Annotated in this window: 50 protein-coding genes and 1 tRNA gene; 16 read left to right on the top strand and 35 right to left on the bottom strand. The window is 30.3% G+C overall.

Going from position 1 to position 57,671, the window contains the following annotated elements; translation table 11 throughout:
- Window positions 1–232: 232 nt before the first annotated feature.
- The 4 genes from OCU55_RS22465 to OCU55_RS22450 form a co-directional block, all read right to left on the bottom strand.
- Complete coding sequence (locus tag OCU55_RS22465) at window positions 233–385, bottom strand: hypothetical protein (protein ID WP_261854526.1); 153 nt, start codon at window positions 383–385, stop codon at window positions 233–235.
- A gap of 63 nt (window positions 386–448) precedes the next feature.
- Window positions 449–1,525, bottom strand: coding sequence for a diguanylate cyclase (locus OCU55_RS22460; RefSeq protein ID WP_261854525.1), 1,077 nt, complete (start codon window positions 1,523–1,525; stop codon window positions 449–451).
- A gap of 221 nt (window positions 1,526–1,746) precedes the next feature.
- Window positions 1,747–4,020, bottom strand: a complete 2,274-nt coding sequence (locus OCU55_RS22455; RefSeq protein WP_261854524.1) for a glycoside hydrolase family 65 protein — start codon at window positions 4,018–4,020, stop codon at window positions 1,747–1,749.
- Window positions 4,021–4,058: 38 nt separating this feature from the next.
- Window positions 4,059–6,368, bottom strand: a complete 2,310-nt coding sequence (locus tag OCU55_RS22450) for a glycoside hydrolase family 65 protein (RefSeq protein WP_261854523.1) — start codon at window positions 6,366–6,368, stop codon at window positions 4,059–4,061.
- A 385-nt stretch (window positions 6,369–6,753) separates the two neighbouring features.
- Here OCU55_RS22450 and OCU55_RS22445 point away from each other — a divergent pair, with 385 nt between their 5' ends.
- Entirely contained in the window at window positions 6,754–8,019 is a 1,266-nt protein-coding gene (locus OCU55_RS22445) for a response regulator transcription factor (protein ID WP_261854522.1), read from the top strand.
- Between the two features lie 95 nt (window positions 8,020–8,114).
- Here OCU55_RS22445 and OCU55_RS22440 read toward each other — a convergent pair whose 3' ends face one another.
- The 3 genes from OCU55_RS22440 to OCU55_RS22430 all read right to left on the bottom strand — a co-directional run bounded on the left by OCU55_RS22440 (window position 8,115) and on the right by OCU55_RS22430 (window position 11,537).
- The gene (locus tag OCU55_RS22440) at window positions 8,115–8,999 is read right to left on the bottom strand and encodes a carbohydrate ABC transporter permease (RefSeq protein ID WP_261854521.1); all 885 of its coding nucleotides are present in this window, start codon (window positions 8,997–8,999) and stop codon (window positions 8,115–8,117) included.
- A 14-nt stretch (window positions 9,000–9,013) separates the two neighbouring features.
- Complete coding sequence (locus OCU55_RS22435) at window positions 9,014–9,928, bottom strand: carbohydrate ABC transporter permease (RefSeq protein ID WP_261854520.1); 915 nt, start codon at window positions 9,926–9,928, stop codon at window positions 9,014–9,016.
- 211 nt (window positions 9,929–10,139) lie between these two features.
- Entirely contained in the window at window positions 10,140–11,537 is a 1,398-nt protein-coding gene (locus OCU55_RS22430) for an ABC transporter substrate-binding protein (RefSeq protein ID WP_261854519.1), read from the bottom strand.
- A gap of 185 nt (window positions 11,538–11,722) precedes the next feature.
- On the opposite strand from OCU55_RS22430, the gene OCU55_RS22425 reads away from it, so the two are divergent.
- Complete coding sequence (locus OCU55_RS22425) at window positions 11,723–12,691, top strand: hypothetical protein (RefSeq protein ID WP_261854518.1); 969 nt, start codon at window positions 11,723–11,725, stop codon at window positions 12,689–12,691.
- A gap of 63 nt (window positions 12,692–12,754) precedes the next feature.
- On the opposite strand, the gene OCU55_RS22420 is transcribed toward OCU55_RS22425, so the two are convergent.
- The 8 genes from OCU55_RS22420 to OCU55_RS22385 form a co-directional block, all read right to left on the bottom strand.
- Window positions 12,755–14,506: a cache domain-containing sensor histidine kinase gene (locus OCU55_RS22420; RefSeq protein ID WP_261854517.1), complete on the bottom strand. Its 1,752-nt coding sequence runs from the start codon at window positions 14,504–14,506 to the stop codon at window positions 12,755–12,757.
- 227 nt (window positions 14,507–14,733) lie between these two features.
- Window positions 14,734–15,333 carry a nitroreductase family protein gene (locus OCU55_RS22415; RefSeq protein WP_261854516.1) on the bottom strand — a complete coding sequence of 200 codons (600 nt, stop codon included), beginning with the start codon at window positions 15,331–15,333 and terminating at the stop codon, window positions 14,734–14,736.
- Between the two features lie 203 nt (window positions 15,334–15,536).
- Window positions 15,537–15,950 (bottom strand): acyl-CoA thioesterase, encoded by a 414-nt coding sequence (locus OCU55_RS22410; protein WP_261854515.1) that lies wholly within the window; start codon window positions 15,948–15,950, stop codon window positions 15,537–15,539.
- Between the two features lie 182 nt (window positions 15,951–16,132).
- Window positions 16,133–16,987 (bottom strand): patatin-like phospholipase family protein, encoded by an 855-nt coding sequence (locus OCU55_RS22405; protein WP_261854514.1) that lies wholly within the window; start codon window positions 16,985–16,987, stop codon window positions 16,133–16,135.
- A gap of 263 nt (window positions 16,988–17,250) precedes the next feature.
- Complete coding sequence (locus tag OCU55_RS22400; protein WP_261854513.1) at window positions 17,251–17,742, bottom strand: hypothetical protein; 492 nt, start codon at window positions 17,740–17,742, stop codon at window positions 17,251–17,253.
- Window positions 17,743–17,845: 103 nt separating this feature from the next.
- Window positions 17,846–19,174: a PTS cellobiose transporter subunit IIC gene (gene celB, locus OCU55_RS22395; RefSeq protein WP_261854512.1), complete on the bottom strand. Its 1,329-nt coding sequence runs from the start codon at window positions 19,172–19,174 to the stop codon at window positions 17,846–17,848.
- A gap of 61 nt (window positions 19,175–19,235) precedes the next feature.
- Window positions 19,236–19,544: a PTS sugar transporter subunit IIB gene (locus tag OCU55_RS22390; protein WP_261854511.1), complete on the bottom strand. Its 309-nt coding sequence runs from the start codon at window positions 19,542–19,544 to the stop codon at window positions 19,236–19,238.
- Between the two features lie 95 nt (window positions 19,545–19,639).
- Entirely contained in the window at window positions 19,640–19,972 is a 333-nt protein-coding gene (locus OCU55_RS22385; protein ID WP_427847086.1) for a PTS lactose/cellobiose transporter subunit IIA, read from the bottom strand.
- 330 nt (window positions 19,973–20,302) lie between these two features.
- Here OCU55_RS22385 and OCU55_RS22380 point away from each other — a divergent pair, with 330 nt between their 5' ends.
- The 5 genes from OCU55_RS22380 to OCU55_RS22360 all read left to right on the top strand — a co-directional run bounded on the left by OCU55_RS22380 (window position 20,303) and on the right by OCU55_RS22360 (window position 27,063).
- Window positions 20,303–22,954 (top strand): sigma-54-dependent transcriptional regulator, encoded by a 2,652-nt coding sequence (locus tag OCU55_RS22380; protein ID WP_261854510.1) that lies wholly within the window; start codon window positions 20,303–20,305, stop codon window positions 22,952–22,954.
- Between the two features lie 78 nt (window positions 22,955–23,032).
- Window positions 23,033–23,563, top strand: a complete 531-nt coding sequence (locus OCU55_RS22375; protein ID WP_261854509.1) for an ECF transporter S component — start codon at window positions 23,033–23,035, stop codon at window positions 23,561–23,563.
- A gap of 180 nt (window positions 23,564–23,743) precedes the next feature.
- A complete protein-coding gene (locus OCU55_RS22370) occupies window positions 23,744–24,250 on the top strand; it encodes a GNAT family N-acetyltransferase (protein ID WP_261854508.1) in 507 nt (168 codons plus the stop codon).
- A gap of 480 nt (window positions 24,251–24,730) precedes the next feature.
- Window positions 24,731–25,885, top strand: coding sequence for an alanine racemase (gene alr / locus OCU55_RS22365; RefSeq protein WP_261854534.1), 1,155 nt, complete (start codon window positions 24,731–24,733; stop codon window positions 25,883–25,885).
- 224 nt (window positions 25,886–26,109) lie between these two features.
- Window positions 26,110–27,063, top strand: coding sequence for a 2-hydroxyacid dehydrogenase (locus OCU55_RS22360; RefSeq protein ID WP_261854507.1), 954 nt, complete (start codon window positions 26,110–26,112; stop codon window positions 27,061–27,063).
- A gap of 48 nt (window positions 27,064–27,111) precedes the next feature.
- Here OCU55_RS22360 and OCU55_RS22355 read toward each other — a convergent pair whose 3' ends face one another.
- Window positions 27,112–27,942: an RMD1 family protein gene (locus tag OCU55_RS22355; protein ID WP_261854506.1), complete on the bottom strand. Its 831-nt coding sequence runs from the start codon at window positions 27,940–27,942 to the stop codon at window positions 27,112–27,114.
- A gap of 1,095 nt (window positions 27,943–29,037) precedes the next feature.
- Between OCU55_RS22355 and OCU55_RS22350 the strand changes: the two genes are divergently transcribed.
- On the top strand, window positions 29,038–29,331 hold the full coding sequence (locus OCU55_RS22350; RefSeq protein ID WP_261854505.1) for a hypothetical protein: 294 nt from the start codon (window positions 29,038–29,040) through the stop codon (window positions 29,329–29,331).
- Between the two features lie 179 nt (window positions 29,332–29,510).
- Here the strand turns inward: OCU55_RS22350 and OCU55_RS22345 are convergent, their stop codons facing one another.
- Window positions 29,511–30,206 carry a GGDEF domain-containing protein gene (locus tag OCU55_RS22345; RefSeq protein WP_261854504.1) on the bottom strand — a complete coding sequence of 232 codons (696 nt, stop codon included), beginning with the start codon at window positions 30,204–30,206 and terminating at the stop codon, window positions 29,511–29,513.
- A 304-nt stretch (window positions 30,207–30,510) separates the two neighbouring features.
- Here OCU55_RS22345 and OCU55_RS22340 point away from each other — a divergent pair, with 304 nt between their 5' ends.
- Together OCU55_RS22340 and OCU55_RS22335 are read left to right on the top strand one after the other, a co-directional pair.
- Window positions 30,511–30,720 carry a hypothetical protein gene (locus OCU55_RS22340; RefSeq protein WP_261854503.1) on the top strand — a complete coding sequence of 70 codons (210 nt, stop codon included), beginning with the start codon at window positions 30,511–30,513 and terminating at the stop codon, window positions 30,718–30,720.
- Window positions 30,711–31,118, top strand: a complete 408-nt coding sequence (locus OCU55_RS22335; RefSeq protein ID WP_261854502.1) for a DUF3793 family protein — start codon at window positions 30,711–30,713, stop codon at window positions 31,116–31,118. The genes OCU55_RS22340 and OCU55_RS22335 overlap by 10 nt, the downstream gene beginning before the upstream one ends.
- Window positions 31,119–31,267: 149 nt before the next feature.
- On the opposite strand, the gene OCU55_RS22330 is transcribed toward OCU55_RS22335, so the two are convergent.
- From OCU55_RS22330 to OCU55_RS22320, 3 genes are all read right to left on the bottom strand, one after another.
- Window positions 31,268–31,651, bottom strand: coding sequence for a hypothetical protein (locus OCU55_RS22330; RefSeq protein WP_261854501.1), 384 nt, complete (start codon window positions 31,649–31,651; stop codon window positions 31,268–31,270).
- Between the two features lie 355 nt (window positions 31,652–32,006).
- A complete protein-coding gene (locus tag OCU55_RS22325) occupies window positions 32,007–33,104 on the bottom strand; it encodes an MGDG synthase family glycosyltransferase (RefSeq protein WP_261854500.1) in 1,098 nt (365 codons plus the stop codon).
- Between the two features lie 602 nt (window positions 33,105–33,706).
- A complete protein-coding gene (locus OCU55_RS22320; RefSeq protein ID WP_261854499.1) occupies window positions 33,707–33,967 on the bottom strand; it encodes a late competence development ComFB family protein in 261 nt (86 codons plus the stop codon).
- 398 nt (window positions 33,968–34,365) lie between these two features.
- Between OCU55_RS22320 and fabV the strand changes: the two genes are divergently transcribed.
- Window positions 34,366–35,556 (top strand): enoyl-ACP reductase FabV, encoded by a 1,191-nt coding sequence (fabV, locus tag OCU55_RS22315; protein WP_261854498.1) that lies wholly within the window; start codon window positions 34,366–34,368, stop codon window positions 35,554–35,556.
- Between the two features lie 106 nt (window positions 35,557–35,662).
- On the opposite strand, the gene OCU55_RS22310 is transcribed toward fabV, so the two are convergent.
- From OCU55_RS22310 to OCU55_RS22295, 4 genes are all read right to left on the bottom strand, one after another.
- Window positions 35,663–36,724, bottom strand: coding sequence for a WG repeat-containing protein (locus tag OCU55_RS22310; RefSeq protein ID WP_261854497.1), 1,062 nt, complete (start codon window positions 36,722–36,724; stop codon window positions 35,663–35,665).
- A gap of 130 nt (window positions 36,725–36,854) precedes the next feature.
- Complete coding sequence (locus OCU55_RS22305; protein WP_261854496.1) at window positions 36,855–37,007, bottom strand: hypothetical protein; 153 nt, start codon at window positions 37,005–37,007, stop codon at window positions 36,855–36,857.
- A gap of 410 nt (window positions 37,008–37,417) precedes the next feature.
- Complete coding sequence (locus OCU55_RS22300) at window positions 37,418–37,726, bottom strand: hypothetical protein (protein ID WP_261854495.1); 309 nt, start codon at window positions 37,724–37,726, stop codon at window positions 37,418–37,420.
- A gap of 224 nt (window positions 37,727–37,950) precedes the next feature.
- Window positions 37,951–39,099, bottom strand: a complete 1,149-nt coding sequence (locus OCU55_RS22295; protein ID WP_261854494.1) for a M50 family metallopeptidase — start codon at window positions 39,097–39,099, stop codon at window positions 37,951–37,953.
- A gap of 202 nt (window positions 39,100–39,301) precedes the next feature.
- Here OCU55_RS22295 and OCU55_RS22290 point away from each other — a divergent pair, with 202 nt between their 5' ends.
- Window positions 39,302–40,675 (top strand): aminotransferase-like domain-containing protein, encoded by a 1,374-nt coding sequence (locus OCU55_RS22290; RefSeq protein ID WP_261854493.1) that lies wholly within the window; start codon window positions 39,302–39,304, stop codon window positions 40,673–40,675.
- A gap of 333 nt (window positions 40,676–41,008) precedes the next feature.
- Entirely contained in the window at window positions 41,009–41,710 is a 702-nt protein-coding gene (locus tag OCU55_RS22285; RefSeq protein ID WP_261854492.1) for a hypothetical protein, read from the top strand.
- Window positions 41,711–41,878: 168 nt separating this feature from the next.
- Here the strand turns inward: OCU55_RS22285 and desB are convergent, their stop codons facing one another.
- Window positions 41,879–42,940 carry a Delta(10) desaturase DesB gene (desB, locus tag OCU55_RS22280; protein ID WP_261854491.1) on the bottom strand — a complete coding sequence of 354 codons (1,062 nt, stop codon included), beginning with the start codon at window positions 42,938–42,940 and terminating at the stop codon, window positions 41,879–41,881.
- A gap of 474 nt (window positions 42,941–43,414) precedes the next feature.
- Between desB and OCU55_RS22275 the strand changes: the two genes are divergently transcribed.
- Both OCU55_RS22275 and OCU55_RS22270 read left to right on the top strand, forming a co-directional pair.
- Entirely contained in the window at window positions 43,415–44,212 is a 798-nt protein-coding gene (locus OCU55_RS22275) for a TPM domain-containing protein (RefSeq protein WP_261854490.1), read from the top strand.
- Between the two features lie 30 nt (window positions 44,213–44,242).
- Window positions 44,243–44,809: a LemA family protein gene (locus OCU55_RS22270; RefSeq protein ID WP_261854489.1), complete on the top strand. Its 567-nt coding sequence runs from the start codon at window positions 44,243–44,245 to the stop codon at window positions 44,807–44,809.
- A 342-nt stretch (window positions 44,810–45,151) separates the two neighbouring features.
- On the opposite strand, the gene OCU55_RS22265 is transcribed toward OCU55_RS22270, so the two are convergent.
- The 8 genes from OCU55_RS22265 to OCU55_RS22230 form a co-directional block, all read right to left on the bottom strand.
- Window positions 45,152–46,654 carry a DUF4179 domain-containing protein gene (locus OCU55_RS22265; RefSeq protein ID WP_261854488.1) on the bottom strand — a complete coding sequence of 501 codons (1,503 nt, stop codon included), beginning with the start codon at window positions 46,652–46,654 and terminating at the stop codon, window positions 45,152–45,154.
- Window positions 46,655–47,218: a sigma-70 family RNA polymerase sigma factor gene (locus tag OCU55_RS22260; protein ID WP_261854487.1), complete on the bottom strand. Its 564-nt coding sequence runs from the start codon at window positions 47,216–47,218 to the stop codon at window positions 46,655–46,657. It abuts the gene before it with no gap.
- Between the two features lie 345 nt (window positions 47,219–47,563).
- Window positions 47,564–48,055, bottom strand: coding sequence for a GNAT family N-acetyltransferase (locus OCU55_RS22255; protein WP_261854486.1), 492 nt, complete (start codon window positions 48,053–48,055; stop codon window positions 47,564–47,566).
- A 366-nt stretch (window positions 48,056–48,421) separates the two neighbouring features.
- A complete protein-coding gene (locus OCU55_RS22250) occupies window positions 48,422–50,290 on the bottom strand; it encodes an ABC transporter ATP-binding protein (RefSeq protein WP_261854485.1) in 1,869 nt (622 codons plus the stop codon).
- Window positions 50,287–52,512, bottom strand: a complete 2,226-nt coding sequence (locus OCU55_RS22245; protein WP_261854484.1) for an ABC transporter ATP-binding protein — start codon at window positions 52,510–52,512, stop codon at window positions 50,287–50,289. The genes OCU55_RS22250 and OCU55_RS22245 overlap by 4 nt, the downstream gene beginning before the upstream one ends.
- A 134-nt stretch (window positions 52,513–52,646) precedes the next feature.
- Window positions 52,647–53,084 (bottom strand): MarR family winged helix-turn-helix transcriptional regulator, encoded by a 438-nt coding sequence (locus OCU55_RS22240; RefSeq protein ID WP_261854483.1) that lies wholly within the window; start codon window positions 53,082–53,084, stop codon window positions 52,647–52,649.
- Between the two features lie 680 nt (window positions 53,085–53,764).
- The gene (locus tag OCU55_RS22235; RefSeq protein ID WP_261854482.1) at window positions 53,765–54,799 is read right to left on the bottom strand and encodes a hypothetical protein; all 1,035 of its coding nucleotides are present in this window, start codon (window positions 54,797–54,799) and stop codon (window positions 53,765–53,767) included.
- 19 nt (window positions 54,800–54,818) lie between these two features.
- On the bottom strand, window positions 54,819–55,829 hold the full coding sequence (locus OCU55_RS22230) for a phosphodiester glycosidase family protein (RefSeq protein WP_261854481.1): 1,011 nt from the start codon (window positions 55,827–55,829) through the stop codon (window positions 54,819–54,821).
- 215 nt (window positions 55,830–56,044) lie between these two features.
- On the opposite strand from OCU55_RS22230, the gene rbr reads away from it, so the two are divergent.
- Window positions 56,045–56,629 (top strand): rubrerythrin, encoded by a 585-nt coding sequence (gene rbr / locus OCU55_RS22225; protein ID WP_261854480.1) that lies wholly within the window; start codon window positions 56,045–56,047, stop codon window positions 56,627–56,629.
- Between the two features lie 117 nt (window positions 56,630–56,746).
- On the opposite strand, the gene OCU55_RS22220 is transcribed toward rbr, so the two are convergent.
- Both OCU55_RS22220 and OCU55_RS22215 read right to left on the bottom strand, forming a co-directional pair.
- Window positions 56,747–57,292, bottom strand: a complete 546-nt coding sequence (locus tag OCU55_RS22220) for a manganese efflux pump MntP (RefSeq protein WP_261854479.1) — start codon at window positions 57,290–57,292, stop codon at window positions 56,747–56,749.
- 281 nt (window positions 57,293–57,573) lie between these two features.
- Window positions 57,574–57,649, bottom strand: a tRNA-Ala gene (locus OCU55_RS22215).
- Window positions 57,650–57,671: the final 22 nt, after the last annotated feature.

Genomic DNA, 57,671 nt, shown 5'->3' with positions numbered 1-57,671 from the left:
TATTTAAATGACATTTTAATTTGTTATTTTTCAATAATATATCGGCTTGATTTATACTAATCAATTAACAATTTTATGCTTTATATAATATAGGATATTTTATTATTGTGAAATGTACATTAAATATATTCATAATAATTGCTAAAAAAAATCATGCATTTATAGAATTTAATAAAATGTATATTATATGAAGATCATTTTAAAATCCTATCGTATGCATGATTTTTATTAATTAGAATTTCTTAGCCATTATTATAGCTTCTGCAAAAGGTTCATCTATATTTTTTATTTCTTTTAGATGTCCTTGGAATATCTCTACTGGGTTTTTAGTTGGTTTTGACTCATTAATATTATTGCTATTACGCTTCATATTGTTATCCTTCATCATAAAATTCTCCTTTTCTAAAGAATATCTATATATTAACTTTTTTTGTTTAAACTATACTATCTATATATAAGATACCTTGTTTTTCCCGGTTTTTTTAGATTGATATAGAGCTTGATCTGCTAATTCATAAAGTCTTCTTATGTCTTCTGTACTCTCAGGAAAACTAGCTACTCCTATAGATACAGTAACGTAAAGCTGATGCTCATTTGATAAAACAAAACTATGATTCTCAATATTAGTTCTTATCTTTTCAGCTATTTTTATGGCATTATCCTTACCACAATCAAGAAGTATAGCTGTAAATTCTTCTCCTCCATTCCTGGATATAACATCAAAAGATCTACTACTATCCTTTAGTATAATAGCAACCTCCTTTAAAACTATATCTCCATTATTATGTCCATAAGTATCATTAACACTTTTAAAATTGTCTATATCTATTACTGTTAAAGAAAGCCTCTCATCTTTATCCACAGCGTTGGCTGCAATGTGTTTTAATGTTTTATGAAACTGTCTTACATTGTTAACCCCTGTAAGAAAATCTTGAGATGACTCCTTCACTAACCTTATATATAAATTATTCAATGTAACGCAATATTCTAAATAGCTGAAGGTTATTGCCGACACAACAACAGATGATATTATATACACACTTAAAATAAACTTAAAATCTTGTCTATAAAAGTACTTTATTATTAGCACTATACTTGAGGCTATAGTATTGAATAAGGTACAATAAACCCATTTTTGCCAGGTTCTAAGTCTATTACTCGCTATAAACCAACAGCCTGTGCCAGTAATTATAGTTAATATTACACCGTACATTGCTACAGGATTAATACCAAAATATATGATTCTAAAAACAGCAGTCATAATACTACATAAATATATTGATACTCCTCCACCATATATAGCAGAAATCATTATAGCTATGTTTCTGAAGTCAATAACTGAGCCATCATATATTGTGAAACCAAAATACATTAATGCAATAGATAGAAACCCTGTAACAAACCCAAAAATTAATTGATGAGTATACTGATTTGGTTTTAAATGATCATGCCCATTTCGCAATTGTGTGCCTAAGCTTATGGCACTTATCAGTATTGAAAGGTTTATAATTAATTCTTTGATCACATCAAAACCTCCTCTCACTCTTAAGTAACTGATTATAGCATTTATAAAAGTTTCATTTTATTATTTGAATACATGCACTTATTTATGTATTTTTGATCCTAGACCATAAGTTTGGTAAATTAATGAGTAATTTTATTATTAAATCTCAAAAATAAGAATACACAATTAGATAAGACAAAAAAACCGTCTAAAGGCAATATACCTACCTTTAGACAGTTTTTTTAATAAGTAATTTCTATCATTTGACCTGGTTTACATATAAGCTTATTACCACTTATAATAAATTCATTGCATTTTTTGTTTATATCGTCTGCTTTAATTGTTATTTGACTTTTTGTAATATTTACAGAGTACTTTTGTCCATAATGTACTACTCTAAACCTTAGCGAAGTCCAACTTTCTGGTAATTTAGGATTTATAGTTATCTTTCCTTCTCTGGTTTTAACTCCTCCAAAACCTAAAACTGCAGTCATCCAAGCTCCACCATTGGATGCAGGATGAGTTCCTCCAATATAAAGAGTTCCAACATATTGTTTAGAATCTCCTGTTAAATCAATTGTTGCTGTCTTTAGGAAATACTTATATGCCCAATCAACTTTACCGAGCTCAGCAGCTAGAAGTGCATAAACACAGGCGCTTAAGCTAGATCCGTGCTCAGTCTGAGGCTCATAATACTCCCAGTTACTCCTCTTAACCTCCTCTGGGTATCTGTCCTTAAACAAATTTAAAGCCAATACAACATCTGCTTGCTTAAGTATTTTAGTAGTTGTAGCTAATCCGTTACCACCACCTAAATACTCATTTGGGTTTATAATTCTCTCTTTTAATTTTTCAAGGCTTACATCTTCTAATCGCTCATATCCATCAAATTGTTCTATTATATTTGTTTCATTATCAGGACTAGGAATATATAACTTTTCAAACATGTCTTTAAACTTATCTATTTCTTTTTCAAAATTAATTACTAAATTTAAATTTATATATTCTTTTTCATATTTAGTCTTTAGCAGCTTAATAGATGATAAAGCCGCCTCTAAGGTATACTTAACCATTATGCTTGTATAAGCATTGTTATTTACTCTCTCGTGATATTCATCTGGACCAGTTACATCTAATATCTCATATCTGTTTTTATCCATATTAAAATAAGCGTAAGAATAGAAGAACTTAGCACATTCAATTATTGTTTCTGCCCCACCTTCAACAAGGAGACTTTCATCTCCTGTAGCAAGATAATATTGCCACATAGCATACGCAACATCTGCGCTTATATGAACTTGCTTATCTCTAAAATAAGTTCTCATCGGCCTTCCAGTAAATACATCTGTAACATTAAAATAAGTACAGGCATCATCTCCAGTATCCTGGCTTTCCCAAGCATAAAATGCCCCTCTATATCCGTAATCAGCTGCTTTTCTTCTGGCACCATCTAATGTATTGCATCTATACTTTAATAAATTTCTAGCTATTTCAGGTTTCGTATTTAAGAAAAATGGCAACATGAATATTTCTGTGTCCCAAAATATCGCACCTTTATAAACTTGACCTGAGAGGCCTCTTGCTGGTATTGAGCTTTTATCTGTATGAGTTGGTGCAATAATCATCAAATGATATATACTGTATCTAAGTGCTAATTGAGAATAGTCGTCTCCTCCAATCTCCACATCAACGTCATTCCATCTCTGTTCCCATAATTCCTTATTTACTTCTAATAATTTATCATACCCAAGATTAACTGCAGCCATATTTGACTTAATAGCTGCACTAACACAATCTTCAACTTCATCTCTGTCTTTAAATACAGATACATACTTTGCAAAGGTATATTCTTTATCAGCTTCAATATTTGATGTTATTTCTCTAAATGAATTGTAGCTATTGCTATTATACACTTCATTACCAAAACCAATTTCAATTCTTTCTGCTACTGCCAAAGAATTTTTATTTTCATTAGTAATTGCATGTAGTATGCAATTATCCTCATGCTGATATGTTTCTACTTTTATAAGATGAGGTCCATTTATATCCCATACCTGCCCATCAATTCCTGTTTCAATTAGTATATCGCATGGTTCTGATGCCTTAAATGAATACTTCATACATATAAGATGCAGGTTATATAAGCTTAGGAACCTTTCAGCCTTTACCTCAACCTTTATTCCACTACTAGTGATAAACTTGGTATATCTTCTATGGGTTGAACTTTTTATATTAAGCTCTTGTTCATGATATTCTATATCACTGCTAAGAACACTAAGTGATTCTCCATTGCAATATATTCTTGTAAACAATCCGTTTGGTGCGTTGACTGGTTCTCTCCATTTGTCGCCCACCTTATCATATAAATCAGATAAATTACAGGCAACTAATTGCTCCTTTGAGAATTCCTCCATTGTGCCACGGTAGCCCATATACCCGTTTCCAATAAGAAATTTATTACCATTGAGTTCAATCTTATCCCTATCAAATCCACTTTCTTTTATCAACCACTCCACAATATCACCTTCCTATAAATATCCTAGTAAAATTTACTTTAACCTCTTGCACCCACAGGAATCTCCAGCGCTATTCCTTCCTTACCTATTTCATAAGCTCTTCCATATACATTAATATTAATTTTAGTCCCTTCAAGCACTTTTACTTTCACATCTGTTTTATTTATAAAAACCTCTACAACATTTCCTTTGTACAATATCCTAAAAGAGTAACTATTCCAGGATCTTGGTATAGATGGATTAAGATCTATCATGTCACCATCAGATTTCAAACCGCCAAAGCCGTATACAATATTTACCCATGCTGCTGCAATCGAAGTAGTATGCAAGCCTTCGTTAGTGTTTCTATTATAGTTATCTAAATCCATTCTTGTTGCAAAGTTAAAAAAGTTGAAAGCTTCCTCATGCTTATTAAGTTCTGATGCAAATATTGAGTGTATTGATGGTGAAAGTGATGATTCGTGTATACATCTTGGTTCGTAGTACTCATAATTCACTTTTTTACTTTTCTTTGAAAACTCACTTCTAAAAAGAAACATAAACATAAGTACATCTGGCTGTTTGATCATGTCATTCCTATAAATCCTGTCATAAGACCAATTGTTATATAGGGGAAATTCCTCCACAGGAATACTGTCAATGTCCACATGTGGAAGATTAAAATATCCTTCATGCTGCTCATATATCCCTGTTTCTTTATCTAAACTTATCTTCATCCTGTTTGCCATGTTTGACCAGGTTTTAAGCTCGTCATCTAATAAATTGACTTTTTCTACTAAGCTTGATATCATATCAGGACAATTACTCTTCATATCTTTTATCACGTCAATGGTATATTCAAAGGTTTTCTTAGCCATATAATTGGTGTAACAGTTATTGTTGACCATCATCTGGAACTCATCTGGACCCATAACACCGAAATATCCGAACTCTCCTCTCTGTCCACTCCAATCGCCTCTAGTTGCCAAGTACCTACATATCTGTACTAACATCTCACAGCCCTTATCATATAAAAACTCTTTATCGTCTGTAAGCTTAACATAGTGAAATACTCCATAAGCTACAGCAGTGCTTGGCTGCATTTGAAGACTTGCATGTTGCCATAAAGAGCAAGCTTCTTTTCCATTTAGCGTTGCTATAGGATAACAAGCTCCATCGCAGTCTAGCTGCTTAGCTCTTTCTATTGCCATAGGCAAAGTATTGTATCTATACTCTAGTAAATTTTTAGCTGCTCTAGGATTATTGAAAATATAAAATGGTAGACAGTATGTCTCTGTATCCCAGAAAGTATGTCCATTATAAGCCTCTCCAGTTAACCCCTTTGCTCCAATGTTAAGCGAAGGATCTTCTCCGTGATAAGTTTGATGCATTTGGAAAATACAATACCTTATACCTTGTTGATTATCCATATCCCCATCTACTGTTATGTCAAATTTATCCCAAACCTTTGTCCAATAATCTATGTGCTTTTCCTTTTCTTTGTCGTAGCATATACTATGAAAATTATTTACTAATTTAGATGCTGCTTTGATGACTTCATCTGCTCCCATCTCTTTTCTTTTTTCTACGTAATTAAATACAACTTTATCTATTTTCGTTTCAATCCCTTGTGTTCCATTTATGATAAGCTCATATCCTATAAAATCTTCATTTTCTACAACTTTACTTTCATGAGTGTTATCCAATGATATATTAGAAGCTGATAATACCTTTTGCTCAGTGAAAGAAGTTTTACCAAGTATATATATATAATCCTCTAGGGCTTCTCTCTCAATAGTTGTCCAGTATTTCTTTGATGTAGATTTTTGAAGTACATCAAAATCAAGCCCCATGACAACCTTTACTTCACCATCAAAGTTTAGTGGTTTAATAGCAATTCTTTGACATCCATATCTCGGACTACCCATGCTAACAAATCTCTCAAAATCAAGTTTTATATGCTTTCCACCATTTGTCTTCCATATAAAACTACGATTTAAGATTCCAGTTCTTAAATCAAGGGTTCTTTTATATTCATCAAATTCACTTGATGATAAATCTAATATTTCATCATCAACATAAATTCTTGTATATAACCAGTTGACAGAATTAATCATAAAATGAGTATCTCTTACTATTCCTTTATAATGTAAAGCTGCTGCTTCCTTAGTTTCTTCATATACTCCATTAAAATAAGATCCTATGAATTCACCTTTTTTATAGCCTTCCTCAAAATATCCCCTTACCCCCATGTACTCATTACCTAAGGAAAAAATTGATTCTGATACATTGCATCTCTCTGAATCAAACCCTTCTTCGATTATCCTCCACGGATCTAACTTCAAGTACTTATCTGCATATTTTTGCATTTTCACTACTCCTCCTATATTGAATCCTATACTTATAAAAACCTTACTTCACTTATTAGTTATATTGATGTACCGATTCTTAATAAAATTGAGTTATGTTCAAGAATATTGTTTAAATTAAGTGGTTATGTAAAAGCTCATTAAAGCATCGGATGCGTGACCACTTAATTTAATCACAGTGTTTTACCAGTATCCAATTATGATTAAATTATAGTTTTTATAGATATCTGAGTATAGGCTGTAATTCTGCTAAATAGTTTCTAATAATGCTGAGTTTAATCATAACTAGTGAATTCTTATTAATGATTTGTTAGAATATATTTGAGATAGTGTTTTTTTGAGTGTATACGTTTTAATAATCCAGTAAGTAAGGGGTGGGGTTACTATGTATTCAATGTTGATTTTAGATGATGAGTATATTGTCAGATATGGAATTAGAGAAACAATTGATTGGAACGAATACTCCATTGAGATAGTTGCAGATGCCGATAATGGAAAAACAGGTTTAGAATTGGCTCTTAAGTTTAATCCTGATATCATAATAACTGATATCAGAATGCCTGAGTGGGATGGTCTAGAGTTTTTAAAGGCCATAAAAGCTTCTAATATAGACTGTATAGTTATTATTTTAAGTGGCTATGAAGAGTTTGAATATGTTCGTACAGCACTTCACAGCGGAGCCTTTGCGTATTTATTAAAACCTATTGATAATAATGAACTTATTAAAACCGTTTTGGATGGAATTAAAGAGTTGGACAAGAGACGCAATAAGCAAAAACAATATTCATTATTAGAAAGTGAACTTCCAAATGTGAAACAACTATTTTTAAACAACCTCATTACTGGCAAGCTCGCTGATTTAGATGCAATAAAAGAAAAAATCAAACTATATGGTATTGATATATCCCCAACAAATAACTATGTACTGTTCTTAACAGTTAATTCAAGTGATGATATTCTTAAATCTTCAGATAAAGATACCATTAGCTTAATTCGCAACACCTTGACTAGCCTAATCTCCAAGTATTTAAATGATGGTAATATTAGTTACGTTTATACTGAAACTTCTGATTTAAAATGGACCATAATTTTAAGTCACCCACATATTGAGAACGCAGTTAAGTCAATAAAAAATGCTGCTAAAAAAATCATTTATGAATTTGAACAGATTACAACACTTACCTGCTGTGTAGGAATAAGTAATGTATGCAAAGATTTATCCATTATACACAACGCCTGTGATGAAGCTGAAAAGGCTGTAAATAATAATATGTTCACTGATATAAATCGTATATTAAGTATTGATGGAATAGAAAACAATATGTCTTCACGGAAGATTAATGAAGCTATAAAATATATAACAGCAAACTATAATAAGGACATTTCAGTAGATGATGTGGCAAACGCATTGTATATAAGTCCTTCTTATCTAATGCATCTGTTAAAGGACAATATAGGTAAAACCTTCAACGAATGTCTAAAGGAAGCTCGAATAAATGCTGCTAAAGAGTTGTTGGTCAATCCAAAATATAAGGTTTATGAGGTATGCTATAAAGTTGGATATAATGATATAAAATACTTTAGCCAAGTATTCAAACGTTCTACCGGAATGACTCCTAGCGAATATTCAAAAAAGGCTCATGTTTTCTAACATACTGTAAATATGTAAAAACACAGACCTTCTTCAGTTATAGGTTGTTTGACTAAAGAAGGTCTGTGTTCCCTGACTCTATTTAAAATATTAAACTATTCCTTTATGCTACCTTCCATCGCTCCTGCCGTAATCTGCTTTTGGAAAAGTATAAATAAAATTATAGGTGGTATTATTGCCAAGGTAATACACATCATAAGCTGATCTGGTGTCATCTTTCCACCTTGACGAGCGACAAATAACTTAACCATAACAGTGAAACTACTATCCTTCTTTAAAACTAAGTACGGAAGAAGGAAATCAGACCAAGCAGCATTAACTGCATACATACCTATAACCATATTTATAGCTTTACTTAATGGAGCTACTATTTTGAAAAATATCTGAAAATCCGAACATCCATCTAGCCTTGCAGCTTCAATAAGGGATGTTGGAATTGACTTAAAAAATGTAATATACAGTATAACGTAAAAAGCATTTGCTCCTGCCACGAACCATAGTGGTGTGATTTGATTGTTTAAATGCAATGCTACTATATTCTTAAATACTGGAACTAAACTAGTAGTTGCCGGTATCATTAAACTTATCATCACTAATGCATGAACAACTTTACTACCTCTTGGTTTGATTATGGCAATTACATAAGCAAGCAACCCATTAAACACTATTGCACAAACTACACTACCTACTACAGCTATTAAAGAGTTCTTGTAATACTTTATAAAATCAAGCTTATTCCAAGTTTCAGCCAATCTTTCTGGATGGAATTGATCTGGCCAAAAAGTTGGTGGTTGTCTAAAAAACTCTTCTTGTGATTTAAAGCTTGATAGCATTACCCATAGTGGTGGCACAATGGAAGCTATCACTATAACAAAGCATACTATGATCATAATAAGATATGCCATTTTTACTGGTTTTCGCTTTAGATCAAAGGTAGTTATAGCACCATAGCTTTTATTACTTATTTTCGATTTAAACATTTGGCCTCTCCTTTCTATTCCTCACTATTTCTGTTAAGAAGATTGTATACACAAGTTAGTGCTATAAGTATTATAGCGATAATAACACTTAATGCTGTTGCTTGAGCTATCTTCATATCTTGGAATGCATACTTGTAATTTAACTGCATTAGAGAAATAGAAGCATTATTAGGTCCTCCACCTGTCATTACCATAGGTTCATACAATACTTGGAAAACAGCTATAATTTGAAGTATAAATAAAGTTTTACAAGTACTGAATAGTCCTGGAATAGTTATATAGAAAATCCTTTGCCATATTCCTGCACCATCCATAGCTGCAGCTTCATAGTGTTCTTGATTTAAGCCTTGTAATCTTGCAAGGTAAACTAGAGCAGTTGATCCTGCACCCTTCCAAGTCATCGTAATTACTATTAAAAGAATAGTCCACTTTGGGTCCTCTAGCCACTTATGTGGTTCTACTCCGAATTTACTTAGAAAAACATTTAATATACCATTCCCTCCTGGGGTCATAATTAAAGACCACATCATAACAGTAGCTACCCCTGGAACAACGTTAGGAAAATACATCCCAACTCTAAATAATGATTTAAAATACACAACTTCATTTAATAAAATTGCCATTATTATAGGAACTAAAAATCCAACTACTAAAGACCAAAAAATATAAACAAAAGTATTGCTTAGTGCCTTCATAAACACTGGATCTTGAAATACATTTATGTAGTTTTTAAATCCTACAAAAGCTACAGGATTAAATCCCTGTGTGCTATAAAATGATAGTTTAAGACTTTGAAGAATAGGTACCCATACGAAAAAAGCAAATAACACCAATGATGGAATCATTATCATCCATCCTGATATATCTTTTCGCCATACATTTTTGCCGATTTTTCTACTTTTTATTGGTGTTTGTGTAGCAAGTTTCATGGCATCATCGACTCCTTTCTTTATTCTTTATAATTAAAAGGCTGCATATCACTTTCTTGATAGCTAAAGATGAACAATCTTTCTGACTAAATATTTCAAAACTCTGGGGGGTTAAACCAAGATGATTTGAATAAAGATTTTAAATAATATAATTGTTCATCTTTATATCTTACTAGTGCTTTATACAGCCTTATTTAGTACATGGAATAAATTATTTCTTATTTATATTTGTATCTAGCTTTTGTTGGAAATTGCTATTAGCTTTATCCATAAGAGCTTGAACATTTGCATCTTTATTAGTTAATACCGCCTGAATAACTGGATATAATTCAGCATACATATCTTGAGTAAGATTTGGTTCTTCAGTATGAAGAGTTTTTGGTACATTACTGAAGTAATCCTTAAATAAGTTGTAGTTTATATTTTCATTAGCTTTTCTTATTTCTTCAACCTTATCTAGGTAATCTTTATTTGTCCAAACTTGGAATGATGGAATAACTGGAATGTTATTTTTCTTACGATAATCTGCATCATCCTTAAGTCCCTTTTCTGTATCAGCGTTAAGAACTGGTGCCTTACCCATTATTTCTATGAACTTAAGAGCTCCATCTATTTCATCCTTTGAAGCTGTTGAAGAGAACATATAAGGAGTACCACCCATTAATGAGTATTGTCCGCCAGGACCTGCTGGGAATGGTACTAAAGCTAAATCGTCTTTACTTAAACCATAATCTTTAGTTGGAACATTTACACCATCTTGTGCTGCAAAGTACATTGCTGCATTGCTAGTACCTATCGCTTGCATACCTGATGTCCAATCTTGAAGAATTTCATCAGTTACTGCGTTATATTTCCACTTTAAATCCTTTACATATTGCATAGCTGCTACTGCTTCTTTAGAGTTTAGGTTAGATTTCCACTTTCCATTCTCTTCTACTTGAAGCTTTGCTCCAAATGCCCATGCTATATTTGAGAAATGCCATCCACCAGAATTATCTTTTGATAATAATACAATTCCTGCTTTTCCTGTCTTCTGCTTAATTGTTGCAGCTGTTTGAGCTAATTCATCCATAGTCTTTGGATACTTAGGTATATCTCCGTCCATTAATCCTGCTTGTTTGAATAATTTTATGTTAACATACAAACCTAAAGCATATCCATCACGTGGAATTCCGTATGTCTTTCCATCTTTAGATAATAGATCTTTTATCTTTGGATCCATTGAATCTAACCATTTATTTGTTTTTAACTCATCAGTGATATCTGCTACATATTTGTTTGCTATTAACTTTTGTGGCTCTGTATACCAAGTTTCAAATACTGTTGGTAGTTGTCCACTTTCTGCTAAAGGAACAAAGCTTTCTACACTATATTTATAGTGTGCAGGTTCAATAGTTATCCAATTATACTTTTTCTCACACTCTGCTTTGTATTTATTGAATAATGCAACCTGCTCGGCATCAGTATCCTCTGGCCACATACCAATCTTTACTGTAACCTTCTTGTGTCCATCAGCTGCAGCTGGCTTATCTTCTTGCTTATTACATGCTGTCAAAGATGTAACTGCTAAAATAGCAGATATAAGTATTAGTGCTAAACGTTTTCTCATAACATTACCTCCTTAAATATTTCACATCCCTCTTACAATTAAAAGTATACAAGATTCCCAAAAATGAAAACAGGCTATAATCATGCTAAATAGTTTGTTAATCTGCACATATTTTACATACAACATTGAAAAGGTTACCACGTACATATATAATTTAAATTAAGCTAGTTTTGTGGGGTGATTTGATGTCTGCAAAAACACGTATAATATTTCAATCAGTAGCAATTGTTATATTATCTATTATTTTAATAATGTTTATTGGATATAAAAAAATGCAAAATGTACTTCTTCAGAATCGTATTCAGTCTTATGTGGAAACCATGAAAATACAATCGCAAAATATAGATTACTTTAGAAAACTTATTGAAAACATTACCGATTATTCAATTAATTCTCCTCAAGTTACTGATTCACTTAAGGATACTTCATATAATGCTATTGTAACTAATAGTTTATCTGACTTGAGATCTATAAACTTAGATATAATTGGTTCTACAATCTATTCTTCTAATGGACTTAGATACGAAAGTAATAGTAATTATAACTTTCCATCCTTTGATTCATTTTCTAAAACAAAAGAATACAATAATTTTATTAAGACCTCTAAAAATTCAATGTGGATGCTGTGTTCAGATGATATTCCTAAATACAGATACACTAACTCAAAAAGTACTAACGTAGTATCATATATCTCTAAGATATATGATGTTTCTTCTTCCTTAGGAATAGTTATCGTAAATATAACCACAGGTTCATTTATGGATTACTTTTCTTATGATGTATTTGATTCTAAGTTTTCCCTTTCAGTATACACCCCTGGAACTGAACCAATATACGAATATGGTGAACAAGCCCTAATACCACCAAAAGAAGCAGAACTTATGAACATTCTTTCTTCCGGAAAGAATTATGCTCTCAGCAAAGATAAAACCAAATTAATAATCGTAGAAAATTTACTGGATAAAGACACATATGTTATAAAAACTATCTCCTTAGATAACTTCTACAAAGAAACCGGTAAGCTGAAAGCTTCTTTTGTATTGATAGGTATTGTATTACTTATGACACTTATATTGCTTTATAGCAGATTTGTAAATAATATATTAAACCCGATAATATCTCTTCATGATAAAATGATTCAATATCATGATTAACACTCTATAATAAAAACCTCACTGAAGCGACTTTTCAGTGAGGTTTTTTTGTGAATCTACATTTTACTGTTTTTCTCTTCTTGCTACTCTTATGATAACAGTAGTCCCTTTATTAGGTTGGCTTAATATACTAATGCCGTACTTACTCCCATATTCTAATTTTATCCTCTCATCTACATTCTTCAACCCGTAACCCCCAGATTTACTTTTATCCAAGTTATCGAATTCATCAAGCATTTTAGGATCAAATCCTTTACCATTATCTATAACTTCAAAAATTAACATGTTATCATACTTCATTCCATTGATTTCTATCCTACCATTTTCCTTCTTACCTCTAACTCCATGCTTTAATGCATTTTCAACTATAGGTTGAATGGTGAGTTTAAGAATATATTCATCAAGAATGTCATCAGGGATATTATATGAAATCTGAAGCTCATTAGGAAATCTCATCTGCTCTATAACAACAAAGCTTTGTATTAAACTTATTTCTTCGCTTATTGTTATATACTTTTCTCCCTTATGCAAACTCATTCTGAAAAACCTTGAAAGAGCCATAGTGATTTTTTCAATATCAGGTTCTTTTTTTATTTTAGCCATCCAAACAATAGTGTCTAAAGTATTATATAAAAAATGCGGATTTATCTGAGCTTGCATTGCAGCTAATTCTAATTCTCTCTGCTTTTCCTTTTCTTCATTGTTTTTAACAATAAGCTCATCTATTCTTTCTACCATATCCACATAAGCCTTTTCAAGCTCAAAGAATTCATCATGTACCTTAGCTTCTTTAGCTATTCCAATACTTTGTTTTCCTCCTTTAAAGCCTTTCATAGCAGCTTGCAATCTTCTTAAAGGTTTTAATATATATGCAACGGTTAAAAACGAAAGCGCTATAGCAATTACTGCACTTACTGTTGATATAATCCATACGTTATAACTTATTTGCCTAGTTATCATATCAATGTTTTCTTCTTTTATATAAGTGAGAATATACCAGTTAAATCCTATATCTTTGAGTTGTTTGTCGAAGGCCGTATTGGCAACTACCATCTTCTCTCCCTTAAAATCTATATGATTCAATTTTTTATCCACGATAGAACTAAACTTATAGTCGTATATAGTTTCGCCTATACTTTCACTATCCATTGAAGACATTATTTTCCCTTCACTGTTTACAATCATAGAGAAACTATTATTAACAAGTAAATGATTATATATTTTAATAAGGTTATTAGACTTTACATAAGTTACTAAATATCCATTTATTCTTCCAGTATCTAAATTTCTAAACTTGCGGCCAATCATTATATACGCTTGTCCGTTTTTATCTTTAACTACTCCATCACTATATGTTATTTTCCCCGAATCATCAATCTTATCAAGAAAATTCTTATCAGGTAATGACAACTTTTCATCGTCAGCCATCCTGTAGCTCTTTCCTTCTTTTGTTATTATAACTACATCTGCAATATTATCATATTCTTTCATCTGGGATAGTAGCTGTTCCTTTATTCGCCTTTGTTTTTCTTCATACGTTATTGAATCATCATTTATTATTTGATTATAGACTTGTCTAGATAAAAGCCTCACCGAAGCCATATTTACATCATTTATTACCAGGTCCATACTTTGACAAAGTTCGCTTTGAGCAGAATATAAATAAGCGGTTAAATCACTGTATATTATCCTATTAGAGTAAAAATTCATTACTGCAGAAATTATTATAGTTACAACCATTAAGGTTATAGCTGTAATCCTAAAAAAACTATTATATAAGCTTCCTTTTTTTAAAATGAATTTCCTTTTTAACATTTTAACTCCTCACTAGAGCGTTTCTCTACACATTTTAATCTATTTCAAAAACGTTTACACATAATTAATAAATCTTCAAATAATATAACTAACTATATCGGATTGAAGGGTTTCATCTTTATCTATATTATATGGTTAATGTAATATGCTGTAAATACATAAAAAGTTGCTGAAGCGACGCTCCTAAAGAATAAAAAAACACCTACTTAGGTGTTTTTTTCTCTCCATCATTTAAAAACCTTAATTCTTTCATCTATTGGCATAAAACTCTTTTCTGTTGGAATATGTAGTGGTTTTCCAAAAGGCATCTGTGCTATTAGTTTCCATTCATCAGGTATATTCCAAGTTTTTTTTACTTCATCATCAATCAAGGGATTATAATGTTGAAGTGAAGCCCCTAACCCTTCTATTTCTAGCGAAGTCCAAATTATATACTGAAGAATACCTGAAGATTGCTCTGACCAGATAGGAAAATTATCTTTGTATAATGCAAACTGTTCTTGTAATCCCTTAACAACTGCTTGATCTTCAAAATACAATATAGTCCCGTGGCCATTACTGAAAGAATCTATCTTTTCTTCAGTTTGTGCAAAACTTTCTTCAGGTACTACTTTTCTTAAAGCTTCCTTGGTAATCTCCCATAACTTTGTATGATGCTTATCCAGTAGCAATACCGCTCTACAACTTTGTGAGTTAAAAGAAGTTGGAGCACATTTAACTGCTTCCTCCACCATATGGGCAATTCTTTCATCTGGTATTGTAGATTCATTACTAATTGCATAGATTGATCTTCTGCTCTTAATAGCAGTATAAAAATCAATAATCATTTTCTTCCTCCTATTTTGAATTGCTTATTAAAAATTACTTTAATAACTGATTATTACGTTAGTATTTTTAACCTTCATCAAAGGCTTTATGTATCCTAGTAGTTTTTGAAAAAATAAAACTCTTACTTTTATCAGTAAGAGTTATAAACTTATTATTCTATTTTACAGAGCTTTTATTAGCATATATGAGCCTAATGACTAGCCTATAATAAACCGTGTATCCTATCCCATATATCTAAATTGTTCTTTTTTAAATTAATTATTTTGAAGTCCTTATTAACAAATGCATGAATTGTTTTTCCTCTAGCTAATGTAATATTATCATCATCTCTTATCACTTCATATGAAAATACAACCTTAGCTCCATTCAGTTCTTCTACCCAAGTTTTAATTGTGACTTCATCCTCATACTTGGCTCCAACCATATATCTACAGCTACTTTCTACTAAAGGCATCATTATGCCGTTATTCTCCATATCACTATAGCTAATTCCCGATTCTTTTATAAACTCTGTTCTTCCAACTTCAAACCACGCATAATAATTTGAGTGATGAACTATACCCATCTGATCAGTTTCTACATATCTTACTTTAATTTTTGTTTCACTTATATTCATACATATCTCCCTGTACAGTTAAAAAATTGCTGAAGAGACTTTCTTCAGTATAAAATTTATATTTTCAAAGACTCATCTCATAACCCAGCAGAGTTTTAAAAATAGATTTTGGATTGAAGTAGTACACTTCAATTCATAGATTTCATTGAGGTGTATAGTTTCCTAAAGAATATAAAATATCTCTATAACCATTCCTTCAGTCTCTCATAATTCTTTTTTGCATCTTCATATCCTAAATCATAAAGTCTATACAACTTCTCAGGTCTTTTTTCTAATCTATCAACTTGTAGATCCTCACTTGGTCTTAGTATGAATACATTTCCTTCCTTCTCCATATCACCAGCTAAATCTAAAGTCTTATTATAGACATCGTGTCTATTTACCATGGCCTTTGATAAGCCCTTGTATTTAGAATACACTCTATCTACAACCCACTTCCTCTTGAAGGCTTCTTTTCTATATCCATCAGGTCTTGTTAATATTATCACATGCTTTTTATTACCATCATTGATAGATTTCTTTAACGGTATTGGATCAGATATGCCTCCATCCAATAGATTATAATCATTATATCTGACCACTGGCGCAACAAACGGAAGACTGCTAGATGCACGTATAACTTTTAGAATCTCATTATTGTCATTAAAACACTGATTTTTTTCCACATAAAATGGTTCTCCAGTTACGCAATCAGTTGCTCCTATTACAAATTTTTGTTCGGAATTGAAAAAAGTATCGTAATCGAAAGGATCTAATTCATTTGGTATTTTATTATAAACGAAATCTATTCCAAATAAACTTCTCTCTTTTATCATATTTCTATAGCTCAAATATCTATGATCTTTTACATATCCGATATTAATTCTTTTGTTTCTCTCGAACTGTTTAGAAATATATGATGCTGCATTGCATGCGCCTGCCGAAACCCCTATTATGTATGGAAAGTGTAAAGACTTTTCCAGGAAGAAATCTAGTATACCAGCTGTATATACTCCCCTTAAGCCGCCTCCTTCAAGTACTAATCCTATATCTTTCATCATATCACCTTCTAATTTTTATATTTACCTTATTATACTAAATTGTTTCAATTTATAATAGTAAAAATTATATATACAAAGGTGACTGTGATAAAACCATTTAATAAATAGTTTTATCACAGCCACCTTTTTGGGTTAATAATTTATTCTAACTTTCCTAAAGTAAAAGGAAAATTTATTTTCTAACTTTTAATTACTCTTTAAAATATAGTTTCAGCCCTATTAAGTTTACATATCAACTATAATAGCACCACACTCCGAATTTAAAACTTAAGATATTTAAGTGGGCTAACTCCATCTCTTGCTTTAAGAAGATCCCCTCTTACTGCCATCATATAAAATCCTACAGTGAATAGAATTACAAATGGTCCAAGTAAATTACTTATAAATACTGCTATTAGAAGTGTATGAGTAGCATAATTATAAACATTCATAAATGCAAGATTAATATGCTTAAATTTATTATATGCAAAAAATATTCCGCTAAGAAATAATGCTGCAAAAGCAACTCCTAAAGTTGCATAAAGAACAATTCCAATTAAAGTAGGTATATCTAGAGTTTTATAATATAGTATAAACACATCAAAATTACCGTAAATAACTGATTTGAAACCTTTCATTAATGTATAAAGTATGAGTCCTGCGATTGAAACAATTAAATCAAATCTTAATATTTTTCCAAAAGATTCACCTTTTAAAGTATGGTATAAATGAGGTTTAAATAGACTTATTTTTAATTCATTTAGAAGATTCAAGATCAAAACCCCTTTCAGATTTATTAGTATATTTATATGTACATAGGTGGTTACAAGTATGTAACCACCTATATTTTATATTATATACTATATTGTCCTTTTATTATACAGTTGCATTTTCTGCTGAATTGTAAGCTTTTTCTTCTTCGAAGTATTGCTTATCAACAGTTCTGATGAATGGATAGTAGCAAAGGAACGCTACAGCTAATTCTACTATTTGTAGTAATGCTCCTCTAACACCAGCTATTAAGAATCCACCGAATACTGCAGGAGTTGTCCAAGGAATTATAACTCCTGAAGGTCTTGGAACTAATCCAGTAGAGATTGCTAAATAACAAACTACTGCAAGAATCATTGGTGTTAAGATGAATGGTATCATCATTATTGGGTTAAGAACTATTGGAAGACCAAATGTTATAGGTTCATTGATGTTGAATAAACCAGGAAGTATAGCTAGTCTACCAAGTTTCTTACATTGTTCTGACTTACAAAGGAATACCATTGTTAAACATAATGCTAATGTAGAACCAGATCCACCTAATTGTAAGTATATTTCTTGGAATTGTTGAGTAATAACGTGTGGTAATGCACCGCCAGCCTTAAATGCTGTTAAGTTATCTGCTGATAATGAAAGCCAGATTGGTGACATAACTGAACCAACAACGTTAGCACCATGAATACCAAATACCCAGAATAATCCTATGAATAGGTTGGCAATAAGTGTTGCACCTAAACTATCTCCTAATGAAGTTAATGGAGCTTGAAGTATCTTGTAGATGAATCCATGTACTGTGTGGTATGAAGTAAATGTGAATAAAAGTCTAACGATATCGAAGCAAGCTATTACCATGAAAGCTGGTATAAGTGCTGAGAACGCTTTAGATACAGTTGGAGGAACTCCTTCTGGCATCTTAATAACCCATCCTCTAACGTTTACAAATCTTATTATTTCAGTAGTAAAGATTGCTGTAAACATACCAACGAATAATCCTTTTGATCCAAGCCATTCCATTGGTATAACACCAGTTATATCATAAACTACTTTTGAATCTGCAGGAGTAAATGTTGTAGCAAATGGTGTAAGTATAAAGAATGCTACAAGTGCTATTGCACCACTGCTAATTCCTTCCAATTCATAGTGAAGTGATAAGCTGTTTGCTATACCGTACACTACGAAGATTGTCATTATTGACATTGTTGCATCAAAAGGAATTGTAAAGAATGTTTTCCAGTTAGCTCCGAAGATGCTAGCCATGAAGTCTAAGAATCCTTGAATTGGGAAGTTTGCCACTAAAAGTGACATTGCACCGATGATTAGTAATGGCATTGCAAGCATGAAACCATCACGGATTGCTAATAAATATCTGTTACCAGAGATTTTAGCAGCTACGGGCATAAGCTTTTCTTCTAATAAGTCCATAGGTTTTGACATAATTTTTATCTCCTTTCAAATTTAAAAATATATAATGAAAAAATTTCAAGCTATTTAATAATTATTTCTTTATAAGTGCTATTGCTTTTTCTAGAACCTTTTGACCATTCATCATACCATAGTCTTGAGGTGCTATTACATCTATTGGAACATTATGCTCATCGCATATTTTCTTAGCTCTTGCAAGAGCAAATCTTATTTGAGGTCCTAACAATACTACATCAGCTTCTGGAACATATTTAGCCATTTGAGCTTCAGAGTAAGCATTTATCTTAGCTTCTATGCCTTGAGCTTTTGCTGCTGCCTCCATTTTAGTAACTAATAAACTTGTTGACATACCTGCTGAACAAAATAAAACGATATTATACATAATAAATTCCTCCTAATAAATTAAGTTTTTTATTTCAACTTGAATGTTTTTATCTTTTTTTATCTCTAAAACAAACCCTTATTTATTTTATGTTCTTAAGCTTTTGATGCTTGGTCAAGTAATGGTTGCATCTGTCTTCTTAACTCAATGATTTGAAGTATAAGATTTTTTTCTGTTATCGCAGTCATTAAATGATCTTGACTGTGAACAAACAATGCTGTTATTTCAATCTTTTCTCCTTGAGCTTCTTTGTATAAAAGTGAAGTTTGTGAATCATGAGCACGTCCTATTGCTTCGTCTGCAAGTTCTATAGAGGAAGAGGCTCCTTGAAAATCTCCACTATTAGCTTTCTCTAGTGCTTCATGAGCGTAAGCTCTAGCATCACCAGCGTTGATGATAATCCCCATTATAATTTCTTCCATATTCATCGTCCTGTCCCCCTTTAGGTGAGTAAGTTATTTTATTTTTTTCTTATGCCATATATTATAGCAAGAGTCGTGCCAAAACTCTAAAAACACCTAAACAAAAGGGTTTCAGTAAATGTTTACATTGTGTTTTGATTAAAATCATTAGTGTTTCGTATAAAAAACAGTAGTGTTTCGATAATAAATACAGTGTTTTTTTTTCTAGAAATAGTGTTTTTTTTATAATACACTAATAAAATTAATTATATTTACTTTTGTTATAAAAATGTTTTAATATATACTTAATTACTATTATGTATATAATTGAGATTATATGTAGGAGGGAGATGAAATATGAAGAGAGTAGATCTAATTTATAATAAGTTACTAGAACTTTCTCGCCCAGATGGCGTAAGTGCTTCAGAGCTTTCAGAAATTTTAAATATATCTAGAGCAAATGTCAGTTTCGACTTAAATAGATTGTGGGAAGAAGGTAAAGTTAGCAAGTCAAGTGGAAGACCTGTTAAATATTCTATTTCTTCAAAAGGCCAAAACCACTCTAATAGCGAAACTTCTTTAGATAGGTTATTAAGAAAAAATGAAAGTTTAGCCGAGCCTATAGAAGGTGCTAAGGCAGCCATATTATATCCACCAAAAGGTATGCATTGTTTAATTTTAGGTGAGACTGGTGTTGGAAAATCAATGTTTGCAGACTACATGCATGAGTATGCCACAGAAATGGGTGTTAAAAAGAAAGATTCTCCTTTTATAATATTCAACTGTGCAGACTATACTAATAATCCACAATTATTAAATGCTCAGCTTTTTGGAGTAAAAAAAGGTGCCTATACTGGAGCTGAAAATGATAAAGAAGGTTTAATCGAAAAAGCAAATGGAGGTATATTATTTTTAGATGAAGTTCATAGATTACCTCCAGAAGGTCAGGAAGCTTTTTTCACATTCATGGACAAAGGAGTTTTTAGAAGGATAGGAGAATCTGATACTAGGACAGCAGATGTATTAATAATATCAGCAACAACTGAAGATCCATCTTCAGTACTTTTAAAGACTTTTACTAGAAGAATCCCGATGACAATTAAGCTGCCTGCACTTAGAGATAGATCGGCGAAGGAAAGACTTGAGCTAATAAGAGACTTTTTTGAGATAGAGCGGATAAGGCTAGATAGGGAAATTGCAGCTTCTTTAAATACCATGAGAGCCTTGTTGTCATATGATTGTCCAAATAACGTTGGACAATTAAAAGCTGACATACAACTTTTATGTGCAAAAGCATATTCTGATTTCTTAACTGGTAAGAAAAGAGATGTTAAGATAACAAGTACTGATCTTCCCTCTCATATAAAAGAAGGATTATATAATGAAAAAGGAAATAGAATTCTATGGAATGAAACACTGGGAGAAAAAATCAACTTTTTCAAATTTTCAAAGGGTGAAGATGATATTGTAAAGCAACATGAAGAAGGAAGCATCTATGATATTATAGATAGAAAAGTACAAGAACTAAGGCTAAAAGGTGTTTCTAATTTTGATATAGAGACCATATTGGAAAATGATATAACAAAATACTTTAAGATGTATATAAGAAGTGCAGAAAATGCAATAAGTAGAAAAAATCTCATAAACATTTTGGGTGAAGATACACTTTTACTTATTGATAAGATGTTCTATTATGCTACAACAACTTTAGGAAGAAATTTTGACTCAAATACTTTTTCTGCTTTAGCGCTACATGTTAATACTCTAATAGAAAGATTAAATAACAACAAAACAATAATAAATCCACAACTAAATTGGATAATAAAACAGTATCCTAAGGAATTTCAAGTTGCTAAGGAATGTGTTAATATCCTAGAAGATCATCTTAAAATTAATGTACCTGAAGATGAAGCTGGATTTATTACATTGTTCTGGGTTTTGGAGAAGGAAAATAGAGAAAAAGACAAGGTTAAAGTGATTTTAATAGCTCATGGAGAAAGTACTGCAACATCTATGGCAGATGTCGCCAACAAACTTTTAGGTGAGGATTATGTAGTTGCTATTAATGCTCCTATAGAAGTAAGTCCATTAGAAGTTTTAGGTGCTTTAAGAGCATATGTAAAAAATGATATGAATCCTATGGGATATTTGATTTTAGTAGATATGGGTTCTTTAACTACTTTTGGTGAAACTATAGAAAAAGAATACGGGATGCCGGTTAGAGTTGTAGCTTTAGTATCTACCTTACATGTATTAGAAGCTACTAGAAAAGCTAGACTAGGTATAGGCTTAGAAGAGATCTATAAAGATGTAATTTCAATGAACTCATATATGTTTGAGCACAATTATGATAGACCTACTAAGGAACATACTAAAAAACTTGTAATAGTAACTGCATGTCTTACAGGGGAAGGAACAGCAGTAGCTATGAAGAGCTTCTTATCTCATAACTTAAGATATGATAAAGATTTACTTGAGATAATTCCTTTAAATTTTGTAGATAAGCACTTAATAAAATCTAGGCTAAAAGAAATAGAAGAAGAAAAAGAAATTATATTTATAGTATCATCCTTCCCTATAGATTCAGACCTAAAACAATTTAATATTCAAGATGTAATTAGTCTTAGAGTTATAAATGAATTGCAGGAAAAAGTAGATATAAAGACAACCCTTATAAAAATGGAAGATGTTATATCTGAAAATATACAAGGTGTGGATGGTAAAGCAATTTATAGAGACATATTAGATACATTAAACAAAACTAAGTCCTTGCTTAGAATAGAACTTGCAGAATCCACTCTTCCTGGAATAATTCTTCATATAGCATTTATGATAAATAGAATAATGAATGGACAGAGTCCAAGTGAATATAGCGAAAAAGAATCTTTTATTGAAGATAATTTAGACATTTACAATGCAGTAAAAAAATCTTTGGAACATCTGGAAAATAAATACTTAATAGAAGTTTCTCAAGATGAAATATGTTATATAATGAACTTTTTTAGATAACTAAAATTAAACGCTAAATCATTACTCTAATGGATAATTTAAAGATATTTTAATATATTTATATTAGAGGTGATGAGAATGCAGGATTTCAAAATAGATAAAGTAGTTAAAGCAGCTTTTCTATTAGCAATAGCTATTGTCTTTCAGTTTTTAGGAAGAAATATACCAGGAATAAATCAATTTTTAGTAGGACCTGTTGTTAATGCAGTATTAATATTAGCAACATTTATATGCGGCTCTAGATTAGGAGCATTAGTTGCTGTCCTTACTCCAATATTAGCTTGGATAGTTGGACAGCTCGCCACTGCTATGGCACCGTTTATACCATTTATAGTAGTTGGAAACCTAATTTATATATTAACATTTAGTATTTTAAAAAATAAGAAGCATGGATTATATATTGGAATCATACTGGGCTCATTTATAAAATTCGCATTTTTATCTTTTTCAGCATCAAATATACTAAAAGCAATTGATATTGGTATACCTAAAAAGATATTAGAAAAACTAGCAGTATCTATGGGTATTCCTCAGCTAATTACAGCATTAGCTGGAGGGATAATAGCAATAATATTAATAAAATTATTATATAAAAGAAAAGCAATATAGACTTTTATTAAAGTATAAAATATTCGTATATCTTGTTTAAACAATCAACTTATATATGCAATTGTTTAAACATAAAGTAAAGATAGAAGCTTATGAACAAATTCATAAGCTTCTATCTTTACTTTTATATAAATAAATTTTTCTACACATATGTTAATATATATCTAAGGAGGCGATTTAATGTCAAAAAATATTAATACTAAGATTGAAGGACTTAATCTTAGATTTGCCATAAAGGAAGATATAGATATTATTTTAGGTTTTATAAAAGAACTAGCTGAATATGAAAATATGCTTGAAGATGTTATTGCTACAAAAGAGCTACTAAATGAATGGCTTTTTGAGAGAAAATCTGCTGAAGTCATAATAGCTGAATTTAAGGATGAACCTATAGGCTTTTCATTGTTTTTCCACAACTTCTCTACTTTCTTAGGTAGATCTGGTATTTACCTAGAGGACTTATATATAAAACCACAGATGAGAGGAAAAGGGTTCGGAAAAGTTATGCTATCATACTTAGCAAAACTTGCTGTTGAAAGAAAATGTGGAAGACTTGAGTGGGCCTGCCTTGACTGGAACGAGCCATCAATCAAATTCTATAAAGGTTTAGGCGCAAAACCTATGGATGAATGGACTGTATATAGAGTTCATGATAACTCCCTTCAAGACCTAGCTCAAAAATTTTAAGTTGCTAGAATACTATTTATTAGTATAAAAGCTAAGTTCCTAAGAATTTGGGTTTTATAGTTGTGTCATAATTTAATTTATTTAAATCGTACCCTTACATGTAATGTAGATATATTATACAATAAAAAGTGGTTATATTAATTCTTTATAGCAATCATATACGGTTCCAACTTCAACTATTAATTTATATATTCTCGAAAATCTCTAGATACCGCGATTTTCGAGCATGTATAAATTAAGTTTTCGTAATGAAACTCTGTATATTCCATACCACTTAGATAAAAATATAACCGCAATATGGATGTTTGATAAGTACCACTTAATTGATACAATAAGTATAGATGAACTACTTCATAATTAAACTTATATTTTCAAATTCTCCTCTCAGAACCCAGAGGAGTTTTGAAAACATATTTCGGATTAAAGTAGTTCATCTTTAGATATGGGATATAAATTACTTAGGAGATGATGGCTTTGAAGATGATGCATCCAGTTTGGGTAGAAATAAATCTTGATAATTTAGAATTCAACTTAAAGCAGATAAAAAATAAGATAGGAAATAGTGAGATAATAAGTGTTATAAAAGCTAATGCTTATGGACATGGTGCTCTAGAATGTGCAAAGCTTTTATCTAACATAGGAATAAATAGATTTGGTGTGGCTAATATTATGGAAGCCATTGAACTTAGAAAAGATGGAGTTAATGATTCTATAATGATATTAGGCATATGCACAGAAGATACTATAGAAGAAATAATAAAATACGATATTGAAGTTACTGTATCAACTTATGATTTTGCGAAAAAACTATCAGAAGCATCAGTGAAAAATCATAAAATAAGCAGTATTCATATAAAGCTAGATACAGGTATGGGTAGGATAGGATTTTTACAACGTGATGAAGATATGCAAATTGTTGAAGCTATATGTAATTTAGAAAACATAAATGTTGAGAGCATATTCTCTCATTTTGCATCAGCAGATAGCAAAGATAAGAGCTATACCGAAAAACAATTGGATATATATAATAAAGAGATTACAGAAATCAAATATAATTATAGTGGAAAAATTAAAAGAAATATTGCAAATAGTGCAGGAATAATAGATGTTCCTGAGAGTTGCTATGATTATGTAAGACCTGGAATAATCCAATATGGTTATTATCCTTCAGAAGATGTAATGAGAGAATGCCTAGATTTAAAGCCTGTATTAACATGGAAAAGCAGGATTGTACATTTAAAAACATTGGATGAAAATAAATATATAGGATATGGTCAAAAGTTTAGAACTACAAGAAAAAGCAAAATAGCTACAATACCTGTAGGCTATGCAGATGGTTATTCGAGAATATTATCTGGCAAAGCCAAGGTTATAATAGATGGAAAGCTTTGTCCTGTTGTGGGAAATATTTGTATGGATCAGATTATGGTTGATGTCACTGAATTAGAAGATGTACAACTCTCAGATGAAGTAACACTTTTAGGTAGAGCTGAAAATGTCAAATTTGATGCAGATGATATGGCAGAAATAATGGGAACTATAAATTACGAAGTTCTTTGTAATATAGGAAGAAGAGTCACAAGAGTTTACGAAAGACATGGCGAAAGAACCGATGTAGTAAATTATGTATTTTAACTTAAAAGGCTATTGCATTTGGCAACAGCCTTTTTTATTCTTTAGAAATTCGTAATTCAATTAAATCTACGTACAAGTGTACATAACAGACTTAAAACATAATATAAGTTAAGGAATAAAAAAAGAAATCCATGGATAACTTATATTTTTTATCCTTAATTATGAGAATGGAGTTATAATATTATTATGTACTTACATTGTCATTAATTAAGGAGGAGATACTTATGAAGATAGTATTATTAGAGCCGTTAGGAATAAGTAAAGATACACTTACTCAACTATCATCAAAGCTTAATGAGATGGGACACCAGTTCTTAGCTTTCGATACAGTTGAAAAAGATGTTGAAATATTAAAAGAAAGAGCCCAAGGTGCTGATATCCTAATGATTGCAAACAATCCACTAAGTGGCGAAGTTATAAAAAGTGTGGATACTCTTAAATATATATCTGTAGCTTTCACTGGAGTTGATCATGTTGATAAATCAGCTTGTGAAGAAAGAGGTATAAAGGTATCTAACGCAAAAGGTTATGCAACTGAAGCCGTTGCAGAACTTACCATAGGAATGATAATTTCTCTACTTAGAAATATTAAACAATGCGATGAAGTTGTTCGCGCGGAAGGTACAAAGCTTGGGCTTGTAGGAACCGAATTAAACGGTAAAACTGTAGGAATAGTTGGTACTGGTGACATAGGAATAAGAACAGCTCAAATCCTTAAAGCATTTAACTGTAAGCTTCTTGGATACAGTAGGACAGAAAGAGCTGAGGCCAAAGAACTAGGAATAAATTATGTAGACCTAGATACTTTACTAAAAAATAGTGACATAGTATCACTTCATGTTCCATTAACAGATGAGACAACAAAGCTTATAAATAAAGAAACTTTATCACAGATGAAAAAAGATGCTATTCTCATAAACATGGCAAGAGGGCCTGTTGTTGATAGTAATGCACTTGCAGAAGCCTTAAACAGTGGTGCTATTGCCGGAGCAGGGATAGATGTTTTCGAAGTTGAGCCACCAGTTGCTTCATCTCACCCACTTTTTAGCTCAAAAAACACTCTAGTAACCCCACACGTAGCTTTTGCTACTAGCGAATCTATGGTAAAAAGAGCAAACATAGTTTTTGATAATGTTTATGCATGGATAAATGGTGAAGAAAAAAATATAGTTTTTTAGACTTCACAGTTAATATATGAAAAAATCAACTCCAAATGAGTTGATTTTTCATCTAAATATTATATCTCTAAAAGCCATTATTACTTCAATAAGTATTAATAATATCACTATTATTTCAAGATTATTGGCTCTTTTAGAGTGACTTAAATTAGCAAAAATTTCTATTATATCTACCATAGTTTGTGACTTAGCATTTAACTTTTCATACCTGTCATTAAGTTCAAATAAATCAGCTAAATCATTAAATAAATTTTCAGCGCTTTCATTCTTCCAAGCAATAGCTGGTTTATCCAAAAGCATTATATATGATATAGTCGTATGTTTGAAAGATAATACTCTTCCAATTATAGATGCAGCCTGTTTTTCATTAATATTAAGATTACCATTTTCAAGACTTTTTATAATCTTCTCTACCTCATCAAAAACCACATCCATTGTTACTTCTATAGTCTCTAATGCAACCGATTTTGCAACTACCAAAGCAGTCATAGAAAAATGATGTTCATCTATACTATTTATAACCAAGCTTTCATATTCTAATTGCTCTTCCATATGTTCGTGTAAAACTATCCTAAAATCTTCTCTGCATTCATATTTCATATATTTATTTAGACTTTTTATACTATTAGGTGTTAGTTTAATGATATTTATAAAATCATCTATTTCATCATTTGTGAAATTTACAAATACAATTGAACCGAAATGATAGATATATACACCCTTGTCTTCTATATTCTTAACATACCCTTGAAGTTGCCCATCCTTAAGTATTAATGGTTCCTCCCACTTTATTTTCCTACTTATATCAAATCTCTTAGCTATATTAGATATGCTAAACTCACTACATATTGCTCTAGCCTTAAATATATATTCTTTCATTACTTCCTCCATAAAATTGCTAAAAGTTAAATAAAAAAATTAAAATAAATACTTCTTTACATCCTATTTACTTAAAAGAATCCTACCTTAATAAGTATTTATATTTTTATTGCTAATATACTATAAAGGTATCATTTAATATATCATATTAATTTAAACTTAAAATATGTTTAAGACTATTGTTGAAATTAATTGGTTATACAGGAGACGCTATATGAGCGAGCAGTTAGAATTAAATGATTTTTTCAGATGGAATGACTCTAAAAAATCGCTAATTGTTTTTTATTAGTGATTTTTTTACGCATCTGCCTTTTCTGAACGTATGTGAAGAAATTCTGGCAGGCGATATATTTCTACTTTTTACTTTTTAATCACATAGCATTTTTATTTTATTAAATTTAAGATATAAAATTTTTATATATTGCATGGATTTTTAAAAAGTAAAACTGTCCTGTTCGAACGTAGTGAGTTTACAGTTTCAGCCATGAAATATGATAAAATCATATTAATTCTTTGCGTAAGCTCATTAAAGCGTCGGATGATTAACTAATTAATTTCAACACACTGCTTTAATAGCACTTAAAATATATCCTATATATTCCATGTATTTAAATCTTTATTAAGGTTATATTAATATCATAAGGAACATGGTGATAAGGCAATTCTTATAAATAGTTTAATCTATTTTTGTAAGAGGAATTTAAATAGTTACAGTTACCACTGTTGTTATTTAAATAAGATTTTATATGGTTAGGAAAGGCTTTATTATAGTCATTTCTTGATTATAATAAGGTCCCAACTTATCATATAAGGTCGAGATAAGATTTTATAGAGTGTTGTAATGGTTATATATAGCCGAAAGGTTATATATAGTTGTGTAAATATTTTATAAGGTCGAGCGAACCATTAATACTTGGTAGTGATGTGCTTTTTTATAGTCGAAAGATTGTACTTAGGTGATAAATTATCTTTATTAGTGCTAGTCATATCACCATGTTTCTTATACTAAAAATAAATTTAACACCCCTACTCTGGTATACTTTACCACCTCAATGTCAATAATCCTAAGGATTATAAAATTAGGTGGTGTTTTTTATGAAAAAAATATATAAATTTTTGGGATTAGATACTATAGAAAAATACTGTAAAAGTGATACAAAGGATTTAATTAAGCTTTCTATAATATTTCTTATAGCTTCTTTATATTCATCATTTTACACATACGATTATTATAAAAGTTATTTAGGTCATCCATCTGATTTAACCCTTATCGGAAACGCAAAAGGCGCATTTGTAACTTCTTTAGGTTTGGGGTATACATTTTTATATTTTTTTATAAATATATTTTTGTCCCGAAGAAATAATATAAAACCTAAATTCAATAAATAAGCTAGAAATAGTAAAAAACAGCCTAAGATGTTCTTATGGCTGCTTTTTGTTGTTACTAATTATTAATTTAAACCTCTTGTTTATGTAATACCTTCAATTTAGCCATCTACTTGTATAAGTTTTAAACCCTTAATACTTGCTTCTTTATGGAAAAGTATAATCTTATATATATAAACCAATTACACAACTAAATCTCCAACTTCTGAGTATACAACCTTATTCTTTATTTCCTTAGCCTTATACAATGCTCTATCAGCTAAATCCACTAATAACTGAGTATCAACTTCTTCACAAACTGAAACTACACCTATACTCACCGTAATAATTCTTTGATCCTGGTTAAATTTAAAGACATGACTTCCAACTAAGTTTCGTATTTTTTCTGCTACTATAATAGCCTTTTCCTTATTAGTTTCAGGCAGGATTATTGCAAACTCCTCTCCTCCGAATCTAGTTATAGTATCTTTAGATCTTATATTAGGCTTTATTATATCAGCTAGTTCTTTTAGAACTAAATCACCAGCACTATGTCCGTAGGTATCATTTATTAATTTAAAGTTATCCACATCTATCATTAACAACGATATTCCTAACTCATTATGTCTTACTTTTTTCATTTCATTTAAAATCTTACCAACAAAAAACCTTCTATTATATAGCTCTGTAAGCTTATCTGTATATGCAAATACATGAAGATTTTTTATTGCTACTCCACACTTAAAAGCAAATACTACATCTACGGCTGAAATTCCAAGCCATAAAAATACAACGTATTTTCTTGAAATATATAAATCTAATATATATCCCAAAATATGAAGCATTAATACATTGGCAGAAATAATAAACGGGGCAAATTTGTTGAAAAACCTATCCATTTTATCCCTCTTTTATATAAAAATACGTTTATTATTATATCACTTTTAATAACTATAATAAACATATATATAGATGTACCACTTCAATCTGAGAACTATTTTCAAACCACTCTGGATTATTAGATGAGAGTTTTAAAAAGTAAGTTTAAAATGAAGTGGTATATACATGTATTTCATTGCTAATATTTTAATAAAAATGTGGTTAGACTAATGTCAAAGGAAACTATTATTTATTATAGTAGTACAGGCAATACAAAGAAAAATAGCAAATCATTAATCTAAATTGTATTTAGGAGGATTTACTTTGGATAGTCTATTGTTTTTTAGGCAATTAGATACTATGAGAGATGAAGATTATATTAAATCCCTTGTTTCATATTTAATATCGCCAGTAATAACAGGTGTTAAGCCATGCTCAATAATTAATATATTTAATAATGCTAGAAACCTATTGCTATTATGGCATGATATAAGCTTGCAATTTGTGTCTGATTTAAAGACCATATGCCTATAAAGCAATATAACAATAGTGAAACTATTTTAATTTATGATAAATCCTCTATTACAAATATATTAAAGTGTGAAAAAGTTAGATCCTTATTAAAAACTTATGGGTACACTGATTTAGAAAATACTGACGTTGTTCTAAATTACTTGAATATAAGACTAAATTCAACTAATTTTCCTCATGAAGCCGGAGTTTTTCTTGGTATACCACTTCATGATGTAGAGGGATTTATAAGGAGAAGCGAACCTTGTCTGCTATCTGGTTACTGGAAGGTTTATTCTGAAGTCAACTATGCTAAGGAAATATTCGAATTATATGATAAGTCAAAAGACTTAGTTTCCAATTGCATTTTAAAAGGCAATGATATACGATCACTTACCAAAACCTTACGCCTTAATTTTTAAATTGAGTTGTTGTTAGAACTTAGGCATCTATATTTAAAAGAGTAGCTTCTGCTTTATAATACTATACTAAAAGCCTATATCTCATCTGCAAGATATAGGCTTTCTTCAATTTATTAAATTATTATTTATATTAAATTGAAATATTTTAATTAGTAATTAAGTGCCGTATCCCTACTTAATAATTGTACATCACTCACAAAAACAGGTTGTCCAGCAAGCAAGAACCAATGGCCCATAGCTAAATTATTAGCAAGATACATCATAAACCACTCATCATAACTTTCAAGTTCAAATTCAAACTGCCTGTAGAAGGTAGTATAGTTTTCTGCTTCGTTAACTTTTCTAAGCCCTTTTATTTCAGAGAAGGTAAATCTCTTTTTAGAACTAGTTTTATCATCTCCAATAACCTTCCCCATAAGTAGCCCATAACTAGGGTCATCAAACCACTTATTTATTGCATCTTTAAGTACATGATTGTAGTTCATAGGTAATATAAGTTTTTCATCCATTGAAATAGTTAATTTAATCTTCATCCACGCACCCCTTAAAATATTAACTATAAAAGTGAATTATTTATTAATTCATCTTTATTTCATTACTTTTCATTAAATATTTTATAATCATTAAATTTTACTACCTCTATATATTATCTCGAAATATACTTGAATGTAATAGAATTGTTTTGGGTACAAAGTTAATTATTAGTATTGATAGCAACTACTATTCTTTAAGCTGTTATCAGACAAAGGCTGCATTTGAATAAATCTAAATTTACACATATGCAGCCATTTCTATATCTATAAAAAACTAGCAAAGTAATTGAAACTGCTAGTTTTAAACGGTAAAAAATTATACACTTTTCTGCACATTAAAAAAACAAGTATAATATTACATTGCTAATAAAGATGTCAATAAATCAACAGTACTATCTAAAGATGTGTCCTTAATTATACGTTCTATATTCTCTTTCATTGCCTCAAGCTTTTTAGGGTTATTAAACAACTCCTTTACAACCTCATCTAATCTTTCTAACTCAGTATATAATGCAGCTTCTTCTCCAACTAAAAATGTCACATTCTCTTCTTCTTGTCCTGGAATATAATAAGGCACTATTATAGGCAACTTTTTATTTAAAGCTTCAGTAATTGTAAGCCCACCAGCTTTAGTTATTATAACATCAGAAACATCCATAAGTTCCGAAATCTTTTGAGTATATCCAAGTATAATAAGCTGCTTATCTAAAGGAACACTTTCATATATACCTTCAAGTTCTTGTTTAAGCATTAAGTTATTTCCACAAACCACTATAACTCTTATTGGTACATCTACATCCATTATTCTCATTAAAGCTTTTTTCATAGACTTCACCCCCATACTTCCACCCATTAGAAGTATAGTGAACATATCATCTTGCTTTAATGAATTGCTTGCATTTAAAAATGTTCTTTTTATAGGAATTCCATATGTATGAACCCTATTTTCATCAACACCTTTTTCCAAAAGACTGCTCTTAGTGTAGTTACTTCCAACTATATATCCATCTACCTTTGAATTTACATAAGAACTATGCGCCTTATAATCTGTTACCACTGAAATAAATGGAATATCTATTTTTCCCTCATCTTTTAAAGAAGAAATTACACTTACAAGCAAAGGATGAGTTGATATTATTAAACTAGGTTTATATTCTTTTATTATTTCATAGGTACTTTCCTTTATAGAACTTCCCATTATCTTGTTTAATCCCACACTAGTAACTCTATGATTGCTAGCTTTGTACAATATACCAAATAAAGTTGGAGTTTTAGTGGCTAATATCTCATATCCTCCAGATACCACTTTATCCAGCATCTTGGCACTTTCTCGTATAGGTTCTATACATTTAACCTCATACCCCTTGTCTTGAAGTTCATTTTTTAATGAATCAGCCACTGAATTATGACCTTGCCCTGTAGATGCTGTAATAATTAATATCTTTCCGCTCATATATATCACTCCTTTTAATATTCACACTTAATGTTGAAAATATTAAAGTTAAATCTTATTTGCAAATTAAACTTTATATCTAAGTACTATTTCTAAAAACCTTTTTAATAACTACAGTACTTAGTATAAAGGTATTTAATTAAAATTCTCTTAAGTAAATCTGAATTATTTCTTAACAAATTCATAAAAACTTCTTACTATAATTATAATATCAAATATATATTTAATTTCCTTAGTAAATTCTTATATTTAACTTAATTTAATAAACTTTTAAATTTACACATCGCAAGTTAATATGCGCAATAATTTTTTTTATAGTATTGAACCATAAAGTAATTATAGATTTCATCGTTATTAATATCAATTATTTTTATATGGCGGCTTTACATTCTCTTACCTATATAAGGAACTAGCAAACCAAATTAACCATCTAAATCACAGTGGCTTTGAAGCTATGTACTTCCTTACACAGTAAAAAAGTCGCTGAAGCAAACTTCTTCAGCGACATTTCTTACGCATCTGCCTTTCCGAATGTATATATGAAAAACCTGGCAGGTGAATAATCTTTATTTTTTTACTAAACTTATTATAGTTATATATCTTTAGTGAAAGGGATTCTCGCAAACTTTTTCCATAGCTTTAGTCAATTCATTTATCACATCTATTCTAAACTGTGTCTTCATTTCATTCATCTTATTGTATAACCTTCCATTTTCAGAAGCAGCATAAAGAGGCTGTAAATTGTTAAGCGCAATCGCCTTAATATCATCTATACACCTGCTACAAGTACATACCCCTTCATAATTAACTAAGACCACAGGAAGTAAATCCTCTACTATATCTTCCATACAATTTTTTATCATCCTATTCTCCTACAATTAAATTATATTTGTTGTAAAGACTATTCTTGATGTATTTTTAAGGTTATTATATTAATAATCTTAACCTTAATGTTACTTTATCTATTATAAACGTTCTATAATTCCTAATATATATCTTCGTCTATTTATTAACAACCTATATAGATAAATGCTATATTATTAAAATAATTTAAGTTTTAAAATTACAATTCATAGATTACTGCTATATACATACTACTTCATTTTATATACTTTCTCCTATGTTTCATTAACCCAGCCAGAACTACATCTGTGCAAGTAAGATTTTGTTGAACAAATTACTTTGAATATCAAATTAATTTATGATAAACTAAACTAAGAATACATATTCTATTGATAAAATATCGCGTGAGGAGTTAAGTATGATAATTAAACCTAAATTTAGAGATTATATATGTTTAACAGCTCATCCAGAAGGTTGCGCTATAAATGTACGTGAACAAGTTGAATATATAAAAAAGCAAAAAAATATAACTGGACCTAAAAATGTTCTTATTCTAGGAGCTTCAACTGGTTACGGATTAGCTTCAAGAATAGCAATGGCTTTTGGTGCAAAAGCAAATACAATAGGAGTTGTATTTGAAAGACCTGCAGCTAAAACAAGAACAGCTAGTGCAGGCTGGTATAATACTGCTGAATTTGAAAGATTAGCAAAACAACATGGTCTTTATTCTAAAACTATAAACGGTGATGCATTCTCTAATGATGTTAAAGAAAAGGCTATTGAGTTGATAAAAAATGACTTAGGAAAAATCGACTTAGTTATCTATAGTATTGCTTCACCAAGAAGGACTGATCCAATTACAGGGCAAGTCTATCAATCAACATTAAAACCAATAGGTGAGGCCTATACAAATAAAGCGGTAAACTTCCACACTGATATAATACAGGAAGTAACAATCTCTCCTGCTTCAGAAGATGAAGTTGAAAGCACAAGAAAAGTTATGGGTGGAGAAGATTGGGAGCTTTGGATTAAAGCTTTATCAGAAGCTGGAGTTTTATCTGAAGGTGCATCAACAGTGGCATACACATATGTAGGTTCACAACTTACCTATCCTATATATAGAAACGGTACTATAGGTGAAGCTAAAAAGCACCTAGAAAAAACATCTGAAGGTTTAAACAGATATCTTTCAACTATATCTGGAAAAGCTTATATATCTTCAAACAAAGCTTTAGTAACTCAATCAAGCTCAGCAATTCCTGTTGTGCCTCTTTATATAGCTTTATTATTTAAAATAATGAAAGAAAAAAATAATGATGAGTCTTGTATTGAACAAATCTATAGACTTATGGATTCAAAATTATATTCTGGTGATAAGCTTGATGAAAGTGAAATGATTAGATTAGATGATTTAGAGTTAAGAGAAGATGTACAAAAAGAAGTAATGATTCAATGGGATAAAATAAACTCTGAAAACATTAGAGAATTAACTGATATAGAAGGCTTCAGAAATGAATTCTTTAAACTTTTTGGATTCGGCCATCAAGAATTAGATTATGATATTGATATAGATCCAAATGTTGATATCCCTGATTTAATTCAAATATAGTTTGATATATCTAATTGAATTATAGATTCCTAAATAATAAAAAAGCAGCTGTATTATGACGAGTTTTATCTGCCATAGTATAGCTGTTCTTTTATTAGCTGATATATTAAATTATAGAAAGCACCCTCTTATCCATAGTATACTTTTCTAGATTCACTTTGTTTTTTGAGTAAAAAATTACTTTTCCGTCCTTATTTATATAACCATTTCTATCATCCATTAGAAACTCTCCAAGTCCATATTCAAAATCAAAAGCCATCTGTAATGCAGGCTTGACCTTGTAATTTCCTTTTAAATCTATATATCCAAACTTATTATTCTCTTGTACTGATGCTAACCCTTCACTATAATAAGATGCGTTTTCAAATTTAAAATCAGAAGCTGGTTTACCCGAAGAATTTATATATCCCCAGACCTCTCTCCCTCCTTTATCAATTCCTACAGCGCACCTTGCTTCACTAAATTCTAATGAATAGTCAAATAAGAACCCCGTAACATATCCTCCCTGCTTGTTTATTACAGCCAACTTACCATTTTTCATAACTATAGCAAGTCCTTCGACAAAGCTCTCAGCCATATCAAATTGAGCGGGAATTATAACATTTCCTCTCTTATCTATATAACCATATTTATCCCCATCTTCAAAAACAGCTAATCCATCATTAAAAAGACTACAGCGATGAAATTTAGGCTTTATTACTATATTCCCTTTAGTGTCTATATACCCCATTTTTTCATTATCACCTACAACTGCTAGCCCCTCACTAAAGCTGCTTGCTTCCTGATACTTAATAGGTATTTGCACTTTTCCACTTAAATTAATATAGCCCTTCTTACCATCCAATTCCACTAAAGCTAATCCATCTGAAAAATTCATAACACCATCATATTGTAGCTCAACAATCACATCTAAATTTTTATTAATGAAGCCATATTGTCCATCTCTTTCAATAATGGACATTCCTCCAAAAAATTCGAATGCTCTAAACTCATTGAAAGTTTTTGATATTTTACCATCATATCTTATAAATCCATAGCCATCCTCTCGATAAAATGGAATAAAACCTTCAGACGCTGGCAAAAGACCTAGGAACTGAGGCTCTACAATAATCTCACCCTTTTCATTTATGAATCCGTAAAGTTCTCCTTCTAAAAACTTATATAACATAGTTTCCTCCAAACTACATAAACTTCATAATATGATATATGATTTAATCATAAAATTATGAACCTAAATGTACTAGATCAACATAATAAAAGAGCATTCAAAATGAATGCTCTTCCATAAAAATTCTTTATTATTTAGAAATCTCTTTTTCCTTTTTTATATCTTTGTCTACTGCTTTTATAAGTTCATCTACTTCATCTGTCTTTTTTCCCGCAAGTATCAAATTTCTCTTTTGTAGTTTTAAGTTAACTAATTGTTCTTCCAATTCCTTTAGTTTTGTCATCGTCCAAACACTCCCCATCTCAAACTCTCATATTCTATAAATTCTTCATCTCTACCCCACGTAAAAAATCTATGGATATATCACTTCATAATAAAACTTATATTTTTAATTCCTCTGCTCAGAACCCAGCAGAGTTTTAAAAATAGATATCGGATTGAAGTGTTACATCTATAATACCATTTATAAATAAATACCTATCTTGCTTTAATTAAAACCTGATTTCTTATATAAGTTAATTATATAATAAAATCACTCTAATTACATAAGAAATTTATTAACATTTTTTAACATTTATTTCCTGTTTTCGATTCATTCCTATTATATAAATTAAAACCTAATTTAGGCTCTACCATCAATCACATCTCATATTTCAATAATATGAGATGTTTATATTTTTATAAAGTTACTATTCAGTTTACCTTAGACGCCCTAAGCTTGCCTCTTCTCCTTGTAGCTAAACGCAAAACAAAGTCCGAAACTATTGCCATTACTATAGGTATAATAACTGATAAGTAACCAAAATCTATTATAAAACTATTATTCTTTTTCCTAAATTCAAATACCATATACCAGTCTTGTCCTAAAGACATTGATGCTAAGCCTTTAACATCGTAATTATAACTAATAATAATGATAGTTATTACTAAAATAACAAATGTAATTACACCATATTTCAATATTCTTATAATATATTCATTTGGCACTGTTCTTTCCTCCATAAACACATCTTCTCTAGATATTCATATGAAACTTCTATAGGCAAAATTACTGTAGTTGATGAATTTTAAAGTTATTAGCTAATAAAAAGAAGGCTAAGCAAGTAAAATACTTATTTAGCCTTCTTTCATAATCATATATATTTATCTAATTATTATTTAAACTAAGGTACTGTTAAAGCACCGTGTTGAAATTGATTGGTTAATCATCCGACGCTTTAATGAGCTTACGCATTCAAGTTTTTCTTAGCTAAAGCCATCATATTTTCAATTTGATCTGCTTCAAAAACAGCCTCTCCCCTTACAGGATACCTATCTTTAGCTCCTAGTCCATAACTACCTAATTCTATAACCTTTTTATAATCATTATTAATGTAAAGCTCATATGCCATCTTTACACGATATCCTGATATACTATCATTTTGAGAAATGCTATCTTCAATCTTTTCAAATATATCCTTTGCCTTATCAATATCGTTAATTATTAAGCAATAAGCATAAAATACATTGTAAAGCATCTCCGCTCTATAATGTTCTGGATAAACTTCAATATTTTCTTCAATTAGCTTTGTATACTTCATCGCTTTATCTTCGTTACCCAAATCTAAAAAATGATAAAATCTATAGTAATTCATAACAACTCCTGAAATATCATTGTCAGCTAAATAGTTGTTATCACTAAAGAAACTTGGATTAATATCTCTAGGTCTTATACCAGCCATAAGTTGATTACTTACTAACACAGTAGATAGCTGAGCCATATCATCTGATGATTTTCTAATGACACTTAATGCAAGTAATCCATCAGTTTTAAATCCCTTATTTGAAAAAGGTACAATATTTATTAAGACTGTAAAGATACCCACACCCCAGCCTAATATGAAAAATGCACTTAAAAGAAAATTATTTTCTTTTGGTGCTATATATAATGATCCTAAAAAGAATACTACTGATAATATAACATTTACAATAATTCCGCCTAAAGAATATATAGCAAGTTTTGAATATATTTCATCAGTACTAGTTGGAAGCATAGAACATCTGCTGCCATAGCCCAGATTTCTTTCTGTTCCGTACCTTATTTCATCATTTTCTCTATACCATCCAAAAGGTCCTATTTTGTAACTAAACAACTTGAATCTAACCAAAGTTCCTGCTATAAGATGACCAAGCTCATGAAATGCTAAATGTATGTAGAAAACTAAAAAGAATAATATTATAACCACTATCCAATGATGCGGTTTAACATTTTCTGTTGGCAGGTTTAATACCTTTATACTTTGTCTCTTTACAAATATGAATGCTAAAGCTACACCTACCGCTAATCCAAAAATCAAATTAATTGCTGCATCGATTGTCGACTTCTTATTTGACATGAATATTCTCCTATAATGACTATTTTTTATACTTTCCTATTATACCTTTTATTTTGTAGTATACATATAGGATTATACCTTCAACTATTAATTTATTCTTTATTAATCATATAAATTTTTTAACTAATATTAGTCTATCAAAACCCTTTCACAAATGATAAAATAACTGTATTGATACAGATATATCGGGAGGTGAAATTATATGAATAGTATATATAAAAAAATAGTTTCAGATATTGAAGAAGACATACATAGAGGCATATATAAATCTGGAGAAAAAATGCCTTCTATTCGAAAGCTTTCTATAAAGTATAATTGTTCTCAAAATACTGTAGTAAAGGCTTTTGATACTTTAAGATATAATCATGTAATCTACTCTATCCCTCAAAGTGGCTATTACGTTGTAGAAAAGAACTTAGAAAATAACATCGAAAACTCTAAAATAATAAATTTCGATACAGGTAATCCAACTATAGGAACAATGAGTACCCCTGATTTAAAGCATTGCCTTGATAGAGCAGCTGATATTTATAATAATACCTCTCTAAACGATACTATGTCTGGCGTAGAATCTTTAAGGAAGCTCTTAAGCAAATACCTGTCTGACTTTCAGATATTTGTTGATATAAAAAATATATTTATAACATTAGGTGTGCAACAAACTCTAAGTATACTCACCCTTATGCCTTTTCCTAATAAAAAGACTAAGGTTCTTATAGAGCAACCTACTTATAGGCACTATATTGATTTTTTAAAGTATTCAAAAGTTGATGTTCTTACTATAGAGAGAAATGAAAACGGCCTAGATATAAAAGAACTTGAAAGACTTTTCAAAGATGAAGATATAAAGTTTTTCTATACAATACCTCGAAATCATAGTCCTTTAGGAACTTCTCTTAGTAAAAAGCAGCGAAAAGCAATCGCAGCATTAGCGGTTAAGTATGATGTATATATAGTTGAAGATGACTATTTTGGAGACATCTCAATAGATACAAAATATGATCCAATATATTGTTACACTGATCATAAGCACAGTATATATTTAAAAAGTTTTTCAAAAATAATGCCATGGACAAGAATAGGGTTAATTGTAGTTCCTTCTACCTTATTAAGTACTTTCGAGGAACATATCCAATTTTCCTATTATTCTTCTTATTTCTCAGCTTCATTAATATCACAAGCTACTTTAGAAATATATATAAGAAGTAATATATTAAAGAAACATACTGATTCAATATCAAAGGAATTATATGAAAAACACATAGCTCTGAGAAAACATTTTAGAACTTTAAAAAACTATGGAATTGAACCTACTGGAAACAACTTTTGCTTCTATTCTTACTTATTGCTACCAGATTGGATAAACGAAGATACTCTAATTGAAAAACTAAAAGAGAATTCAGTATTGGTAAGATCCGGAAGATTCTTTTATTTTGATGAATCGTCCTATAGAAAAGGGATTAGGATCAGCATTGCAAGTGTTAGCAAGAGTGATATAGATAAAGGACTTGGTATAATAGAAGCCGTCATAAAATCGTTATATGATAAATACTTAGAAAACTTAACTATATTATAGATACAGATAACTTCTTTTCTATTTTTAATAAATCCTCAGTAGCAAGTATCTAGCCATTATATATTGATACGCCACTTTATGATAAATTTCATATATTTAAACTTTTCTTTCAAGTTCAAGAGAGTTTGAATATAGTTCTCGACTTAAAGTGGTGCATCTTTAAATTTGCAATAAATATTCTTTTCTTATACTAAAACTTAGCTGTACTGAGTTTTGCTTTATTATAATTTTCTAAGGAACAAAATAATAAGTTTTCATTTCTCGCATACTATATATAAGTTGAATAGAGTACTTTCTATTAAACTAATATATTATAGATAGAGGTCTTTTAAATTGAGAAACTTATATTTTAAATTGATTATATTTATAAATTTACTTATATACATATACTTCTTAATATCATATATGCTTACAGGAAGTGTTGATAGTTCCCTTCCTCCAATAATTAGATATTGCTATATCCTACTATGTTTCTTTTTAAGTATGCTTATTGAAGATAATTGCTATGATATTATGGATAAAAGACTACTTCAAACAGCTTTATTTCTTACTACCATTGCAGATTTTTTCTTTATAATAATAGAATCACCAGAGCTTGGAATTTTTGTCTTTATATTTGTACAAATCACTTATATATTAAGGCATGCTAGAGCGATTTCCTTAAATCATATATATACAAAAACATTACTTTTATTATCTTTTTCAATTCTTCTGCTAGGATTTTTTATAAAGCCTAAAAATATTGATACTAATTTATACTATTTAGCTTTACTCTACGGAACTCTACTCATAAACAGCTTAATACTTGCATTCTCAACATTTAGAAGTAAGCTTTATTACAAACATAGCTCTTCAACGATAGCCATTGGAATAGCTTTGTTTTTCATGTGCGATATCAATGTTGGACTGTACCCCTTAATAACTGAATACTACAATATAGATTCATTAAGTATGACCATCTATTTCTTAATATGGTTTTTTTATCTTCCATCGCAACTTCTATTAGCGCTTAGTGGATATAAAAAACTAAAATAAATGAAATATATAACTAATAAAAGCTATAAAACATTCCTAATTGTATACTTATAGTCATGCTACGAAAACTTAAATTAATTTGTTGTATAGTCACGGTTTGTGCTGATTATATGGCACGTATAACTTAATAATTTAAGTTGAAAGCTTATATAATCAGCAAAAGATATCTTAGTTTATATTCAACTTAGCTTTTCTATAAGTTACATTCTTGATATCTAACCCATTCCCTAACGACTTATAAGAATTTTTGTTCCTAGGATCTAAGAATTCTGTTTCATTGTAATATATTCTCGGAGTCTTCCAAAGAGTTGCAAGCGCCTTCACTAGTGACATTTGGAGATATTTCTCCGGCCAAAATTCTAATATCTTTTCCTTTACTATAGGATAATATTTAGGATTTATACCTGGAAACATATGATGTTCTACATGATAAGAAAAATTAAAATGAAGCACATCAATCCATTTGGGCACTGTCACAGAAAGACTATTTGCTAGTGGATCGTTCACTGGTACCAATGGATTTAATCTATGATTAGTAGATATATACGCCATTACAATAAAGTTTCCTATTAACAAAGGAATTAAATACATAAACATCCATTTATCAAAGCCAACATAAGTTAACAATCCTATCCAAACCGCCCAAGGAGCTAACATTTGCAGCCATACCCCTAACTTCTTTGATTTGAACTCACTGATATAAGTAAAGAACATTCTCATTGTATGCATTGAAAAAGTAAATGTTAGAGATAAAAAACTTACAAACGCTCTAAAATTAAGAGGTAATCTATACACCCATCTAACAATCTTAGGGCTCTTTAGCAATTGCTCTAAACTAATCCATGCATCTGGATCCTTCTCTACATCTTGAGTATGCGCATGATGAGTTATATTATGCCACTTTATCCAAAGCCTTGGACTTACACTTAATGGAGCAAATGCTAATCCTCCAAGCAAATTTCTTAACCACGGTTTTCTCACTACAGTCCCATGTAGTATTTCATGCCCCAAGAATCCCATAGCAGAAAAGCTAAAGCCTAAGACAATTGATAAAAGCAAACTAGCTATTATATTCATATTTATTTGCTTCATAGCAATCATACAACCTATTATAACGACAATATATGCTAGCCCTCCTAACAACCTCTGCGGAACAGGCTTTCTTATATCTTCCGGCATCTCTTTAGCTAACCTCTTTACATACCAAGCTATATCATGAAACTCTTTCATCTTATAACATCCTTTCTGAAATTATTTATAAGCAGCATATCCTAATAGTCTTACCTCAAAAACTCAAACACTTACAAATCTATAAAGCTTTAAGTCACAATGGCTTCTGGCTTATACATTTAAAATAGTTTTAATTATTAAGCATAAATTATACTTAAAATGAGCTTAACCCTAGTAATGTAGCTACTTATTGCAAATAATATTTTGATAATCAAAGTATTTTATGTTCCTATGATATCAATAATCGTTATCTATTGTCAACTATTATTTGCTAATAACTTTTAAATAAACTAAAGAGTTTTTTTATATTTTCTTTATAACTTTTATCATTTATACATAAACTATAAATGTGACTTCACTATTAAAGCTTATATATTTTAATTTAATAAATGCTTATCCAATTATGTACAACTTATGTATTTCTAGTATAATAATTGCATATAGGTATATAATTTAATAAAAGAGGAGATCTTTATGAAAAAATATTATAAATTTATTTTGCCCTTAATATTGCTATTATCATCAATATTATCAGGCGCTTCCTCTAATGACTTACCTAATAAACCAACATCAGATATTTTCTTTCAAGACTATGCAAAGATGTTTTCTAATGATACTAAAAACTATGTACTTTCAACCTCAAATGATATAAGAAATAAGACTACAGCAGAGGTTGCAGTCGTAACTATAGATTCATTAAATGGCTCTTCCATAGAAGACTATGCAAATAATCTATTTAGAAAATGGGGCATTGGAAATAAAGAAAAAAATAACGGTGTTCTGATTCTAATCTCAAAAAACGATAGGAAGTTTAGAATAGAGGTAGGTTATGGGTTAGAAGGTATATTACCTGATGGAAAAGTAGGTTCATATTTAAGAGAAATGTCTGGATACTTTAAAGAAAATCAATATGATAAAGGCATCATTACTACCTATAAAAGAATAATAGGAGATATTGGACAAGAATATAATGTTGATGTAACAAATTACACAAATGATGTTCCTGATAAGATTTCTGACAACTCAGATAACATCGATAATAAATCATTTTATAATAAAGCTATCCCTATTGTTAAGACAATTGTTATGATAATATTCTTAATTATTGTTTTTTCTTCTAGAGGTAGAGGACGTCGTGGTGGAGGCGGTGGTTTCTACTATGGTGGAGGTTTCGGAGACGGTGGTTCTGGAGGTTTCGGCGGAGGTTCTGGTGGCTCTGATAGCTTTGGTGGTGGAGACTCTGGCGGAGGAGGCTCATCTGGCGGCTGGTAATAAATATTAATACTTGGAGGTTTAAGTTGTATGAATAAAAAAAGTTTTTTAATTGTCATAGGCGCGATAATCCTTATCGCATTAATAGGTGTAGGTATTTATGTAAGTGCTTATAATAACCTAGTTTCAAAGGATGAGAATGTTAATTCTAAATTCAGTCAAATAGATAATCAGTTGCAAAGAAGAAATGATTTAATTCCTAATCTTGTAGAAACAGTTAAAGGTTATACCAAACATGAAGAACAAGTCTTTAAAGATTTAGCTGATGCAAGAAGCAAACTTGCTAATTCAACTACAGTACAAGATAAAGCAAATGCTGATGCACAAATAACTACAGCTCTAAGAGGCCTTAATGTAATAGTTGAAAACTATCCAAACCTTAAAGCTAATGAAAACTATCTAAAGCTTCAAGATGAATTAGCTGGCACTGAGAATAGAATAGCTGTGGCTAGAAAAGATTATAATGACTCTGTTAAAGACTTTAACAGCTATAAGAGAAAATTCTTTGTGAATATGTTTTTTGGCGGAAAGTATCAGGATAAACAATACTTCAAAGCAGCTGAAGGTGCTGAAAAAGTACCGTCTGTAAAATTCTAAAAATTATTGTAGCATAAATATTAAGGCTACTCATTGGAACCTTAGTTCATAATGAGTAGCCTTCCTTGAATTTAATTTCTCTAAGCAATCTTTTGACATTAATATATTTATTTATAAACACCTAATCTGACAAAACCTGTGCAAATCTGTTTATTTCCAAGGAAATACCTACATTCTCTCAATTTATTATGTCATTTATTCATGGTATCTTTAGCTTATTGGCCTGATTTTTATTCTGTTAAAATTAACTGCTTACCAAAACTCTGTCACTATATAATTTTGAACCTTTACCTTAACTTTCACTAAAACTCAGCTTATTTCTAGGCACCCTATACAAAGATATTATTTAGTAAAATCAATTGTTTTTGCATTTTTCATATCAAGTTTAAATTTATCGTCATATTGAGGTATCAATAGGTAGTCTCCATCACTAATATTACTAAAGGTATATTCATTGCCTTCTTTAGAATATGTTCTTTCAATTCCCCCATAATAATGTTCTTTTGAATCTACTACAATGTCAAGGTATTCTTTGTCTTTTAACTTTCCTTCTTCCATAGCAAAATACTTTTTATATCTATCCACATCCCTAGTTACAAATATATTGCTTCTTTTAATTATATCCAAGCCTTTAAAACTTATATTAACTACAGTATTGTCATCTTTCTTAACTATTGAGTTTATAACTATCCCACAATCCTTACCTTGTGCTATATATTGACCCTGTTTTATATCGCTTAACTTAACATATTTGTAGGCATCAAAGTTCCAATTTATATCTTCACTCTTTTGTACTCTAGGAATTATTGTTAGGGATTTAGGAACTTCCTTAAATGCAGTAAATCTGCTATATCTTTTTAATATTAAATTCTCTTTATCTTGTTCGCTTATATTCTTTTCTCCTAAACTAAAAATCTCCTCACCTTTGTCATTAACTAAGACATAACTAAATCCAAGGTTTGTATACTTTCCATCAATAAACTTTTGAAAGCTTGATTTATCTGCAACTATTGTATTTTCTATAGTTGTTCCTAGTGGTGAGAAGGTTATAGCATCTAAATCAAACTTTACTTTGTCATTGACATTTAGTTGACCTAAGCTTTCATATCTCTTAGTTTTATCTACTAACTGATTTTTAGATACTTGAAACTTAAAATCCCAATTACCACTTACATCTTTAACCTTATTTAAAGAAAAACTTATATTTGCCTTATCATCAACTTTACATGACTTAATATCAACTCTTGTTATAATAATCTGACTATCTACCTTTGGATCTCCATAACTAATTTCCGTATCATACGCTGCGTATTTCTTCTCTATCCCTTGAACTTTAAGAAGTTTTTCATCAAGATCAATGTTATTATTATTTATTTTTAATTGGCTTATATGAACGTCACTTTCGTTACCTACTATATTATTGTTGTTTCCATCCTTCACTTTATATGAAAAATAAATATAGCTTCCATCATAAACTACTGAGTTTAGTCTTACAATTATATTTTTATCTTTAGCCTCTAAATCAACATCATTTTCATACTTTACATACTCAGAATTAGCTATTGTAGATCTAGCATTTAAATACTCCATAAAAGGTCCTATGAGATTTATATCCTTAGCCCTTGCTATACTTGACACTGTTATACCACTAATAATCACTAATGCTATTACAGCTACCTTACTAGTATTTTTTATGTTAAAGTTAAATCTACTTTTATTGCATTTATCTTTTCTAAAATTCTTAATAAGTGTTTTATCCAAGTCTTTTGGAACTTTTATATCCATTAAATTATATTGTTCCGAATCCAAATCTATTTCATTAAATGCTTCATATATATCCTTCATTTATAACATCTCCCCTAATGCAAGTTTTAGCTTTTCCTTTAAAACCTTCCTGCCTCTACTAAGATGAGTGTTTATATTGGATCTTGTTAGTCCTAGATCTTTTGATATTTCTTCTGAGGAATCACCTAGAAAATACTTCTTTATAAATATACTTCTATATGGCTCCTCCATTTTTTCTATAAGTTCAAGAAGTTTATCCTTATACTCTTTCATTAGATATTCTTCTTCCACACTTTCATTGCTGGCTATAAAGTTTTCTTCTATATTACCTGTCTGAACAGTTCTTAGTCTCTTTCTGCTATAATCAATAGCCTTGTATTTTGCAATAGCACAAATCCAACTTTTAAACTTATCCTTATCCCCCATGAACTTATCACAGTTGTTCCATATGGATAAAAATATATCACTTAAGCATTCCTCTATACATCCTTCATCTTTGAATTGTCCTAAGACAGTATAAACCACTTTATATAATAACTTGCTATACTTACTTATAACAAATTCCATGGCTTTTTCGTTCTTTTGCTTAATTTCAGCTATATAATCTGCAGTTTCAAAGTTCATAGCATCCTCCGTAAACTAATTTTGAAGATCTTCACTTAATAAAACGTAGCTTTTTAAACTAAATTACATAAATTTATAAATAATTTTTAGTTTCTATAAAGATTAATATAAATTAATGTTAAAGAATTTTACTTTTATTATATTTACCTTTTGTATTTTAAATAGGCGCTGTTAAAGCACCGTGTTGAAATTGATTGGTTAATCAATTTTAACAATATTCTTAAACATAGCCTTTAAATAAAACAAAAGCCTTACTATCTTTTATCGATAGCTAGGCCTAAATAAACTTGTAAAAGTTAATATACTATTGTAAAACTTCTAATTAATCTTTAGAATTACTTAAAGCTAACCCATTAACATTCTTGCCATATGATATTCATCACTATAAACACCATTTCTTAGTGCTGACATCTTAGCTATACCCTCTATATCAAATCCAAATTTCTTATATAATCTTATTGCTCTTTCATTTTCTATAAAAACAGATAGCTCCAATCTTTTTAATTTAAGATTATTATCAGCTATATCAGTAATAGTGGACATGAGCTTAGATCCTATTCCCATTCCATGATAATCACTATTTACCATAATAGTTATATATCCAACATGCCTTTTTCTTGGATTATTATGCATAGATAAAATAATTAGTCCTACTACTCTATTTTCAGCTTCTGATACAATCCAAAGATCGTTTCCCTTGTTTAGAAATCTATTTCTTATGCCATCCTTAGGTTCATTTTTATAAGATAATATATTCTCCATAACCTTTGGCATTTGTCTTATATTATATAATTCATCACAATCGTCAATAGAAGCTTGTCTTATATTTATATCCATACTTAAGTCCCCCTACAACATTATCACCCTTAATTATCCATTATAATTATTTATCAAATTTATTGTTTAGTCAATAATTCACTACTTATATTATTTACATATATCATCTCACCTAAAAAAATATAGTAGCTTTTATGACCATTATAGTGAGTAAGCTTTACCTTTTACAATATATCCTAAGAAGTCACTCTAAGCACTTGAAGTTACTAGATCTATCTATCACTAAAATCTTATATTTCCTACGAAAGAAAAAATTTCTCCATTATACTTTATTTTATTTCTGTCTTTCATAGGTGTTTATAGAGAAAAAAAATGCTACTGATAATAAACAATTATCAATAGCACTTACTTCTAATTTATATACTATTAGCTAACTTGAGTACTTTCAAATTGGCTGTTATAAAGGTTAGCATAGAATCCACCTTCTGCAAGAAGTTGTTCATGACTACCTTGCTCAACAATATCTCCATGATTCATAACAAGTATTAGATCTGCATCACGTATAGTTGATAAACGGTGAGCTATTATAAAGCTTGTTCTGTTCTTCATAAGATTGTTCATAGCCTTTTGTATTTGTACTTCTGTACGAGTATCTACCGAGCTTGTAGCTTCATCTAGTATTAATATACTAGGATCTGCAAGTATCGCTCTAGCAATTGTTATAAGCTGTTTTTGACCTTGAGATATATTTGAAGCCTCTTCATTAAGGACCATGTTATATCCATCTGGTAGAGTATGAACAAAGCTATCTACGTGAGCAGCCTTCGCAGCAGCTATAACTTCTTGGTCAGTAGCATCAAGTCTACCATATCTTATATTCTCCATTATAGAAGTATTATATAGCCAAGTATCTTGTAATACCATACCAAACATACCTCTTAGATCTGCACGTGTAAAGTTTCGTATGTCGTTACCATCAATCATGATAGCGCCTTCATTTACATCATAGAATCTCATTAGAAGCTTAATCATTGTTGTCTTACCAGCACCAGTTGGTCCAACTATAGCTACCTTTTGACCTGACTTTACTGAAGCAGAGAAATCATTAATTATAGTCTTATTTGGATCATATCCAAAGTGAACATGATTAAAGTCAACTCTTCCATCAACCTTTTCAAGCTTAACTGGGTCTGAAACTTCCGAAATCTCTTCTTCTACTTCTAAGAACTCAAATACACGTTCTGATGAAGCAGCAGTTTGTTGAAGTATATTTGATATATTAGCAAGCTGAGTTATTGGTTGTGTAAATGAACGTACGTATTGAATAAAAGCTTGAATATCTCCAACAGTTATTGCCTTTTTAGCAGCAAGATATCCACCTAATATAGATATTGCAACATATCCTAAGTTTCCTACGAACCCCATAATAGGCATCATAAGACCAGATAAAAACTGTGACTTCCAAGCAGATTTGTAAAGTGTATTATTTAAATCCTGAAACTTAGCAACACTTTTTCCTTCTCCATTAAAAGCCTTCATTACCAAATGTCCACCATACATTTCTTCTATATGTCCATTAACATGACCTAAATAGTCTTGTTGTTCTTTAAAATATCTTTGAGAATTCTTAACAATTATCATTATAAATATCATCGATACTGGAATTACACATAATGCTACAACAGTCATCACCCAGTTTATACTAAACATCATAGCAAGAACGCCAATTACACTAGTTACAGATGTGATTATCTGAGTTAAGCTCTGATTTAAGGTCTGACTTATTGTATCAACGTCATTAGTAACACGAGATAAAACTTCCCCATGATTTGTTCCATCAAAGTACTTTAGAGGGATACGGTTAATCTTTTCAGATATATCCTTTCTTAGTCTATATGTTACCTTCATAGTAACACCAGACATTATCCACCCTTGTATATAACTAAACAAAGCACTTACAATATACAAAACTAAAAGTAATCCAATTATATTACCTATATAACTAAAATCTATACCATTGCCACTACCGCTAATTTTACTAGTAATTCCTTCAAATAATTTTGTTGTTGCTTTTCCTAGTATCTTTGGTCCAACTATAGTAAAAATAGTACTAGCTACAGCAAATATAATAACAACCAATATTGATAATTTAAATTCGCTTAAATATTTGATAAGCTTTGCCATGGTTCCCTTGAAATCACGAGCTTTTTCGCCACCCTGCATCATAGGACCGCCAGGTCCGTGTCCTCCTGGCCCTCTTCTGTGTCCGCCTGTTTTTTTGTTGTGTTCACTCATGCTAATTCCTCCTTTGAAAGCTGTGATGAAGCTATTTCTTGGTAGGTCGGACAATTTGCCATAAGTTCTTTATGTGTACCAATACCTACAACCTTACCTTCATCAAGCACTATAATTTGTTCAGCATTCATGATAGTTGATATACGTTGTGCAACTAGAAGTACTGTGCTTGAACCAGTTTGTTTCTTAAGTGCTCTTCTAAGTGCCGCATCTGTCTTAAAATCAAGAGCCGAGAAACTATCATCAAATATATATATTTCTGGTCTTTTTACAAGAGCCCTTGCTATTGACAATCTTTGTTTCTGTCCACCAGATACATTTGTACCACCTTGAGATATTTCAGTTCCAAAACCTTCTGGCTTTTCATTTATGAATTCCATTGCTTGGGCTATTTCAGCTGCTCTCTTAATGTTTTCTTCTGAAGAATTTTCATCAGCGTATTTTAAATTTGATTCTATAGTACCGCTAAACAATGCTCCTTTTTGAGGCACATAACCTATTTTGTCACGAAGCTCACCTTGAGGCACTTCTCTTATGTCTATACCGTCAATTAATATTTGTCCTTCTGTAACATCGTAGAAACGAGGAACTAAGTTTATAAGAGTAGTTTTTCCCGCTCCAGTAGACCCTATTATTGCTGTAGTTTGACCAGGTAAAGCTTTGAAGTTTATGTTTTTAACTACATCTTCTTCAGCACCAGGATATCTAAAGGATACATTCTTAAACTCTACAGTACCATCTATTTCCTTAGCTAAATGTTTAGGTTCCTTTTTATCAACAATTGCCGGCTTTATTGCTAAAACTTCCGCAACACGATCAGCAGCAACAGATGCTCTTGGAATCATTATAAACATCATTGATAACATTAAGAATGAGAATATTATTTGCATAGCATATTGCATAAATGCCATCATATCACCAACCTGCATTGATGAATCAGCTATTTGGTGAGCTCCAACCCATACAATAAGAAGAGTGATACCATTCATTATAAGCATCATTACAGGCATCATAGATACCATAACTCTATTTACAAAAAGATTAGTGTTAGTTAAATCCTTATTAGCCCTATCAAATCTTTGTTCTTCAAATCTTTGAGTACTAAATGCTCTTATTACCATCATTCCTGAAAGATTTTCTCTAGTAACAAGATTCAATCTATCTATAAGTTTCTGAATTGCTTTAAATTTAGGTAAAGCTACTGCAAATACAACCATTATTAAACCTAATAAAGCTATAACTGCTACTGCTATAATCCAAGACATTGAACTACTCTTTTGCAGTGCTCTAAGCACTCCGCCTACACCCATTATTGGTGCATAGAACACCATTCTAATCATCATAACTAAAACTGTTTGTATTTGTGTTATATCGTTTGTTGTTCTTGTTATAAGGGATGCTGTTGAGAACTTATCAAATTCTGTATTAGAAAAGCTTTCAACCTTAGTAAATACATCTCCACGTAAGTTTCTTGAAACTCCTGCAGCTACTCTAGCTCCTAAGAACCCAACCATTACAGTACACAATGCACCTAATAACGATATTCCAAGCATTGTTACTCCGGTTTTCTTTATATAGCCGCTTTGGATCTTATCAGTGTTTACCCCTAAAGCTTTATATTCATCTTTTATTGGAACTACAGCAGCTTGAACAACCATGCTGTCTCCTAATTCCTCAAACTTTTTATTTGTATCTTCACTTAACTTTGCTCTTTGATCCGCTGGTAACTTACCTAACAATGCAAAAAGATCAGTATTTGCAGGTATTTCCTTTCCTCCAAAGGATATCTTTCCATCCTTTGCTTCACTCTTCATCTTATCTACTCCAGATACAGCTAAAAAAGCTTTACCTAGTATAGGATTCAAAGTATTAATTTCTGAGTTACTAATATCTTTTAATACATATATTGGCTCTTTTTGTAATTGAGGATAATCTTTAACATACTTATCATAGTCTGTGCTAGATTTATCTACTAAAGTATAGTTATCCATAACCTCTTTTTTATTATCTTCACTCATAAACAATACCAATTTATTCATTTGGCTTTGTCTTACAGCACTTGGTACCGCACTTTCAATACCATTTTGTTGAATACCCTTATTTACTATATTTGACATATAATCCGGTAATGCCAGATCAGTCATTGCCTGTACAAACAATAATGCTATTGCAACTATTATTGGCAAAATAAATGGTTTTATATATTTAGCTAATTTAACCATTAATGCATTCACTCCTTCTCCATAATTTGGTGCATATATTATATTTAAATTACTAGGTTCAGTTATCTTGAAGATTTTATACTTTCTTTTACAGTAAAAAATCCATACAACAAAAGTTATTTCGTAACACTATTTTAAGAATTCCTTCTCATTATATTCTCCAGAGCCTCTAGCCCCTTAAGTACTGTATCTAATTCTTCTGTTGTAGCTTCGCTTGCTATACGTTCTAATTTTTTTTCAACCTGTGAAAAGTTTTCTTTAAAATTTTTCAAAAACTCTTCAGTCACACTAACAAACACTATCCTCTTGTCCTCTTTACTTCTTTTTCTTTCAACTAAGCCTTGTTTTTCAAGTCTATCAATTATTCCTGATACTGTACTATTTGAAAGTCCTAGTTTTTCACTCAAATCACTTATTTTCATATCACCTTGATGACATAATATTCCTATAAGCATTCCTTGTGACTGAGTCAATCCCATTTGCTCAAAATGATTACCCATACTTCTTTTAATTAACTTTCCTATATTTTTAAGTTTTCTAACTAACTCAACACCTCTATTTACTTCGTCCATTAAGTTTATCACCTTCTATTTGTATTTCGCACACAAATATTTCGTCAAAGAATATTTCGTATCGAAACATTTTCTATGCAAAATATATTTTACTCCTGATTTTTCTACCAGTCAATAGCAATTTTTTATGATAACTTTTTCATTCTAATTTTTTTATATTTTTTCATCAGATACATATATAGAGTTCCTAACCCACCTATTAAATTATACATACCTGAAAATCTCTAGAAGTTATGAGGTTTTTAAAAATTCATTTAGGATTGAACTGATTGAGTTGAAAATAAAAAAACAATTAATGGCTCCTCCTATATAAATATGTACAAGTTTAATGATTCTTAGTCAGATAAAAAAGTCTCTGAAGCAATTTTCTTCAGCGACTCTTTTTTACCCATCTGCCTTTCCAAATGTATATTAGGAAACTTACAGATGAATAAGTTTTATTTTTTACTGTATTCACTAAAAGGTTATCCTACCTAATTAAAGTTATTAACTCTATCTAGCATAAAAATTTTATGCTTATCTATACAAAAAATAAGAGAAATTAATAACTAATTTTAGAAGTTACCAATTTCTCTTATTATTCGCTAAATATATAATTTAAATTTTGGCTAAGCTTAATAATATTGTTCAAATTAATTGGTTATAAAGGAGATGCTATATGAGCGAGCTATTAGAATCCTTTAATTTTTCACTATAGATTCAGATTTGTTAACTATAACCTCATTATCTTTTATAGAAAGTATATTATTATCTTTCATATTTAGATAAGTTCCCTTATACGTAAGTTCCTTATCCCCTACAATGGATTTTATAATCTGAGTTTCTGCGTTTAACTCAAAGATTTTTCCATCCTTTGATATTAAAATATCGTCTTTTTTTATACTATTCTTAACTTGAACTTTTGTCCATGAATCTATTCCCTCATTTATGAGCCCATAATATATAGAAGTTATAGCATCATTCTTACTTATTCCTATGAATACTCTATCTGAATTATCTACACCTAATAATACTTGTTGTCCATTTTCTTTTAATGCTATAGTTCTACCAATGTAGCTTATATAAAACTTATTTAAACTTTTTGTATTATATATAATTTTATCTTCATGAGGTATAACCGATAGGTCTTCAACATCCCTAGATTGTGTATTTACATCTTCAAATACCCCTTGATGAGTATTTAGTTTCATAATCTTCTCTTTTCCATAGCTCTTAACTTTTACAAAAAGTAAATTCTTCAAACTTGAGCTAACCACTTTTTCAAGCTGTGCATTTTCATCTTGAAGTTTCAGAGTTGCTACCAAATTCTTTTCCTTTTTGTCTATATCATATATATAAAACTCATAGTTATTAGTATCACTTTTTATATTATTTATATATAATATTTTATCATCATACAACCAAATATATAGATATGGCTTTACATCTGAAGCAACTGAGAGATCATATTTATCTAAAATTAAATACTTTAATTGATTATCTTTTATGTATGATACATACTTATTACTTTCAGATGCTTTAATATCAATTGCACCAGCTTCTATTAAATTTTTCTTTTCAACTGGCTTTGGTGCTTCAATTTGCTTAGAACTTACTACTTTATCAGGTACACTGAAGCCTGCTAGGTATTTATAATTAATCAACGCTAAAACTGATGTCTGTAAAACTATTGCCACAAGCAGATATATTGCAATTATAATAAACCTTTTCTTCATTAACTTATTTACCTCTTTCTTATTTTATTAAAAACGCAGTGGGTATAAACCTAACTCCATCCATACTTGATGGATCATTTAACACCTTATTATCCCAATAAATAGTTGATGACGATCCTCCATCTAAATTTGCAGCATTATATGCTTCGTATTTTATCATAATATCCTGTACATCTTTCAATGTTGCTCCAGGCATAGTTAGTTTTCTCCCTTCAGTTACAAGCATTAATACTGTTCCATCTTTTCTTTGTCCTATAACAGTTCTTGGTGCTAATCCCCATCCACCATTTCCAGACTTTATTGTAGCTTTCCCATTAACTATTAAAAATGGTTCAAAAGAAACTGCTGCCTTTAAATCTAATGATTGTATTTGAGATAAGGAATAATTACCAAGTACTAAAACTCCCTGTTTATTAAACCCTACGATTGAATAACTATCATTTTTTGTCTTGTAAAGAACTTCACCGTCTTTAACTACTATCCCAGTTGGAGTTCCACCATTACCTTGTCCATTTTCATCTTCAAACCCGCCAGCATTTATTCCGCCAATAGCGTCATTTTCCTTGGACATATCATCTAACTTTACTCCAAACCTTGTAAGATCCTTAGTAACTCCAAGTTCAATTCTTTTAGGATCTTTAACAATCAATAGATAACCCTTGTATCTATTTTCGTCTATATTAACAAGCTCAACACCTTCTGTTTTATTTATTGGTATTTCTGGCTCAATACTAGAGTTTGCCTCAGCAGATGTGGATACAGCTACAGATATATCTTTAATATCTGAATTATCTGTAGTATCTATCTTGTTCTTATTCATTATTTCATTTATCTGATCCTTGTCCAAAAACCAAGTAGCTAAATACTGGTGCCTATATGTTGTCATTGCTGATGTTACTACCATCTCCTTTAGATTATCGAATGGACCATAATATATCATCGGCACTAAATATATTAAACCTATCAATAAGTTGCAACCTATAAAAATTGATAAATTAGTTAATATAGCTTTAAAATTTTTTCGAAACATAAATATACAATCCTTTACATTATCTTATTTAAATATTATATATTTATTTTAATATGTTTACCATTAAAAAGTTTATCATTATTATTACAATAATATATATCTTTTGTCATAAATTGAGGAAAACTTTTAAACTATTTTTAAGATACAACTATAGAAGGAATTTCTGAATAAGATAGAGAATAGAATACTAAATGAAAATATTGGAGGGGATAAATTTGAAATCTTTAAAAGGTACCAAGACATCAGAAAACTTATTAAAGTCTTTTGCAGGAGAATCCCAAGCTAGAAACAGATATACTTATTATGCATCTATTGCAAAAAAGGAAGGATTTGTGCAAATATCAAATCTGTTTACAGAAACTGCTGAAAATGAAAAAGAGCATGCAAAAAGGTTCTTTAAGTTTTTAAGTGAAGGCTTAGGGGTTGATAATGTAGAAATAACAGCCACATATCCCGTAGCATATGGAGATACAAAAGTTAATCTTAAAGCTGCCGCTGATGGAGAAAACGAGGAATGGACAGACCTATATCCTACCTTTGCAGATGAGGCTGAAGCTGAAGGATTTCCAGTAATAGCTGCTGTTTATAGAAAAATAGCAGAAGTAGAAAAGCATCATGAAGAAAGATATAGAACTCTTCTTAGTAATATAGAAAATAATAAAGTTTTTTCAAAGGATATTGAAGTTTCATGGAAATGTATAAATTGTGGATATATCTATACAGGACAAGATGCACCTATAGTTTGTCCTGCGTGTGCTCACCCACAATCGTACTTTGAAGTATTAGCTGAAAACTATTAATATTAAAATACTATTTACTTACTTACAAACAAGCACCTATAGTATTCTATAGGTGCTTGTTTTAATGACCTTAAATTAGTATTAGCAGGCTTATATAACTTCATATAGTTCTCTAGTCTACCCCACTAATTCTAATAATCCCATTAATATCATTACTGCACCTGATATTATGGTTGCTTTTTTACCAATTTTAAGTTTTCCAAAAAGCCTTGTACCATAGTCAGACAACATAAATATCATAATACTTATAATAAAATATGGCAGTGAGATGGCAAAAGCTGAATAACCTGATAATCCCGAGCTTACTGAGCTCCCAACATCATCGAGAGCTAACACCAGTCCTATTGATATAACTTCGCTGTATTTTATATTTTTAACTTTATATTCATCTTCATCTTTCTCTATGATAGATTTGATTATCATCTTACTACCCATAACTACTAGTATTATCACACTTAACATAGTGCACACATTATCGCTTAAAAAACTTGATATTATACTGCCAGAAATAGCAGCTATATAGGACACAAAGAATGCTATAGCTGATATAATTATATTCTTGTAAAATCCAATTTTTATTCTACCAACACTGTATGCAACACCTATGCCAATATTATCAATACTATTTACAAAAGCTATGACAAACAGATATATTAAATGCATAATTCTACCTCCTTATCTTTAGTAAGTACTCATAAAACAGTTATCCTAGTATCATATAACCGGAGGTATTGATTTATATATATTTGTCTTAGAATATTCTATTCAGAACCTATAAGTTCATTACAATATAATTATTTATAAAAATAAAAAAACTCGCTTCAGCGAGCTTTTTAACGTATCTGCCTTTCCGGATGAATATGCGGAAGATCTGGCAGACGAACAAGTTTTATTTTTTTAATTTACAGCAAAAAAACCATGAACATTAAGTTCATGGTTTACTTTGGTGGAGATAAAGAGATTCGAACTCTTGACCCCCTGCGTGCAAGGCAGGTGCTCTCCCAACTGAGCTATACCCCCAAATATGGTGGACCTTCAGGGA

The organism is Clostridium folliculivorans, from assembly GCF_024341905.1.
GTDB lineage: Bacteria > Bacillota > Clostridia > Clostridiales > Clostridiaceae > Clostridium_AR > Clostridium_AR folliculivorans.
Note: the sequence above shows the minus strand (reverse complement) of the source record. Positions and strands in the feature narration are given on the sequence as shown.

Coding starts and splice junctions, on each gene's coding strand:
- OCU55_RS22290 (WP_261854493.1), top strand. CDS start 39,302: ATGAATAGTATATATAAAAAAATAGTTTCAGATATTGAAGAAGACATA.
- OCU55_RS22440 (WP_261854521.1), bottom strand. CDS start 8,999: ATGTTTAAATCGAAAATAAGTAATAAAAGCTATGGTGCTATAACTACC.
- OCU55_RS22430 (WP_261854519.1), bottom strand. CDS start 11,537: ATGAGAAAACGTTTAGCACTAATACTTATATCTGCTATTTTAGCAGTT.
- desB (WP_261854491.1), bottom strand. CDS start 42,940: ATGAAAGAGTTTCATGATATAGCTTGGTATGTAAAGAGGTTAGCTAAA.
- OCU55_RS22310 (WP_261854497.1), bottom strand. CDS start 36,724: ATGTTATATAAGTTTTTAGAAGGAGAACTTTACGGATTCATAAATGAA.
- OCU55_RS22385 (WP_427847086.1), bottom strand. CDS start 19,972: ATGAATATGGAAGAAATTATAATGGGGATTATCATCAACGCTGGTGAT.
- OCU55_RS22270 (WP_261854489.1), top strand. CDS start 44,243: ATGAATAAAAAAAGTTTTTTAATTGTCATAGGCGCGATAATCCTTATC.
- OCU55_RS22260 (WP_261854487.1), bottom strand. CDS start 47,218: ATGAACTTTGAAACTGCAGATTATATAGCTGAAATTAAGCAAAAGAAC.
- OCU55_RS22230 (WP_261854481.1), bottom strand. CDS start 55,829: ATGTTTCGAAAAAATTTTAAAGCTATATTAACTAATTTATCAATTTTT.
- OCU55_RS22300 (WP_261854495.1), bottom strand. CDS start 37,726: ATGGAGGAAAGAACAGTGCCAAATGAATATATTATAAGAATATTGAAA.
- OCU55_RS22350 (WP_261854505.1), top strand. CDS start 29,038: ATGAAAAAAATATATAAATTTTTGGGATTAGATACTATAGAAAAATAC.
- OCU55_RS22390 (WP_261854511.1), bottom strand. CDS start 19,544: ATGTATAATATCGTTTTATTTTGTTCAGCAGGTATGTCAACAAGTTTA.
- OCU55_RS22450 (WP_261854523.1), bottom strand. CDS start 6,368: ATGCAAAAATATGCAGATAAGTACTTGAAGTTAGATCCGTGGAGGATA.
- OCU55_RS22250 (WP_261854485.1), bottom strand. CDS start 50,290: ATGAGTGAACACAACAAAAAAACAGGCGGACACAGAAGAGGGCCAGGA.
- OCU55_RS22335 (WP_261854502.1), top strand. CDS start 30,711: ATGCCTATAAAGCAATATAACAATAGTGAAACTATTTTAATTTATGAT.
- OCU55_RS22380 (WP_261854510.1), top strand. CDS start 20,303: ATGAAGAGAGTAGATCTAATTTATAATAAGTTACTAGAACTTTCTCGC.
- OCU55_RS22370 (WP_261854508.1), top strand. CDS start 23,744: ATGTCAAAAAATATTAATACTAAGATTGAAGGACTTAATCTTAGATTT.
- OCU55_RS22425 (WP_261854518.1), top strand. CDS start 11,723: ATGTCTGCAAAAACACGTATAATATTTCAATCAGTAGCAATTGTTATA.
- OCU55_RS22245 (WP_261854484.1), bottom strand. CDS start 52,512: ATGGTTAAATTAGCTAAATATATAAAACCATTTATTTTGCCAATAATA.
- OCU55_RS22235 (WP_261854482.1), bottom strand. CDS start 54,799: ATGAAGAAAAGGTTTATTATAATTGCAATATATCTGCTTGTGGCAATA.
- celB (WP_261854512.1), bottom strand. CDS start 19,174: ATGTCAAAACCTATGGACTTATTAGAAGAAAAGCTTATGCCCGTAGCT.
- OCU55_RS22465 (WP_261854526.1), bottom strand. CDS start 385: ATGAAGGATAACAATATGAAGCGTAATAGCAATAATATTAATGAGTCA.
- OCU55_RS22360 (WP_261854507.1), top strand. CDS start 26,110: ATGAAGATAGTATTATTAGAGCCGTTAGGAATAAGTAAAGATACACTT.
- OCU55_RS22435 (WP_261854520.1), bottom strand. CDS start 9,928: ATGAAACTTGCTACACAAACACCAATAAAAAGTAGAAAAATCGGCAAA.
- OCU55_RS22265 (WP_261854488.1), bottom strand. CDS start 46,654: ATGAAGGATATATATGAAGCATTTAATGAAATAGATTTGGATTCGGAA.
- OCU55_RS22445 (WP_261854522.1), top strand. CDS start 6,754: ATGTATTCAATGTTGATTTTAGATGATGAGTATATTGTCAGATATGGA.
- OCU55_RS22375 (WP_261854509.1), top strand. CDS start 23,033: ATGCAGGATTTCAAAATAGATAAAGTAGTTAAAGCAGCTTTTCTATTA.
- OCU55_RS22405 (WP_261854514.1), bottom strand. CDS start 16,987: ATGAAAGATATAGGATTAGTACTTGAAGGAGGCGGCTTAAGGGGAGTA.
- OCU55_RS22295 (WP_261854494.1), bottom strand. CDS start 39,099: ATGTCAAATAAGAAGTCGACAATCGATGCAGCAATTAATTTGATTTTT.
- OCU55_RS22415 (WP_261854516.1), bottom strand. CDS start 15,333: ATGATTATTGATTTTTATACTGCTATTAAGAGCAGAAGATCAATCTAT.
- OCU55_RS22275 (WP_261854490.1), top strand. CDS start 43,415: ATGAAAAAATATTATAAATTTATTTTGCCCTTAATATTGCTATTATCA.
- OCU55_RS22325 (WP_261854500.1), bottom strand. CDS start 33,104: ATGAGCGGAAAGATATTAATTATTACAGCATCTACAGGGCAAGGTCAT.
- OCU55_RS22345 (WP_261854504.1), bottom strand. CDS start 30,206: ATGGATAGGTTTTTCAACAAATTTGCCCCGTTTATTATTTCTGCCAAT.
- OCU55_RS22410 (WP_261854515.1), bottom strand. CDS start 15,950: ATGAATATAAGTGAAACAAAAATTAAAGTAAGATATGTAGAAACTGAT.
- OCU55_RS22240 (WP_261854483.1), bottom strand. CDS start 53,084: ATGGACGAAGTAAATAGAGGTGTTGAGTTAGTTAGAAAACTTAAAAAT.
- alr (WP_261854534.1), top strand. CDS start 24,731: ATGATGCATCCAGTTTGGGTAGAAATAAATCTTGATAATTTAGAATTC.
- OCU55_RS22305 (WP_261854496.1), bottom strand. CDS start 37,007: ATGACAAAACTAAAGGAATTGGAAGAACAATTAGTTAACTTAAAACTA.
- OCU55_RS22355 (WP_261854506.1), bottom strand. CDS start 27,942: ATGAAAGAATATATATTTAAGGCTAGAGCAATATGTAGTGAGTTTAGC.
- fabV (WP_261854498.1), top strand. CDS start 34,366: ATGATAATTAAACCTAAATTTAGAGATTATATATGTTTAACAGCTCAT.
- OCU55_RS22330 (WP_261854501.1), bottom strand. CDS start 31,651: ATGAAGATTAAATTAACTATTTCAATGGATGAAAAACTTATATTACCT.
- OCU55_RS22220 (WP_261854479.1), bottom strand. CDS start 57,292: ATGCATTTAATATATCTGTTTGTCATAGCTTTTGTAAATAGTATTGAT.
- OCU55_RS22320 (WP_261854499.1), bottom strand. CDS start 33,967: ATGATAAAAAATTGTATGGAAGATATAGTAGAGGATTTACTTCCTGTG.
- OCU55_RS22255 (WP_261854486.1), bottom strand. CDS start 48,055: ATGGATATAAATATAAGACAAGCTTCTATTGACGATTGTGATGAATTA.
- OCU55_RS22420 (WP_261854517.1), bottom strand. CDS start 14,506: ATGTTAAAAAGGAAATTCATTTTAAAAAAAGGAAGCTTATATAATAGT.